The organism is Streptomyces chlorus (assembly GCF_042655885.1).
Taxonomy (GTDB): Bacteria; Actinomycetota; Actinomycetes; order Streptomycetales; family Streptomycetaceae; genus Streptomyces; species Streptomyces chlorus.
Genome location: NZ_JBHSOA010000037.1, coordinates 22,007 through 65,579 on the forward strand (window position 1 = coordinate 22,007; position 43,573 = coordinate 65,579).

Genomic DNA, 43,573 nt, shown 5'->3' on the forward strand with positions numbered 1-43,573 from the left:
CGGGCGCGCCCGGTGACCTCCGCCCCCACGAATCAGAGGGTGTCCTCGCCGCCCAGCACCACGGCGCTGACCAGGGGGGCCGCGGGGCCGCCGGTGAGCAGCGAGACGCGGGCCCCGGGGACCTGGTTGGAGGAGGTGCCGCGCAGTTGCCGGACGGCCTCGGCGGCCAGACCGATGCCGTGCACGAACCCGCCCGCGATGTTGCCGCCGGCGGTGTTGACCGGGAGGCGGCCGCCGGGGGCGGTGAGGTTCTCGACGGTGAGCAGCTCCCCGATGTTCTCCCTGGTCACCAGTCCCAGGTCGAGCATGACGGCGACGGCGGGGCCGGTGAAGTTCTCGTAGATCTGGGCGACGTCGACCTGTTCGGGGCGGATGCCCGCGTCCGCCCAGAGCTCGTCGGCCAGCGGGGCGAGGCCAGCCGAGGAGTAGTCACGGTCGTTCTCGTGCAGCTCGCCCCAGTCCTCCCCCGCGCCCTGGGCCCCGGACAGGACGTAGGCGGGGGTCTGCCGCAGGTCCCGGGCGCGTTCGGCGGTGGTGAGCAGCACGGCCCCGGCGCCGTCGTTCTCCCGGGAGGAGTCGAACAGCCGCAGCGGCTCGGAGATCATGCGCGAGGACAGGTAGGTCTCGTCGGTCAGCCGTACGTCCCGTCCGGCGGCCAGCGGGTTGCGCCCGGCGTGGACGTAGCAGGCCTGGGCGAACGCCCGCAGCGCCTCGGCCGGGACGCCGTCGTGCTCGATCATGCGCTGGGTGCGCAGGGCGCAGACCTGGGCGGGCGAGACCAGTCCGTGCGCGCGGTAGTGCTCGTCGAAGAAGTAGCTGGAGACGGCGGCGGACAGTCGTCCGCTCTGCTGCTGGGCCAGGGCGCGGTAGACGATCACGTACCGGGCCTGTCCCATGGCCAGGGCGGTGGCGCCCTGGAGGAGCGCGGCGCCCAGGCCGCCGCCTCCGCCGCCGGCCACCTGGGAGGCCCAGCGCAGGCGGCGGGTGCCGAGTGCGGGGGCGAGCGCGGTGGCGTCGGCGTCGTGGCCGTAGGTGGAGAAGCCGTCGACGTCGGCCGGGTCCACGCCCGCGTCCTCGCAGGCCTCGACGATGGCCTGCAACCGCAGGCCGTCCTCGTCCAGCGGCGCCTTGCCGCGCTTGTGGTACGGGGTCTCCCCGATGCCGACCACGGCCGTCGCGCCGCGCAGTGGGAACGTCATGCCGAGAGCCTCCAGCGCAGGACGGGGGTGTCATGGGTGAGCGGGCCCGCGGGCTGGATCACGCCGTGCAGGGCGGCTCCGATCCGCAGGGGGCTCTCGTCGTCGACGAGCATGCCCAGCAGGCGTACCGAGGGGACCTCGTCGAGTCGGGCCAGGACCACGGTGTAGGGGACGTGGTCGGCGAGTTCGGGCAGGAAGGGGTGCCAGGTGCGGGTCCAGGAGAAGACGGTGGCGGTCGGGGCGACGACCGGCCAGTCGAACGCGGCGCCTCGGCAGCCGGGGCAGATGCGTTGCGGGGCCCAGACGTGGCGGCCGCAGTCCCGGCAGCGGGGGATGCGCAGTTCGCCCCGGCGCAGTCCGTCCCAGTAGGGGCGGTCGGGGCCGTCGGGGTCCGGGGTGATCGGTCCGGCGGTGGGTGCCTCGGAGAGTTTCACGGGTGTCGGCCTTCCTCCGTCGTGCGGTGGGGCGGGTCCTCGATGTCGGGCGGTCGCGCGGGGGCCGTCGGGCCCCCGCGGCCGGGCCGGGCGCGGTGCGGGTCCGAACCGGCGGGCCCGCGCCCACGGGGCGGCGCCGGTCCGGTCCGGGGTGGTCGTCGGCGGGTCCGGGGCCCGGGTGCGTGCGGCACGGAGTCCGCGCGGGTCCGGCGGGCCCGGTGGTCCTCGGCGGCCCACTCCCCCACACCAACCTAAAGCCTTCTGGTTACCCACGACAAGCGCATGCACTGAACCGCGACACCAGCGCAACCCTTGCCTGTTGAACCTTATGCTATTAGATTAATTCGACGGCCCTTCCTGCCGCCGTGCTGACGACCGCGGCAGCCTCGGCGGGCCGGGCCGATCTCATCGTGATGGGACAAGGAGCACCGATGACCAGCACAGTGATCGAGACGGAGGAGCCCCGTCCGGGCATCCTGCTCGTGCGGCTGAACCGGCCGGACAAACTCAACGCCATGACCTCCGAGCTCATCCAGGGGCTGCACGAGGTGCTCGACCGTGTCCGGGACGACTCGCGGGTGCGGGCCGTGGTGCTCACCGGGGCGGGCCGGGCATTCTGCGCCGGCTTCGACTTCCGCGGCTACGGCGACGCGCCCGGCGCGGTGCCGGACGAGGGACGCCCGCAGGCCGGTCTGCGGGTGCAGGAGCACATCGTCGACCTGGGCGAGGCCTTCCGCCGGGTGCGCGCGCCGATCATCGCCGCCGTCAACGGGGCCGCGGCCGGAGGCGGCATGGCCCTGTCCCTGTTCTGCGACATCCGGGTGATGGCCTCCTCGGCCGCCTTCCACGCCTCGTTCATCAAGCGCGGCCTGGGCGGCGGCGACATCGGGGTCAGCTGGCTGCTGCCGCGTCTGATCGGCTTCTCGCGCGCCTCCGAACTGCTGCTCACCGGCGGCACCCTGGACGCCGCCGAGGCCGAGCGCATCGGCCTGGTGTCGACCGTGGTCCCGGACGAGGAACTGCTGGAGGCGGCGCTGGACCGGGCGTCGGCGATCGCCGAGAACAGCCCGTTCGGGGTGTGGATGACCAAGAGCGTGCTGTGGGCCAACCTGGAGAACCCGAGCTTCCGTTCGGCCGTCCAGCTGGAGAACCGCACCCAGATCCTGAGCACGATGACCGAGGACCACCAGGAGGCGGTCGAGGCGTTCCTGGAGAAGCGCCCGCCCGTCTACCGCAACCGCTGAGGCCCGCGTGGACGCACCCGACACAGAGCGCGCCGGCCGCCCCCGGTCGCTCCCGCACACCGCGGAGGCACGCGCATGAAGGTCGGATTCCAGGCCGGCTACTGGGGCTCCGGCCCACCGGCGAAGGTCGAGCAGCGCCTGCACGAGGCCGAGGCGCTGGGCGTGGACAGCTTCTGGACCGCCGAGGCCTACGGCTCCGACGCCTTCACCCCCCTGGCCTGGTGGGGGGCGCGGACCTCGCGGATCCGGCTGGGCACCTCGGTGGCCCAGATCTCGGCCCGCACCCCGACCGCGACGGCGATGGCGGCACTGACCCTGGACCACCTCAGCGGGGGCCGGGTGATGCTCGGCCTGGGCGCCTCCGGACCCCAGGTCGTCGAGGGCTGGTACGGGCAGCCCTACCCGCGGCCGTTGGAGCGCACCCGGGAGTACGTGGAGATCCTGCGCAGCGTCTGGGAGCGCCGTGAGCCCGTGACGTACGAGGGCCGCCACTACCGGCTGCCGCATCCGGGCGGCACCGGGCTGGGCAAGCCGCTGCGGTCCACGGTCCACCCGCTGCGGCCCGACATCCCGGTGCTGCTGGGAGCGGAGGGTCCCAAGAACGTGGCGCTGGCGGCGGAGATCGCCGACGGCTGGATCCCGCTGTGGTTCTCGCCCAGGAGCGACGACTTCTACCGGGCCGCGCTGCGGGAGGGGTTCGCCCGCCCCGGTGCCCGGCGCGGTGCGGACGACTTCGAGGTCGCCGCGGTCTGTCCGATCGTCGAGCACGACGACATCGAGGTCGCGGCGAGGAGGATCAAACCGATGATCGCGCTGTACGCGGGCGGGATGGGCGCGAAGGGCGCCAACTTCCACACCGAGGTCTTCGCCCGGATGGGCTGGGGCGAGGTGTGCGCGGAGATTCAGGACCTGTATCTGGCGGGACGCAAGGAGGCAGCGGTGGAGGCCGTACCGACGGCGATGGTGGAGGACGTGGCGCTGGTGGGACCGGTCGACAAGATCTGCGAGGAGATCACGCGCGCGTGGCGTCCCACCTGTGTCACCACGATGATCCTGGCCGGCTGGACCCGGTCCGAGGTCCGCGGTCGCATCCTCGAGGCGGTGCGCGGATGAACCTCGACCCCCGCACCCCCGTCCTGGTCGGCACCGGACAGGTCGACCTGCGTGACGACCCGCTAGAACCGGTCGACCTGCTGGCCGCGGCGGCCCGCGAGGCCGAACGGGACTCGGGCGGCACGTCCCTGCTGAAGTCGCTGGACTCGGTCCGCCTGGTGCGCATGCTGTCCTGGCGCTACCGCGATCCCGGTGCCCTGCTCGCCGAGCGGGTCGGCGCGTCCCCCCGGGACACCGGGTACACCGCCGATGGCGGCAACAACCCGCAGGCGCTGCTGAACGGTGCCGCGCTGGACATCGCCGCGGGACGTGCCGACGTCGTCCTGCTCGGCGGAGCGGAGGCGTGGCGGACCCGGATGCGGCTGCGGGCGAACGGCGAGCGGCCCGCGTGGACGGTCCAGGAGGAGACGCTCCCGGCCGCTCCACTGCTGGGCAGCGCCGGTCCGCTGCTGGGCCAGGGCGAGAAGCGCATCGGGCTGGAGCCGCCGTCCTGGGTGTACCCGCTGTTCGAGCAGGCGCACCGGATCGACGCGGGCCGTACCGTCGCGGAGCAGCTGCGGGTCAGCGCGGAGCTGTGGGCGGGCTTCAGCCGGGTGGCCGCGGACAACCCGCACGCCTGGATCCGGCGGGCGCACACGGCGGAGGAGATCCTGACCCCCTCGGAGAGCAATCGCTGGATCGCCTGGCCGTATCCGAAGCTGATGAACTCCAACAACATGGTGGAGCAGGGGGCGGCGCTGCTGCTGTGCTCCGTCGAGGCCGCCCGCCGCCACGGGGTGCCGTCCGAGCGCTGGATCTTCCCCCAGGCCGGCGCGGAGGCGAACGACACCCTCGAACTGGGCGAACGCGGCGCGCTGCACCGCTCTCCGGCGATCCGGATCTCCGGTCGCCGGGCGCTGGAACTGGCGGGCACCGACGCCGACTCCGTCGATCTCGTCGACGTCTACTCGTGTTTCCCCTCCGCGGTCCAGATCGCGGCCCGGGAGCTGGGACTGGCGCTCGACGACGCCTCGCGTCCCCTGACGGTGACCGGGGGGCTGACCTTCGCGGGCGGCCCCTGGAACAACTACGTCAGCCACTCCATCGCCACCATGGCGTCCCGGCTGCGGGCCGCCCCGGGGACGGTGGGGCTGGTGACGGCGAACGGGGGCTACCTCACCAAGCACGCGATGGGCGTGTACGGGACGGAGCCGCCGCGTGCCGGTTTCCGGGCACAGAACGTGCAGGCCGAGGTGGAACGCGAGCCCCGCACCCGGGCGCTCACCCAGTGGGAGGGGACCGGGTCCCTGGAGGCCTGGACGGTGCTCCACGACCGGGCGGGCAGCCCCGAGCGGGCGTTCCTCAGCGTGCGCACCCCGGAGGGCGGACGGACCCTGGCGGTCTGCCAGGAGGCGGACGATCTGGCCGGGATGACCCGGCGCGAGCTGGCCGGCGCCCCGGTGCGCGTGGCCCTGGACGGCACCGCCCGTCTCGAGGACGGCGAGGGTCCGGGCACGGGCTGAGTCGGCCCGCGTCGAAGACGCCCCGGTCGGTTCCGGAACCCCGGTAGGGGGTTCCGGAACCGACCGGGGCGTCGTGCGTCTCGGGGGCGGATGCCGCCGGGCCGGCGCGCGTCGCCACCACGCGCCGGTGCCCGCGCCGCCCGACAGGGCGTGACGCGGGCACCGGAGAGCGCGGCGTGGGTCACTTGCGGCCGATGATGTCCCGACCGATGATCTGCTTCATGATCTCGTTGGTCCCGCCGAAGATCTTCTGGATCCGGGAGTCCTGGAAGGCGCGGGCCACCGGGTACTCCAACATGTAGCCGTAGCCGCCGTGCAGTTGCAGGCAGCGGTCGACGACCCGGTTCTGCACCTCGGTGGCCCACCACTTGGCCTTGGCCGCGTCGACCACGGTGAGGTCGTCCTCACCGTAGGCCAGGACGGCCCGGTCGACGAAGGCCCGGGTGACGTCGAGTTCGGTACTCAACTCGGCCAGCTCGAAACGGGTGTTCTGGAAGTCGGCGATGGGCTGCCCGAAGGCGACGCGCTGCTGGGTGTAGCCGATGGTGTCGGCGAGCACCGCGTCGGCGAGCGCGATGGCGTGCGCGGCGATCGACAGGCGCTCCAGGGGCAGGTGGGAGACCAGCTGTCCGAAGCCGCCGCCGACGGTGCCCAGCACGTGGGTGTCCGGGACGAACACGTCGTCGAAGAAGAGCTCGGCGGTGTCCTGCGCGTGCAGGCCGACCTTGGCGAGTTTGCGGCCGCGGGTGAATCCCGGCATGTCGCGTTCGACCACCAGCAGGCTGAAGCCCTGCGAGCCGCCCTCCGGGTCCGTGCGCACCACGACGATCACCACGTCCGACTGGATGCCGTTGGTGATGAAGGTCTTGCTGCCGTTGACCAGCCAGCCGCCGTCGACCCGGGTGCCGGAGGTCTTGATGCCCCGCAGGTCGCTCCCGGTGCCCGGTTCGGTCATCGCGATGGCGCCGATGAGCTTGCCGGCGGCCATCCCGGGCAGCCAGCGCTTCTTCTGCTCCTCGGTGCCGAGCGAGGTGAGGTACGGGATGGCGATGTCGTCCTGGAGGGAGAACCCGGACGCCAGGGAGGAGGCGAAGACCTTGGCCAGTTCCTCCTGGACGACGTTGCGGTACCGGTAGTCGCTCAGCGCGGCCCCGCCGTGCTCCTCGGGTGCGGCGAGGCCGAGCAGGCCCTGCTCGCCCGCGGCGAGCCAGACGTCCCGGTCGATGAGCCGCTGCTCCTCCCACCTCTCCAGGTGGGGTGCGACCTCCCGTCTGACGAACTCGGCGACGACCTCGCGGAACTCCTCGTGGTCGGCGGTGTACAGGCCTCGTCTCATCGTGACTCCTCGGGGCGTGGTGCTCCCGCGTCCGGCGTCATGGGGTGATGCCCCAGTCGGCAAGCACCGCTGCGGTGTCGGCGCCGGGGGCGGGTGGGGCGGTGGGCGTGTCGGGGACAGTGCGGGAGAAGCGGGGTGCGGGGGCGGCTTGGGGGATGCCGTCGGGGGTGGTGTGGGTGGCGCGGGCGGTGAGGTGGGGGTGGGTGGTGGCTTCGGCGAAGGTCAGGACGGGGGTGACGCAGGCGTCGGTGTCGGCGAACGCGTCGGCCCACTGGTCGCGGGTACGGGTGGCGAAGACACGGGTGAACGTCTCGCGCAGACGGGGCCAGCCGTCGCGGTCGTGCTGGGCGGGCAGGTCGGCGGGGTCGAGACCGAGACCGGCCAGGAGGTGGGCGTAGAACTGCGATTCCAGTGCGCCGACGGCGACATGGCGGCCGTCGGCGCAGGCGTAGGTGTCGTAGAAGGGGGCGCCGGTGTCCAGGAGGTTGTGGGCGGGGGTGTCGTCCCAGACTCCGGCACCGCGGAAGGCCCAGATCATCTGGGCGAGGGAGGTGGTGCCGTCGACGATCGCGGCGTCGATGACCTGCCCGGTGTGGGAGCGGTGGCGTTCGTGGAGGGCGGCCAGGATGCCCATCACGAGGTAGAGGGAGCCGCCGCCGAAGTCGCCGAGGAGGTTCAGGGGGGCGGTGGGGCGGGAGCCGGAGGTGCCGATGGCGTGCAGGACACCGGTCAGGGAGAGGTAGTTGATGTCGTGCCCGGCACGGTCGGCGAGGGGCCCGTGCTGGCCCCAGCCGGTCATACGGGCGTAGACGAGACGGGGATTGCGGGCCAGACACACCTCGGGGCCGATCCCGAGGCGCTCGGCGACCTGCGGGCGGAAGCACTCGATGAGGACGTCGGCCCGCTCGACCAACTCCAGGACGGTGGTGAGGCCGGCCGGGTCCTTCAGGTCCGCGGCCACCGAACGCCTGCCGCGCAGCAGCCAGTCCGCCCTGTCCTCGGGCACGGTCCGCAGCCCCCCGCTGGGCCGTTCCACCCGCACCACGTCCGCCCCGAGATCGGCCAACAACATCGCTGCATGCGGCCCCGGCCCGATACCCCCCAACTCCACCACCCGCAGGCCATCCAACGGTCCGGGCATCATGTCCTCCTCGAGCCCCGCGGCGCGCGGGGCGGGCTTGTGTTCGGTACGGGCGGGTGGGGGTCGGTCAGCCGGCGGCGAGTGCGGCGACCTGCTCGACGAGCGCGATGCGCGCGGCCCGGTCGCCCGCGTCCGGGCCCACCGGCTGCAGGGACAGGGTGGTGACGCCGGCCCCGGCGTAGGCGGCGAGGCGTTCGGCGACCTCGTCTTCCGTGCCCACCAGGCACAGTGCGCGCACCAGTTCCTCGGGCAGGACTGCGGCGGCCTCCTCCTTGCGCCCGGCCAGGTAGAGGTCCTGGGTGCGCTCGGCCTCCTCCTCGTAGCCGTAGCGGCGGGCCAGGTCGTTGTAGAAGTTCTTGCCCCGGGCTCCCATACCGCCGATGTAGAGGGCGAGTTGGGCGCGGACCGCGCGCAGCGCCTCCTCGGTGTCGGGACCGATGGCAGCGGGGACGCCGATGCTGATCCCCAACTCGCCCAGTTCCGCGTCGCGTCGGGCCCTGCCCTCGTCGAGCGCGGGGCCGAAGACCTCGGCCGCCTTGCCGGGGTGGAAGAAGATCGGCTCCCACTCCTCGGCGATCTCCGCGGCCAGCGACACGTTCTTGGGGCCGATGGCGGCGAGCATCACCGGGATGCGGGCGCGCAGCGGGTGGTTGATGAGCTTGAGCGGCTTGCCGAGACCGGTGCCCTGCTCCGCGGGCAGCGGGATGCAGTAGTGCTTGCCCTCGTGGATGACGGCCTCGCGGCGCCAGACCTTGCGGCAGATCTCGACCAATTCACGGGTGCGCCCGAGCGGTGCTTGGTAGGGCAGGCCGTGGAAGCCCTCGATGACCTGCGGGCCGGAGGCGCCCAGGCCGAGGGTGAAGCGCCCGCCGGAGACGTAGTCGAGTCCGGCGGCCGTCATGGCCATCAGCGTGGGGGTGCGGGAGTAGATCGGCAGGATGCCGGAGGCGATCCGCAGCCGTTCGGTCTTGGCGGCGATGTAGCCGAGCTGGCTGACGGCGTCGAAGCTGTACGCCTCCGCGACGTAGACGACGTCCAGCCCCACGCGCTCCAGGTCGCGCAGTTCCTCGACGGCCTCGACGAAGCCGCCGCTGTAGTCCAGTTTCATGCCGATGCGCATGACGGGGTTCCCTTCCGTGGGGAGCCGGGTGGGTGCACCGGCGGTGCCGGGCTGGGACGGCGCCCACGGGTCCGCGACGCAGGTGCGGACCCGTGGACGCCAGGGGGACGGGAGGTCAGCGCGGACCCATCCGGATGGCGCCGTCCAGGCGGATGGTCTCGCCGTTGAGCATCGGGTTCTCCACGATGTGCGCGGCCAGCGCCGCGTACTCGACGGGGTTGCCGAGGCGGGCGGGGTGCGGGATCTGCGCGCCAAGCGAGGCCTTGGCGTCGTCGCTCAGTCCGGACAGGATCGGCGTCTCGAACAGGCCGGGCGCGATGGTGACCACGCGGATCTTCAGCGAGGCGAGGTCGCGGGCGACGGGCAGGGTGAGCCCGACGACGCCGCCCTTGGAGGCGGAGTAGGCGGCCTGGCCGATCTGGCCGTCGAAGGCGGCGACGGAGGCGGTGTTGACGATGACGCCGCGCTCGCCGTCGATCTCCTCGGCGCGGCTGATGCGCTCGGCGGCCAGGCGGATCACGTTGAACGTGCCGATCAGGTTGACCTGGAGGACCTTGGTGAAGTCGGCCAGCGGGAAGGCCCCCTGCTTGCCGACGGTCCTGATCGCGTTGCCGATGCCGGCGCAGTTGACGGCCACCCGCAGGGTGCCCAGTTCCTGGGCGACGTCCAGCGCGGCGGTGATGTCCTGCTCGCTGGTGACGTCGGCGGGGGCGAAGGCGACGCCGTCGCCGAGCCTTTCCGCGACTTCCTTGCCGGGCGAGGAGGGCAGGTCGACGATGACGACCTTGGCTCCGGAGGCGACCAGCTTCTCGACGGTGGCCAGGCCCAGGCCCGAGGCTCCGCCGGTGACCAGGGCGACGCTGCCGTTGATGTCCACGGCTGTTCCCTTCTTCTTACGAGATGGGTGAAAGGGGGAGAGTCAGAGGCGCTCGATGACGGTGGCGTTGGCCATGCCGCCGCCCTCGCACATGGTCTGCAGGCCGTAGCGGCCGCCGGTGGCCTCGAGGTGGTTGAGCAGGGTGGTCAGCAGGCGGGTGCCGGAGCCGCCCAGCGGGTGGCCCAGGGCGATGGCGCCGCCGCGCGGGTTCAGGCGCTCGGGGTCGGCGCCCAGTTCCTGCTGCCAGACCATGGGGACCGGGGCGAACGCCTCGTTGACCTCGTAGGCGTCGATGTCGTCGATGCCGAGGCCGGCGCGGGCCAGGACCTTCTCGGTGGCGGGGATGACGCCGGTGAGCATGAGCAGCGGGTCGGAGCCGGTCACCGAGAAGGAGTGGAAGCGGGCCCGGGGACGCAGCCCCAGCGCCTCGGCCTTGGCCGCGCTCATGATCAGGGCGGCGGAGGCGCCGTCGGTCAGCGGGGAGGAGTTGCCCGGGGTGATGGACCAGTCGATCTCCGGGAAGCGCGCGCCCATGGCCTCGTCGCGGAACGAGGGCTTGAGGCCGCCCAGTCCCTCGACAGTGGTCGTGGCGCGCACGGTCTCGTCGGTGGTCAGGGTGCGCTCGGTGCCGTCGGCGTCGGTGACGGTGATCGGCAGGATCTCGCTGTCGAAGGCGCCGGAGGCGGCAGCGGCGGCGGCCCGGGCGTGCGAGCGGGCGGAGAAGGAGTCCAGGGCGTCACGGTCCAGCTTCCAGCGGGCGGCGATGAGCTCCGCCGAGATGCCCTGGTTGACCAGGCCCTCGGGGTAGCGGGCGGCGACCGCGGGGCCGGCCGGGTCCTGGCCCTGCGAGCTGCTGAACATCGGCACGCGGCTCATCGACTCCACGCCGCAGGCGATGGCGATGTCGTAGGCGCCCGCCATGACGCCCTGCGCGGCGAAGTGCGCGGCCTGCTGGCTGGAGCCGCACTGGCGGTCGATGGTGGTGCCGGGGACCGACTCGGGCAGACCCGCGCCGAGGATCGCGTTGCGGGCGATGTTCATCGTCTGCTGGCCGGACTGGGAGACGCAGCCGGCGATGACGTCGTCGATCAGGGCGGGGTCGAGGTCGTTGCGCTCCACCAGGGCGCGCAGCACCCGGGAGAGGAGGTCGGCCGGGTGGATGCCTGACAGCTGCCCGCCGGGCTTGCCCTTGCCCGAGGGGGTACGGATCACATCCACGATCACGGCGTCGTTCATGGGACTTCCTTTTCCTGGGAGACGTGCGGACGGGGGGTGGGGTGCGGACGCCCGCGGGTTCGCGGTGCGGGCGTCCGGGGTGGCCGGGGGCCTCGGGTCAGCGGCCGGTCCAGCGGGCGGCGCGCTTCTCGGCGAAGGCGCGCGGGCCTTCCTTGGCGTCCTCGCTCGCGAACAGGGTGCCCATCTCCTTGTTGTTGAGCGCCCACAGCTGCGGGTCCAGGTCCGAGCCGTAGGCGTGGCTCTCGCGCAGGAGCCGCTTGGTGCTCTGCACGGACAGGGGGGCGTTGGCGGCGATGGACTCGGCCAGTTCCAGCGCGCTCGCCAGGACGTGCTCGCCGGGGACGACGCGGTTGACCAGTCCCCATTCCAGGGCGGTCTGCGCGGTCATCGGCTCGCCGGTGTAGAGGAGTTCGGCGGCCACCTTGGCGGGGACCTGGCGGGCCATGCGGAACACGCCGCCGGCGGCCGCCATGAGACCGCGCTTGACCTCCGGCAGGCCCAGTCGGGCCTCCTCGGCGGCGACCACGAGGTCGCAGGCGAGGACGATCTCGGTGCCGCCGCCGAGCGCGAACCCGTTGACGGCCGCGATCAGGGGCTTGTCGATGGGGTGCTGGACCAGCCCGGCGAAGCCCCACTCCTCGTTGCCCTCGGCCGACACCGGTCGTCCGGCGGCCAGTTCCTTCAGGTCGGCGCCCGCGCAGAACGCCCGGCCCGCGCCCGTGATGACGCCGACGCGCAGTTCGGGGTCGGCGGCGATCTCCTCGAGCGCCGCGCCGACGGCGGCGGAGAGGGCGGCGTTCACCGCGTTCATGGCCTGCGGCCGGTTCAGGGTGATGATGCCCACGTGCCCGCGCCGCTCCAGCGTCGCGGCCGCTGCGGTCGTCTCCTGCGAGGTGGTCATTGGTGTCCTGTCTCCTGTGGTGTACGGGTGGGGCCGGTCGGCTGCCGCCGGTCCGGTCCGTGCGCTCGGGTCAGCTCGCCGCGGTCTGCTTCGGCCGGTAGACCGACTTGAGGGAGAAGTAGGGGGCCAGTCCCTCCGGGCCCATCTCGCGTCCCAGTCCGCTGGCCTTCACGCCGCCGAAGGGGGCCTGGAGGTCGACGCCGTACTGGTTGACGCCGACGGTTCCGGTGTGGATGCGGGCTGCGAGGTCCATGCCGTGGTCCAGGTCGGCCGTCCAGACCGTGCCGCCGAGTCCGTAGTCGGAGTCGTTGGCGAGGGCGACGGCCTGGTCCTCGTCCTCGTAGCGGATCACGCAGAGCACGGGGCCGAAGATCTCCTCGCGCGCCACCCGCCAGTCGTTGTCCACGTCGGCCAGGACGGTGGGGCGGACGAACCAGCCGTCCGTCAGGCCGTCGACGGGGGCCGAGCCGCCGGTGGTGAGTCGGGCGCCCTCGCGCACGCCGAGGTCGACGTAGCCGCGTACGCGTTCCTGCTGGGCGGCGCTGACGAGCGGGCCGACCTCGGTGGAACGGTCGAGCGGGTCGCCGACGCGCAGGGCGCGGACGGCCTCGGTGACGGCGTCGACGACCTCCTCGTAGCGGGCGGCGGGGGCCAGGATGCGGGTGCTGGCGTGGCAGGTCTGGCCGTTGTTGGTGAGGCTGACGTCCAGCAGCGCGCCGGTGAAGGCGGCCAGGTCGGCGTCCTGGGCGAGGAGCGCGGCGGACTTGCCGCCCAGTTCCAGGGTGACCGGGCGCAGCAGTCGGCCGCACTGTTCGCCGATGGCGCGGCCCGCCGCCGTGGAGCCGGTGAATGCGATCTTGTCGACGCCCGGGTGGGAGACGAGCTGTTCCCCGGCCTCGCGGCCGCCCGGCAGCACGTTCAGGACGCCGGGCGGGAGTCCGGCCTCCTGCGCGGCGTCGGCGAAGTAGAAGGCGTCCAGCGCGGTCTCGGGGGCCGGCTTGAGGACCACCGTGCAGCCGGCCGCCAGCGCGGGTCCGATCTTCATGGCGGCCAGTGACTGCGGGTAGTTCCAGGGCGTGATGGCGCCGACGACGCCCACCGGCTCGCGGCGCACGACGGTCTCCCCGATGAGGCTCGGCCGCACGTCCGTCTCGGGCAGTTCGCGCAGCAGTCGCGCGTAGTAGGCGACGGTCATCGAGGCGCTGAACCCGTTGACCGGGATCGAGAGCGACAGGGGCATCCCGTTCTCGCGGCTGACCAGCGGGGCGATCTCGCGTCCGCGGGCCTTCAGCGCGGCGGCGAAGCGGTCCAGCAGTTCCGCCCGCTCCTGGGCGGGCATGCTCCCCCACGGGCCGGCGAGTGCGGTGCGGGCGGCCGCCACGGCGGCGTCCACGTCCGCGGCGGAGGCCATCGCGGTCCGGCCGAGCACCTTGCCGGTGGCGGCCTCGATGACGTCCTGGCCGCTCCCGTCGGCCGGCTCGGTCCACCGTCCGCCGATGAAGAGTTGCCGTCGGTCCAGTTCCATGGAGTTCCCTCGTTTCTTCCGCCTCGTTGGGTGGGCCGTTCCGCCGGGACGTGCCGGCTCCCTGACGGGCAGGGGTGACAGGCTCCAGGGGCGCGCGGCGGCGCGGGTGCGCGGCAGGCTCGCGAGAACGGCGACGGGCGCCGAAGCGCGAGGGCAGCCTGCCTTCATTAAACTAATGACTATAGATAATCATAGGGGCGCGGGGGTTCCGGTGCCAGCCCCTGCGCGGGTCCGTCGCCCGCGAGGCCCGGCCCGGCACCCGCACCCGCTCAGCCGTCGGGGGCCAGGTCACGCACGGCGCGCACGGGGTCCTGCGGGTCCCCCACGAGGTGGATCACGGGCGTGGTGACCCCGTTGTCGACGTACTCACCGATCCGCTCCCGGCAGTGCTCGGCGGGGCCGTGGATCACCAGTTCGTCCACCACCTCGTCGGGCACCGCGCGCAGCGCCGCCCGGCGGTCCCCCTCACCCCAGGCCCGCCACATCGGTCCCAGGACATCATCGCGGCCCAGCCACTCGTGGAAGGCCCGGTAGACCGGGACGTTGAGGTAGGCGGTGATCATCCTTCGGCCCAGAGCGCGGGCCGTCTCGGGGTCCGCGCCGGGCATCACGAAGATCCGCGCGACGATCTCCTTGGCCGGGTCGCGCTCGCGCACGTAAGGCGCGATCGTGCGCACGTCGCGCGCGGAGAGCCAGTTGACGATCGCCCCGTCCCCCTCCCGGCCGGCCAGCCGCAGCATGCCGGGGCGCAGCGCGGCGATCAGCACCGGCGGCGGCTCCTCGGGGACGAGCCGGGCGGTGAAGCCCCGCACCGCGAAGGTCTCGTAGGTCTCGTCCACCCGCTCTCCGCGCAGGGCGGCGCGCAGGAAGCGCACGGTGTCCCGGACCCGCTTGTAGGGCTCCTCGAAGGGGATGTCGTTCCAGTGTTCGACGATGACGTCGGAGGAGGTGCCCACGCCCAGGGCGAACCGTCCCGGCGCGGCCGCGGCCAGGGTCGCGGCGCTCATCGCCAGCGTGGCGGGCCCCCGGGTGAAGACCGGCACGATCGCGGTGCCCAGCCGGAGCCGGGGCGCCCAGGCGGAGGCCAGCGCCAACGGGGTGAAGGCGTCGGTCTCGTCCGCCTCCGCCGACCAGACGTCGGTGTAGCCCAGGTCGGGCAGGGAGGCGACCAACTCCTTCTGGTCCGCGATCGAGAGTCCCGCCACCGGGAGTGTGATGCCCCAACGCTTCGTCATGCCCGCTCCGTCGTGTGTCGTCGCCCCGGCCGTCGGTGCGGGCCTTCGCCCGTCACCGCGCCCGGCCGTCGCCTTGCCGCCGCGTGTCGTCCGTCCGGCGGACGGCGCCCCTTGCGCCGTCCCGCCCGGTCCGGCTCCGGCGGGCACCCGCACGTGCCCGCCGGAGTTTCCTCGACGCCGTACCGCGGGCCCCCGTCCGCACGCGATCGGGTCGATCGCGCGCGGACGGCGAGGGGTTGTGGCCCGCGGTTGCGCCGATGGTCAGGAGTTGCGCACCAGATCGCGGCTGATGATCTCCTTCATGATCTCGTTCGTGCCGCCGTAGATCCGCTGGATGCGGGCGTCCATGAACGCCTGGGCGATCGGGTACTCCTTCATGTAGCCGTAGCCGCCGTGCAGTTGGACACCGGCGTCGATGACCTTCCACTGCATGTCGGTGGCCCACCACTTGGCCTTGGCGGCGTCCACCGCGCTCAGCGTTCCGGCGTTGACGGCCCTGACGCAGCGGTCCAGGTAGGCGCGGCTCACCTCGATGCTGGTGCGCAGCTCGGCCAGGGTGAAGCCGACGCTCTGAAACTCCGCGATCGCCTTGCCGAACGCCTGCCGCTCACGGACGTAGTCGAGGGTCCAGCGGAACGCCGCCTCCGCCGAGCTCTGCGCGGCCACCGCGATGCCCAGGCGCTCGCGGGGCAGGTTCTGCATCAGGGAGGCCAGGCCGCTGCCGACCGGGCCGAGCAGGTTGGCGGCCGGGACGCGGGCGTTCTCGAAGAACAGCTCCGCGGTGTCCTGCGCCTGCAGGCCGACCTTGTCCAGCTTGCGCCCGCGGGTGAAGCCGGGGGTGTCGCGCTCCACCACGAAGAGGCTGTAGCCCTTGCTGCCGGCGTCCGGGTCGGTCCGCGCCACGAGCACGATCAGGTCGGCCAGGATGCCGTTGGTGATGAAGGTCTTGGAGCCGTTGAGCACCCAGTGGTCGCCGTCGCGGACGGCGGTGGTGGTGATGCCCCGCAGGTCGCTTCCGGCCGCGGGTTCGCTCATTGCGATCGCCCCGACGGTCCCCCCGGTGACGAAGCCGGGCAGCCACCGCTCCTGCTGCTCCTCCGTCGCGAGGTTCAGCAGGTATCCGAGGACGATGTCGTCGTTGGTGCTGAAGGAGGACTGCAGCGAGGAAGCGCCGACGCGGGCAATCTCCTCGCACAGCACCACGCGGTAGCGGAAGTCGGGCTCTCCCGCGCCGCCGAAGCGCTCCGGCACCGAGAGGCCCACCAGTCCGGCGCGGCCCGCCTTCTTCCAGGTCTCCCGGTCCACGCAGCGCTCCTCGTCCCAGCGCTGCATGTTCGGCACGACCTCCCGATGGACGAAGGACCGCGCGGTCTCGCGGTACGCCTCGTGGTCGGGCTCGAAAAGGTCAGTGTCCATCGGTTCTCCTCGTTCGGGGCAAGGTGGGCACCGCGCGGATCGACCGAGCGACCTCGGTCCGCGTGGGCGGGGAAGGACGACCGCGGTGTCGCGGCGGAAGGGGGCGGGCCGTCCGGGCGGAAGGTCCCGGACGTGGGGACGGCGTCGGGCGGCCGGTGGGTCCCTCGGCGCCCGCGGGGGTCGCCGGGCGTCGGGCCGCCCCGCCGCCGCTCACAGGTCGAGCACCAGGGTCGCGGAGAGGCAGCGGGAGACGCACGGCATCATCGTCCTGCCCTCCTGCCGCTCCTTCTCGGAGAGCAGGGAGTCGCGGTGGTCGGGGCGTCCTTCCAGCACCGGGGTCTCGCAGGTGCCGCAGGTCCCCTCGCGGCAGGAGGTGGTCAGCCCGGCCCCCGCGTCATCCAGCACGTCGGCGAGGGAGCGGTCGGCGGGCACGGTCAGCGTGGTGCCGGAGCGGGCCAACTTCACCACGAAGCTCCCCGGTTCGGGGGCGTCCTCGAACTCCTTGGGGGCGAAGCGCTCCAGGTGCAGGCTCCCCTCCGGCCAGGACGCGGTGAGCTTCTCCACCGCCGCCAGCAGCGGTTCCGGTCCGCAGCAGTACACCGCGACCCCGTCCCGGGGTTCGCCCAGGACCGACTCCAGGTCCAGCAGTCCGCACTCGTCCTGCGGCTGGACGCGGACCCGGTCGGCGGGCTGCTCGGCGAGCACGTCGAGGAAGGCCATGCTGGAGCGCGTCCGCCCGCCGTACAGCAGGGTCCAGCGGGCTCCGGCCGCCTCCGCGCGGCGGATCATGGGCAGCAGCGGGGTGATCCCGATGCCGCCGGCGACGAAGAGGTACTCCGGGCTGTCCACGAGGGCGAAGTTGTTGCGGGGGCCGCGCACCCGCACCACGTCCCCTTCGGCCAGCCGGTCGTGCACGTGCGCCGAGCCGCCGCGACCGGCCGGCTCACGCAGGACCGCCACCTGAAGTTGCGACCGGTCCGACTCGTCGCCGCACAGGGAGTACTGACGGACCAGGTCGTCGTCGAGCAGCAGGTCGAGGTGCGCGCCCGGCTCCCACGTCGGCACGTCGCCGCCGTCGGGTCGCGCCAGGGTCAGACGCACCACGTCCTGGGCCATCTGGTCACGCCGTCGGACGACCAGTTCGTGCACACTCTCGTTCGCCGGCACCGCTCTCACCTCTCAAGCAGTCGCGGACCTTCCGTCCGCCGCAACCAAATAACCTTATGGCTGTAGATTAACTCCATCCTTGATCCACCGCCACCCCTCTTTTTCGAAGAAGGTCCACGCACGCTTCCGGAGCAGCCGAGGACGAGGGAGTCACAGCTCAACAGGGGTGCGAGAGAAAGGGATGGCAGCACGACGGAGACGTGCGGCACCTGCCCGCCAGCGGGCGCAGCCTCACGGCAGCAGGATTTCCTGAAGGGCGTAGGGGCGAATCCGGGGTTCGGCTGCGAGAAGCCTCAGCCGCCCCGGCCCGGCGACGGCGGTCGGGAAGCCGGTCGGGGGCAGGGCCGCCGGATGATCGGCGGGCTTCACCCGCGTCGGAAGAACCCCGTCACGGCGGTGCGCGTGTCGCGCGGTCGACCGCCGGAGGAGCGTACGACCCACATGTGTCCGAGCAGGCCGATCGCGAGGCGTGCGACGGCGTCGCCCCAGGCGGGCAGGACGCCGCCGGGAGAGTCCCCGAAGAGGACGAGGTAGAGCAGCAGGCTCGCGGGCACGACCACCAGGAGCGCGTACCCGTACCGCACCCGCGAGGAACGGTTCCGTCCCGGTCGGGCCCCCGCGAGGCCCGCCGGGATCTGCGCCAGCAGATGGAGCGCCACGCAGAACAGGGGCACCGCGAACAGGAGGGTGAAGGGTGCGTCGGCCGTCGCGTCCCCGGGCGCGGTCGCGTACGCGGCGTCCAGCAGCCAGGTCGGGGAAACGAGGAACGTGCACAGCAGCAGGAGTCCGCTCAGATGCACTGCGGCGAGATGCCGGGGCCACGGCGCCGACACGCGCGTGCGCGGCACCTCGGCCCGTTCCGTGGCGCCGGCCCCCCGGTCCATGCGTCCGCTCCCGCCGACGGCCTCGGGAGCGGGGGCGTGCCAGGACGGGGGGAGCGCTCCTCCCCCGGCCACCCACGGCGGCATGCTCCGCACGTCGCTCGCGCCGCTCCTGTCGGGCATCATGCGCCGTGCCCCCGACCTCGGGCAAGGGGCTGTCGTACGACGGGACCCTGCCCGGCGGCACGCGGGGATCCGCCCCGCTCCTCGGGAACGCGCCCGGCGCGGGCACGGGCCGTGTCATGCGTGTGGGCGCCGCCGGCCGGTGACCGGAGACGCCCGCACACGCACTCCCGAGGTCAGCCCTTGCGGGTGTTGATCTCCTCGGTGAGCTGCGGGACCACGTCGAAGAGGTCGCCGACGACGCCGTAGTCGACCAGGTCGAAGATCGGGGCCTCGGCGTCCTTGTTGATCGCCACGATCGTCTTGGAGGTCTGCATGCCCGCCCGGTGCTGGATCGCGCCCGAAACGCCCGAGGCGATGTACAGCTGCGGCGAGACGCTCTTACCGGTCTGACCGACCTGAGCGGTGTGCGGGTACCAACCGGCGTCGACCGCGGCACGCGAGGCGCCCACCGCAGCACCCAGCGAGTCCGCCAGCGCCTCGATCACCGCGAAGCTCTCCGCCCCGCCCACACCACGACCGCCCGAGACCACCACGGCCGCCTCGGTCAGCTCCGGACGACCCGTCGACTCACGCGGCGTACGCGCGGTCACCTTGGTACCGGTGGCCTGCTCCGAGAACGTCACCGCCAGCTCCTCCACGGTGCCAGCGGCCGCGGCCGCCTCCACCGCGGCACTGTTGGGCTTGACGGTGATCACCGCGACGCCCTTGGACACGCGGGACTTGGTGGTGAACCCGGCCGCGAACACCGACTGCGTGGCCACCGGACCCTGCTCACCGGCCTCCACGTCGACCGCGTCGGTGATGACACCCGAACCGATCCGCAGCGCCAGCCGCGCCGCGACCTCCTTGCCCTCCGCCGACGAGGACACCAGGACCGCCACCGGCGACACCGCCGCCACCGCGGCCTGCAGCGCGTCGACCTTCGGCACCACCAGGTAGTCGGCGTACTCGGCCGCCTCGTGCGTGAGGACCTTCACCGCACCGTGCTCGGCCAGCACACCCGCGGTGGCCGCCGCACCGGCACCCACCGCGACCGCCACCGGGTCACCGAGACGACGCGCCAGCGTCAACAGCTCCAACGTGGGCTTACGGACCGCACCGTCCGCGTGGTCGACGAAGACGAGAACTTCAGCCATGGGACTTCATCACTCCTGACAACAACGAAAGAGACGAGGGGGAACGAACTCGACGGCACCGCCCGCACGACCTCACGCGCTCCTTGACGAGCGGACGCGCGGACCCACGAACCACCGAGCCCTCACACGAACTTCTGGCCCGCGAGGAACTCGGCGAGCTGCTTGCCGCCCTCGCCCTCGTCCTTGACGACGGTGCCCGCGGTACGCGCCGGACGCTCGGTCGCGGAGTCCACCACCGTGTACGCGCCCTCCAGACCGACCTCCTCGGCCTCCAGGCCCAGGTCGGACAAGTCCCAGGACTCAACCGGCTTCTTCTTCGCCGCCATGATCCCCTTGAACGAGGGGTACCGCGCCTCACCGGACTGGTCGGTCACCGACACCACCGCCGGCAGCGACGCCTCCAACTGCTCCGAAGCGGCGTCGCCGTCGCGGCGACCGGTCACGGTGCCACCCGACACCGCGATCTCCGACAGCAGCGTCACCTGCGGCACACCCAGACGTTCCGCCAGCAGCGCCGGCACCACGCCCATCACACCGTCCGTCGAGGCCATACCGGAGACGACCAGGTCGTAACCCGCCTTCTCCACCGCCTTCGCCAGCACCAGCGACGTACCGATCGCGTCCGTGCCGTGCAGGTCGTCGTCCTCGACGTGGATCGCCTTGTCCGCACCCATCGACAGCGCCTTGCGCAGCGTGTCCTTCGCGTCCTCCGGACCCACCGTCAGAACGGTCACCTCGACGTCGTCATCGGAATTCTCCGAGACCTGCAACGCCTGCTCGACCGCGTACTCGTCCAGCTCGGAGAGCAGACCGTCCACGTCCTCACGCGCGACGGTCAGGTCGTCGGCGAACCGACGGTCGCCCGTGGCGTCGGGCACGTACTTCACTGTGACAACGATCCTCAAGCTCACGTTCCCTCTCCCACGTTCGACGCGCGCCGCCCGTCCGAGCGGATCCACGCGTGCGACAACCGGCCGTCCTTCTGGTTCCCCGGAACATCCCGCACCGTGCGCGTCCGGGGGTGTGCGAACCCGTGCCGCCTCTCGCGCGCCGCCCTCCGGCGACCGCTCCGGCACCACGACGGGTCCGCGGGTCCTGCGTTTCGTACCCACCGACCTCAGCGCTTGAAGAACTTCTCCTGCGCCTCGCTGAAGAAGTCCGTGGCCAGCATCCGCACCTGCGCCTCCGCCTCGCTCTCCAGCACGGACGCCAGGTCCTGCTCAGGCTGGGCGCAGAGCGCCTTGGTCTCGGCGTACATCGCCGGCGACCCCTGCGCCAGACGTTCGGCCAGCTCCAGCGCACGGTCCAACGCGCTTCCCGCGTCGACGAGTTCGGTGACCAGGCCCATCGCGTCGGCTTCCTGGGCGGTGAAGTCGTTGGTCAGCAGCATCAGTTCCTTGGCGCGCGCCGCACCGATGCGGCGCGGCAGCGTCCAGAAGAGACCGGTGTCGGGGACGAGGCCGAGCCTGCCGAACGAGGCGGCGAACCGCGCCTCGCGGCTCGCCACGACGAAGTCGGTGGCCGCGACCAGCGAGAGGCCCAGGCCGAACGCCCCGCCCTCGACCGCGCTGATGATCGGCTTGGGCCCCTTGACCATCCGGTTGACCAGTTCGGTCAGCACCCGCAGGCGCACCCGGGCGATCTCCGGGTCGGTCGGCATGCTCTTGATGTCGCCGCCCGCGGAGAACATCGGACCGGCGCCGGTGAGCACGATCGAGACGACCTCGAGGTCCTCTGCGGCGGCGTCCAGCGCGGCGATGAGGTCGCGGCGGTCCTGGAGGTCCAGGGCGTTGCGCCGACGCGGGCGGTTGAGTTCGAGAACCGCCGTGCGCCCTCGCTTCGTGGTCAGGACTGCCGGCTCGTCGCTCACGATTTCCTCCTGGGCTGCCGCGCTGTCGGTAGGTATGTTCAGCACCCGCCTCGGTGCGCGACCTCATACGCTGCGGGCGATCGTCCCGACCCACTATAGACACACCTCGTCTCATAAGACACCATGGCCGCAGGACAGCCATGGCCGCCCGAGTGCAGGAGTATCAGTGGAGATCAACCTCAGTTCACGCGTCGCCCTCGTCACCGGCGCCGGCAGCGGCATCGGGCGCGACTTCGCCCGCATCCTCGCCGAGAGCGGTGCCGCGGTCGCGGTCATGGGCCGCCGTGCCGAGCAGCTCGCCGAGACCGTGAAGGCCATCGAGGACAAGGGCGGACGCGCCCTCGCGGTTCCCGGGGACGTGACGTCCGAGGAGGACGTGCAGCGCGTCATGGCGCAGGTCAAGGAGTGGGGCGGCCGCCTGGACATCCTCGTCAACAACGCGGGCATCTACCCGTCCGGTTCGATCGTGAAGATGCCCGAGGACGCCTGGGAGCGCACGATCGACACCAACCTCACCGGCGTCTTCCGGTGCACCCGGCACGCCGTCCGCCTGATGAGCGAGAACGGGTACGGGCGCATCATCAACATCACCTCCCCCTCCTCCCTGCTCGGTGCCATGGGGCAGAGCGCGTACGCCGCCTCCAAGGCCGCGCTCAACTCCTTCACCAAGTCGAGCGCCGCCGAGCTCGGCCGCCGCGGGATCACGGTGAACGCGCTGCTCATGGGGGTCGTCGCGACGGACTCGTTCGTCGGCGAGTACTCCCCGGCCGCCGTCGACGCGCTCGCCGCCGGACTGCCGGTCAAGCGCGCCGGGACCGCCGAGGACGCGGCGGGCGCGCTGGTGCTGCTCGCCTCGGAGGCCAGCTCCTACATCACCGGCGCCATGCTTCCGGTCGACGGCGGGATGAGCAACGTCATGCCGACGCTCCCCGCCTGACCACCCCGACGGCCGGGCCCCTCCACGGGCCCGGCCACGGTCACGGGCCCGACCACAGGTGCGGGCCCGCTCACCGTCGCGGGCCCGCTCACGATCACGGCAGCGCGGGGTTGAGCACGACGCGGGTGTTCCCGCCCCGCGCGCCGGCCCGGGTCAGCGCCTCGGCCACGTCTCCGAGCCCGAACTCCTCGTACCCGGTGGGCACATTCACCGCGCCCCGTTCGACGAGGGCGAGAAGCTCCTCGACCATGGCACGGGCCCGGTCGGGGTGCTCCTCGTTGAAGCACAGGAGGTTGACGCCGACCAGCGACGCCGCCTTCATGATCAGCAGGTTGGCCGGGACCCGGGGCACGCTCCCCGCCGCGAACCCCACGATCAGGCAGCGTCCGCCGAACCGCAGGCTGCGCACCGCCGATTCGGTGATCTCTCCCCCGACGGGGTCCAGCACGACGTCCACCCCGCCGCCCGCGACCGCTTCGACCTCCTCGCGCCAACGCGGGGACCCGCTGTCGACGACGTGGTCGGCTCCCGCGGCGAGCGCCGCCTCCCGCTTGGCCGCGGTCGAGGCCGAGGCGACGACCTTCGCGCCGAGCGCTCTGCCCAGCCGCACGGCCGCGCTCCCGATCGCGCCGCCCGCCCCGAGCACCAGCAGCGTCTCACCGGGCGTGACACGTCCCAGGGTCAGGGCGTGGAAGGCGGTCTCGAAGCTGGTGCGGAACAGGGCCGCGGCCGCGTCGGACATGCCCGCCGGCTGACGCACGAGGTGGGTGCAGGGCACGATCGCCCGTTCGGCGAAGGTGCCGAAGGTGGAACGCCTGCGGAGCGGGCCGGGTCCGAACCCGTAGAACATCACCTTGTCGCCCGGGCGCACCGAGGTGACCCCAGGACCGACCGCGGTGACGACGCCGATCCCTTCCGAGCCAGGCACGAACGGCGGCTCCGGGACGATCTGGTAGCGGCCGGTGGCGATGAGGACGTCCCCGAAGCTGACGCCGGCCAGCGTGACCGAGACCGCCACCTCCTTGGGGCCCGGCTCGCGCTCCTCCACCTCCTCGACGGCGAAGGTGCGCGGATCGTGGTTCCGGGCGACTACGGCTCGCATGGGGCATGTCCCTTCCGACGTGCTCGGCACGCGCCCGAACGGCGCGTGCCGTGTGCGACTCACCTCGGGCGGGCCGTGCGCCCGGCACCCTTGCGTACCCGCCGTCACGGCCGCCCGTCGGTCCTGCGGCTCCGGAGAACCCGGGACCCCTGCTGCTCCTGTTGCTCTTCCTGCGGTCCTCGTCTTCCCCGCCGACCTGCGCGGTTCCTCGCCGCCCCGTCCGGCACCTCCCGCGCCGGAAGCGCGAGGGCCGGGAGCGCGTCTCCGCGCCCCCGGCCCTCCACGTCTCAGCCTTCGGGGGAGTTCGTCTCGGTCAACGTCTCGAAGACGATCCCGTCCCGCAGCAGTTCGTCCACCTCGGCGATCCCGAACGTCTCCAGGATCTCCCGCGTGTGGGCGCCCCTCTCCCGGGGTGCGCGGGGCGTGCCGGACGGGGTCCGGGAGAAGCGCGGTGCGGGAGCCGGCTGCGAGACGCCGCCCACCTCGATGAACACCTCGCGCTCCCGCAGGTGCGGGTGCTCGCGGGCCTCCGTGAGCGAGAGCACCGGGGCCACGCACGCGTCGCTGTCCATGAACAGCTCGGTCCAGTGGCTCTGGGTCTGTCCGGCGAACACCCCGGTGAGGGCCGCGCGGATCTCGGGCCAGGCGGAGACGTCGGCGCGGTCGGGCACCTTGCCCTCCAGACCGAGCACCTGGAGCAGTTCCGCGTAGAACTTCGGCTCCAGCGCACCCACGGCGACGAACTTCCCGTCGCTGGTGGCGTACGTGTCGTACCAGGGGGCCGCGCCGTCCAGCCGGTTGGCACCCCGCACGTCGGTCCACAGGTCGGAGGCCATCAGCCCGTGCAGGATGGAGGTGAGCGAGGCGGCTCCGTCGACGATCGACGCGTCGACCACCTGTCCCCGGCCCGAGCGTCCCGCCTCCCACAGGGCGGCCAGGACACCCATGACGAGGTAGGTGGCTCCCCCGCCGAAGTCGCCGAGCAGGTTGGCCGGCGGGAAGGGGCGGGTCCCCTCGGGGCCCGGGGTGAGCGCCCCCGTCACGGCGACGTACCCGATGTCGTGACCGGCGCGCGCGGCCAGTGGACCGGTCTGGCCCCAGCCGGTCATCCGGCCGTAGACCAGCGCCGGGTTCAGCTCGTGGCACCGCTCGGGGCCGATGCCCAGGCGTTCGGCGACCCCGGGCCGGTGGCCCTCCAGGAGGACGTCGGCCCGGGCGACCAGCTTCTCGACCACGCCGACGCCCTCGGGGGTGCGCAGGTCGACCACGATGGAACGCCGGTTGCGGCGCAGGACGTCCTTGGTGGGGGTCACCCAGCTGATCGGCGGCCCCGCCCGCTCCACGCAGATGACGTCCGCGCCCATGTCCGCGAGCAGCATGCCCGCGTGCGGGATCGGCCCGATCCCGGCGAGCTCGACCACGGTGACCCCGGTGAGCGGACCGGTGGGCCGGGCGTCGCCTTCCTCGTCGAATCCCTCTGCCATCACGTCGACCTTCCTCTCTTGCCTGTCCGGTGGTGGGCGGACGGCGCACGCGGCACGGCAGGGGGCTCCTGGTCGGCCGGCGCCGTCGACGGGGCACGCCCGGCGCACCCGGCCCCCGTGGACCGGTGCGGGCGGCGGGACGTGCCCCGCGCGGTCAGCGGTTACGCAGTCCGAGCGTGCCCGCGATGATGTCCCGCTGGATCTCGTTCGTCCCGGCGTAGATGGTCGGGGCGATGCTCAGCCGCAGGTGGCGCTGCATCTCGAACTCCATGCTGTAGCCGTAGCCGCCCATGAGCTGCACGCCTTCGAGCGCCACCCGCTTGGCGGTCTCGGTCGACTTGACCTTGGCCATGGAGGTGGCGCGCACCCGCTCCTCCTCCGTGCCGATGCCCTCGGCGACCCGCCGCGTCACGTCGTGCGCCAGGGTCCGAGTGGCCTCCACCTCGATCGCCAGGTCGGCGATGCGGTGGCCGACCGCCTGGAAGCTGCCCACCGGGGCCCCGAACTGACGGCGCTCCTTGACGTAGGCGACGAGGTCGTCCAGCGTGCGTCGGGCCAGGCCCAACTGCTGGGCGGCGCAGACGATGCGCTCACCGTTCAGGCAGGCCATCAGCTGTCGCCATGCCTTGCCCACGGTGCCGACGACCGCCTCGTCGGGCACGAACACGTCGTCGAAGAAGACGTCGTTGACCTCGCTGCCGCCCAGGGTCGGGATGGGGCGGACGACCACTCCCGGCGCGTCGGCCGGGACCTCGAACATGGTCAGTCCGTCGTGCCGCCGCTCCTCGCGGGAGGTGCGGGCGACCAGCAGCAGGGCGGTGGCGTGCTGGGCGTCGGAGCACCAGGTCTTCTGCCCGGTGATGCGGTAGCCGCCCTCCACCCGCTCGGCCTGGCAGGTGATGGCCGCCGCGTCCGAGCCGGCCTCGGGCTCGGAGATGCTGATGGCGTAGACCTTGCCCTCGCAGATCGCGCCGAGCGCGGCCGCCTTCTGGGCCTCGGTGCCGAAACGCTTGTAGACGCCGGCGACGGTGTGCGAGGGGCCCATTCCGTGCACGGGTGCCAGGCCCCGCCACAACTCCTCGAAGGCCAGCACCTGGTCGATCAGGCCGCCGCCGCTGCCTCCGTACTCCTCGGGCACCGAGACGCCGACGTAGCCGACCGCGGCGAGTTTGGCGTACAGCTCCGCGTTGTGCTGCTCCTCGCCGCCGTCGGTGAGCGCGTCGCGCTGTTCACGGGTGCCGCACTCGCGTCGGCAGAAGTCCCTCACGGCTTCCACGAAGTCCTGCTGCTCGCCGGTGAACGCATGGGTAGTCAAGACGCCTCCTGATTGCCGCGGCATGACCGATCGCGACACGAATCTGGGGATGAGAACGACCATTCACGCGAGGGTGGGTCGGTTCGATCTCTCGAAGCTACCAGCCAAGGCGGTTCCGGCCTACAGTTCTGAGGAATTTTCGGAACGATCGTTTACGTCTTGCGAAACGCGGTGTTAGCCTCGCCGCACCACAGTCCACATGGACGCCGGTGCCCGACCAGCGGCGCCGCCGTCACAGCCTGGAGGTACACCATGGGGTACCCGCTTCCGGACGAGGTCGCGTTCAAAGGGCCCTTCGCGCCCATGCGCTTCGAAGCCACGGTCGAGGAATGCATCGTCAGCCAGGGTGAGATCCCCAAGGAGCTTTCCGGGGGGTTCTACCGCACCGGTCCCACCTGGAAGCGCCCGACCAAGCAGGGCACCAACCCGCTGTTGAGCATGGACGGCATGGTCCAGGGCCTGGTCCTGGACAACGGTCGGGCCGACTTCCGCAACCGTTGGATCCGCACCCCCAAGTACGTGCTCGAGGAGGGCCGTCAGCACGGCGTCTTCGAGTGGCTCGACAGCGGTTTCGGCGACTGGCGCGACTTCGCCTACGGGGACGTGACCCGGGACGCGCTCACCTGCGGGGTCCCGCAGGGCACCAACAACATCAACATCTTCCCCTTCGCGGGCGAGGTCGTCGCGCTGAGCGAGCAGGGCGGCCCGCCGATCGCCCTGGACCCGATCACGCTGGACACCAAGGGCATCGTGCCCTGGTCCTCCAAGCTCAGCGCGGGTGTGCACCTGCCCACCGCGTTCGGTGACGCCGACCTGGCCGCCCACCCCAAGTGGGACCACGAGACGGGCACCCTGTACGGCTGGAACTACCGGGACGTCGCCCCCTACGTGACGATCCACGTCATCAACCCGGACGGCCGGGTGGAGTCCCGCGACCTGGACGACGCCCCGTACAACACCGTGGCGCACGACATCTGGCTCACCCCGGAATGGATCGTGATGCCGTTCCAGCCCTTCACCATCTCGCAGCAGCAGGTCCGCGAGCGGCAGGTGGGCATCTGGGGCTGGGACGAGACGCTGCCGATCACGCTCGCGCTCATCCCGCGCGACGACATCCAGGGCAAGGTCCGGTGGATCAAGACCGATCTGCCCCCGCAGTACGTCATGCACACGATGTCGGCCAACGTGGAGAACGGCAAGCTCACGCTGGACGCCCCCGTCTTCAACCGGCCGCCCTTCCCCTTCGAGCAGGACCTCAAGGTGGGCGAGGAGGTCGCACTCTTCTTCTCGGTCGCCAAGAGCTTCCTGGGACGCTGGACCGTCGACCTCGCCACCGGCGCGACCTCCAGCGAGCAGCTCTCGGACCGTCCGAGCGAACTGCCCAAGGTGGACGAGCGGTTCTACGGCAAGGGCTACCGCTTCGGCTTCCAGGTCGGCGGTGTCGTCAAGCGCAAGGGCATGTCGATGAACAGCCTCGTGGTGACGGACATGCACACCATGAGCGAGCAGGTCTACCAGATCCGCTCGGGCGAGCCGGCCGCGGTGCTGGAGGCCACGTTCGCGCCGAGGCGCCCGGACTCCCCGGAGGGCGACGGCTACATCATCGTCCCCGTCTCCTGGTGGGCCGACAAGCGCGGCCAGTACCTCATCTTCGACACCGACGACATCACCAAGGGCCCGGTCTGCACCATCGACCTGCCCTTCGCGCTCGGCTGGACCCCGCACGGCCACTGGTCCGACTTCCGCTGACGCGCCCCGCGCGCGCCCGACCGACCGGCCGACCGACCGGCCACCGACCACCAACCTCGGCGACCGTCGGCCACCGACCGTCGACGTCCGGCGCCACACGCCCGGACGCGACCGGACCCGCCCCCGGGGCCTCCCGCCCCCACGGGTGCGCCCCTTCGCGGCGCACCCCGCCCGCAACCCCGGCCGGCCCGCCCGACGGGCCGCCCCGTGCTCCCCCGGCGCTCGTCACCGAGCGGCACCCGAGTCCACACGGACCGTTGACCCCGGGGCAACCAGCACATACTATTGAGATTCAGTGACTCACAAAGATGGGACAGATCATGTCGGCGTTGATTCCTGAAGGCCTGACCCCCGCGGACGAAGGCACCCACCTCTGCCCTCCCGGATTCGACGGGCTCTGGGGTGACACGTTCTGGGTCAGCGTGGTCGACCCCGAGGCGAACGTCCACGGCATCAACCACTTCCACCTCACCAACAAGGGCTACGCCCGTCTGACCGCCTTCTACGTCATCGACGGCGAGCACCAGTGGTACGGCAACAAGATCCCCTTCGACGCCGGCCAGGGCGGCATCACCTCCTTCGGTGACGAGCGCATCTCCTACGAGGTCGTGCGGCCCTTCGAGGAGATCCGCATCCGCCTCGACGGCACCCGGTTCGCCTTCGACCTGACCTTCACCGGTCGCTTCCAGGCGTTCAACTACGACAACTTCGAGCGCGACCCGATGAAGAACGTCGGCAAGACCGCCGTCGTCCACGGTGGTCACTGGGAGCAGGCGCTGGCCGTCACCGGCACCGTCGAGCTCCGCCACGGCCCCAACCGCGGCGACGTGCGCCAGATCGACTCCTTCGGCTTCCGCGACCGCAGCTGGTCGACCCGGTTCTCCGAGGAGTCCCCGTGGGCCGACTCGCAGCGCCCCGACCGCCAGGCCCACTTCTGGCCCTCGATCTCGCTGCCCGAGCGCCACATCAGCCTCATGGGCATCACCGCCACCAAGACCACCGGTGACCAGGAAGCGGTCGTGGCCGGCTTCGTCTCCGACAAGGACGGCTCCCGCGAGGTCAAGTCCGCCGAGATGGTCCCCGTCGTGGGCGACCTGCGGACCCAGTCCTCCTTCGGGTACCGCATCGAGCTCGCCGACGGCGAGGTCCTCAACGTCCGTACCACCGAGCACTACGGCACCATCAAGCTGTGGGACCGCGGCGAGAACGACCTCGAGAACCGCTTCGACTGCTACGAGCCCTTCGTCGCCTTCGAGGTCGAGGAGACCGGCGAGCGCGGGGTCGGCGTGTGCGAGTACAGCGTCATCCCGCCCCGCCCGCGCTGGCAGGCCTGATCCCATGAGCGAGTCCCGCTTCACCGAACGCGTGCGGGAGATCGTCCTGTCCCGTCTGCCCGAACTCGGGGTGCACGAGGTCGTCTCGGTGGACCGCCTCTCCGGCGGTCTCTCCTTCGAGACGTACACCGTCACCACGAGGACGGCGGACGGGCCGGGCCGGCTCATCCTGCGCCGGGAGCCGACGGGCGGTCCGCTGGCTCCCTACGACATCGGCTTCGAGGCCGACGTCTACCGGTCCCTGGCCGACTCGAACGTCCCCGTTCCGCGGGTGCACCTGCACGAATCCGATCCGGACGTCCTCGACCGTCCTTTCGTCGTCGCGGAGTTCGTCGGCGGGGAGGCCTTCGTGCACTCCTCGGCGCGGTTCGAGGAGGCGGGAACCCGCGAGGCGGTCCTGGACCGTTTCACGGAGATGCTGGCCCGGGTCCACACCCTGCCCGTCGAGGGCCTGCCCTGCGGGCCGGGCGGGGTGGGCACCGGGGCCGGGGACGAGGTCCGGCACTGGCGGAAACGGTTCGCCGAGGTCGAGCTGTCCCCCCGGCCCCTGCTGCGCCGGGTGCTCGACGTCCTGGAGGAGCACGCGCCGACCGAGTACCCCCGGGCCCTCGTGCACGGTGACTACCGACTGTCGAACCTGCTCTGGCGGGACGGCGAGATCACCGGCGTCCTGGACTGGGAACGCTCGTTCATCGGCGACCCGCTCGCCGACGTCGCCTTCACCCGCAACAAGGCCCTCGCCGGTTGGTGCCGCATCAACGGCCCGTCGGCCGAGCGGTACACCGAGCTGACCGGCTACGAGATCGACCCCCGACGCATCCTGTTCTGGCAGCTCGTCGAGCTGGTCAAGGTGGTGTACGTGGGCATGGCCTCGGCCGCCGCGCTGGCCCGGGGAACCACCTCGGACCTGCGTCTGCTCTCCGTCGCCAACGCCTCCACCGCCGTGGAGCCGGCGATGGTCCGAATCACCGACGCACTGGCTTCCGGAGCCGAGGGAGGCACCCGATGATCTGGATGAGGTCCGAGGAACTCCTCGACGCGGTGCACAGGTCCCTCCTGGAGAACATCGCCCCCGCCGTCACCGACCCGTACGCGAAGGTGCAGGTCGTCGCCGCCGCGCACGCCCTGGTCGAGCTGCGGCAGCGGATCCTGGACGGCGACCCCGTGGCCCGCGACACCGCGGCCCTGGAGACACTGCTCGACTCCTGGGGCGAGAGCCGCCCCGCCGCCGACGACGAGGACGACCCCCGGGCCGTCAACCGGCTGGCCCGCGACGCCGTGGTGCGCGCGGTGACCGGGCAGGACGAGGAGCGCGCCAGCGAGCGCGCCGCCGAGGTCGCCCAGGTCGAGTCCGCCCTCGCCAAGGAGGACCTGCGGTGGGTGTGCCGGGAAGCCATGGCCACACTCGAGTGATCCACGGAAGCGAGGGCCCCGGGCCATGCGCATCGGACTGAGCATCAGCGGACTGGCCGACACAGCCGACGAGGCCAGGCACGCCGAGGAGGCGGGCTTCGACTTCGTCGGCTGCGGCGAGCACGTCTTCTTCCACGGCCCCACACCCAACGCGTTCGTCGCCCTGGCCGCCGCGGCGGGGGCAACGAACCGGGTCCGGCTGGTCACCTCGATCGCCCTCGCCCCCGTCTACCCCGGCGCGCTCTTCGCGAAGCTGACCACGGCGCTCGACGTGGTCAGCGGCGGACGGCTCGACCTCGGGGTGGGCGCAGGCGGGGAATACCCGGCCGAGTTCGCCGCGGTCGGGGTGGATGTGAACGAGCGTTTTCGTCGGCTGGACGAGACGCTCGCGCTCCTGCGGCAGCTCGCCCCCGGCGAGCCCGTCACCTTCGACGGCGAGTTCACCGCGCTGGACGGCGTGGCCCTGCGGCCGACGCCCGCACAGCACGGCGGACCCCCCGTCTGGATGGGCGGCCGGGGCGAGGGAGCACTGCGCCGCGCCGGACGGTGGGCCGACATCTGGATGCCGTACCTGCTCGATCCGCCCCGGGTCCGCGAGGGGTTGGCGAAGGTGCGCGCGCACGCGGAGGCGCAGGGCCGCACCACCCGCCCGCCGGGCGGGGCACTGCTGGCCTGGACTGCCGTCGACGAGGACGACGCCTGGGCGCGCGCCACCGGCATCGCCGCGGTGAGCGCCACCTACGCCCAGGACTTCTCGGGCCTGGCCGACCGCTACCTGCTGCTCGGCTCGCCCGAGCGGGTGCTGGAGCGACTGGCGCAGTACGCGCGGGCCGGCGTCGAGCACGTCCTTTTCCAGATCGCCGCCTCGAACCCCGCGGACCGCAGGCGGATCATCGACACACTCACCGAGCGGGTGCTGCCCGAGGCCGGAAGGCTCTGACCTTCCCGCGCCCGGCGCCGGACGCCGAGACGCTCGAGAAACGCGGTGCGCGCCGTCGGTCCAACGGCGTCGCGCACCGCTCTCCACAACACATGTGACGGGAGGTCGACATGCGAAATCAACTCGTTCCCCCGGTCGTGGGCGAGGGCCCGCTGCTGCGGTCCCTGCGCGCCGAGGTGCGCGCGTTCACGGCCGAGCAGGCTGCCGCCGGAACGTTCGTTCCCCGCGTGGACACCTGGCTCACGAGCTGGGACAGCGAGTTCACCCGCGAGCTGGGCCGGCGGGGTTGGCTCGGGATGGTCGTCCCGAAGGAGTACGGCGGGCAGGGCAGGACGTTCCTGGAACGCTTCGTCGTGACGGAGGAACTGCTGGCCTCGGGCGCGCCCGTGGCCGCGCACTGGATCGCCGAACGCCAGGTCGGGCCCTCGCTCCTGCGGTTCGGGAGCGAGCAGGTCAAGCAGACGTTCCTGCCCCGGATCAGTCGGGGCGAGGTGCTCTTCGGCATCGGCATGTCCGAGCCGGAGTCCGGTTCGGACCTGGCCAGTGTCCAGACGCGGGCGACCCGGTGCGAGGGCGGCTGGCGCCTGACCGGCACCAAGGTGTGGACCTCGGGTGCGCACCAGGCCGACTGGTTCATCGTGCTCGCCCGCAGTGCCCCGCTCGACGAGCGGGCCCGGCACGCGGGGCTCAGCCAGTTCCTCGTCGACCTCGGCTCGGACGGCGTCACCGTCGCGCCGATCGTCTCGATGAGCGGCGAGCACCACTTCAACGAGGTGCACCTCGACGAGGTCTTCGTCCCCGACCACCTGGTGCTGGGGCAGGCCGGCGACGGCTGGCTCCAGGTGACCTCCGAGCTCGGCTACGAGCGCAGCGGACCGGAGCGGATCCTGTCCACCTGGGCGCTGCTGGCGGCCGCGACCGGCTGCGTGGCGGACGGCATCCTGCCGCAGGACCCGCAGCTCGGACGGCTGGTCGGTCGGGTGGCCGCGCTGCGGCAGATGTCGCTGGCGGTCTCGAACGCGCTGGAGGCGCGGCAGGACGCGGACACCGCCGCGGCGGTGGTGAAGCTGCTGGGCACGACCACCGAGGGCGACATCGCCGAGTACGTGGCCACGCTCGCCGCCAACGGAGTGTTGGCGGAGGAGGTGCGCGTGCTGCTGGACGCGGCGCTCCTGCAACGTCCCGGGTACACGCTGCGGGGCGGCACGAACGAGATTCTCACGGGCGTCGTCGCCCGCGGACTGGGGCTGCGCTGATGACTGGACCCGAAGGCAGGCTGACGACGGAGCTCGGCGCCGATCCCGACCTGGTCGAGATCTTCACCGAACTCATGGACAAGCACCGGTCCGTGACCGTGCCCGCCGCGCGCAGCGATCTGGACCGCGCGCTGTGGGAGCGGTTGGACAAGCTCGGGTTCACCCTGCTGTCGACGAGCGAGGAGCACGGTGGCAGCGGCGGGACCCTGCTGGACTCGACGGCGCTGCTCGGGCTCGCCGCCGGGGCCGGTGCCGCGGTGCCGCTGGCCGAGCACGACCTGCTCGCCGCCTGGCTGCTGGCCGAGGCGGGCTCGTCCGCCCCCGCGGGCATCCGTACCGCGGCCCTCCCGGACGCCGACGGACTGGCCCGCTCCGTCCCGTGGGCGGGGCGGACGGACGGTGTCGTCGCCCTGTGGCACGACCCGGCCGACCGGGTGTGGCGGGTCGCGGACCTGACGGGCGAGGACCTGACGGTGCGTGCGCGGGACGACCTCTCGGGGCTGCCGCGCGCGGACGTCGCGTGCGCGCCGCGAGCGCTGCGGGCGGGCGTCGAGGTGGCTCCGGAGGTGGCGGAGCGGTACACGCTGCGCGGGAGCCTGGCGCGCTGCGCGCAGATGACCGGGGCGATGGAGGCCGCGCTCGATCTCGTGGTCGCGTACGCGAACGAGCGGGTGCAGTTCGGGCGGCCCGTCGGCCGTTTCCAGTCCGTCCAGCAGTTGGTCGTCGGGATCGCCGCCGAGGTCTCCTTGGCGCGGGCCGCGACGGACGCGGCCGCGCAGGCGGTGTCGGTGCACGGTTGGGACGACGAGCACACCCGGTTCCTGATCGCCGTCGCCCGTTCGGGGGTCGGGCACGCCTCGTCCCTGGTGGTGCGTTCGGCCCATCAGGTGCTGGGGGCGATCGGGACGACCGCGGAGCATCCGCTGCACCTGTTGACCAAGCCGGTCCTGGCCTGGCGTGCCGACTTCGGCTCGATGCACGACTGGGACGTCCGGCTGACCGGTGCCGCGGTACGGGCCGGCGGCGCCGGTCTGTGGGAGCGCGTCGCGCCCCTGTCCTGACGGGTGCGCGCGTCGCCGCCCGTCCCTGGAACCCCTATGCGATGCCGGGCGACCGGCGAGAACACGAGGAGCACATCCGTGAGACGCACACTCTTCGACGAGGACCACGACGCCTTCCGCGCCTCGGTGCGCACCTTCGTGGAGCGTGAGATCCAGCCGTACTACCAGGAGTGGGCCGAGCTCGGCCTGGTGGACCGGGAGCTGTACACCAAGGCGGCCCGTCAGGGCCTGGTGGGGCTCCAGGTGCCGGAGGAGTACGGCGGGGCGGGCGCGACGAGCTACAAGTTCAACGCGGTGTTCATCGAGGAGACGATCCTCGGCGACGCCAACCTGGGCTCCCTGCGGGTGCACTCGGAGGTGTGCCTGCCGTACCTGCTGCGCTACTGCACGCCGGAGCAGCGCGAGCGGTGGTTGTCGGCCGTGGCCCGCGGCGAGCTGGTGCTGGCCCTGGCGATCACCGAGCCCGGGACGGGTTCGGACGTGGCCGGGGTCCGGACCACGGCGCGGCGGGAGGGCGACCACTACGTCCTGAACGGGGCGAAGACCTTCATCACCGGGGGCGCCAACGCGGACCGGGTGCTGGTGGTGTGTCGGACCTCCCCGGCCACCGAGGACGACCGGCGCGCGGGGCTCTCGATCCTGGTCGTGGACACCCGCAGTGCCGGTTTCGAGGTGGGGCGCAAGCTGGACAAGATCGGTCTGCGCGCGCAGGACACCATGGAGCTGTCCTTCACCGACATCCGGGTCCCGGTCGAGGACCTGCTGGGCGAGGAGGGGAAGGCCTTCGGCTATCTGGCGCACAACCTGGCCCAGGAACGGCTGACAATCGCCGTCGCGGGAATGGCTTCGGCCGTGCGGGCGCTGGAACTGGCCACCGCGTACGCCCAGGAGCGGAGCGTCTTCGGCAAGCGCCTGCAGGATTTCCAGAACACCAAGTTCGTCCTGGCCGAGTGCGCCACCGAGATCGCGGCGGGTCAGGCGCTGGTGGACCAGTCCATCGAGGCGCTCGACCGCGGCATGCTCACCCCGGCGGACGCGGCGCGGGCGAAGCTGTTCGTCTCGGAGATGCAGCAGCGTGTCGTGGACAAGTGTCTCCAGGTGCACGGCGGCTACGGCTACATCAACGAGTACCCGATCGCCGGCCTGTACGCGGACGCGCGCGTCACCCGTATCTTCGGTGGTACCTCGGAGGTCATGAAGTCCATCATCGCCAAGTCGCTCGGCCTGTGAGCGCGGCGGGCGGCCCGTCCCGGGGGTCTCGTAGAATCTCCGCCATGCCCCGTCATCAAGAGATCCTGCTGGCAGCCGAACGCCTGTTCTTCGAACGCAGCTTCGACGGCGTCGGGGTCGACGACATCGGCAGGGCTGCCGGGACCAGCGGTTCGGCGATCTACCGCTACTTCTCCGGCAAGGACGAGATCCTGGCCGCGCTCTTCAGCCGGGTGCTGGACGAGCTCCTGGTCCGCTCCGGCAGGCCCGGGGACGATCCGCAGGAGGAGCTGGAGTCCCTGCTGCGCGGCTTCATCGAGCTGGCGACGAGTCACGAGATGCTGGCGGCGATCTGGGTCCGGGAGCAGCGTTCGCTGGCCGACCCCTACCGGGGCGAGCACGTGCGCCGGCTGCGCCGCTTCTCGGACCGGTGGGTGGACTGCCTCGACCGCAGCTACCCCGGCCGCTCGCGCGAGGAACTGCTGATCGCCTCCAGGGCCGTCCAGACCATGCTGCTGGCGGAGGCCCTGCGTCCGCCGGAGACCCGGCGGCCGGCCGGGTCGCACGAGTTGATGCTGCGGATGGCGCGGGCCGGCCTGAAGGCGCTCGAGACGGGTCGGCCTCAGGACTCCTGAGGTCCGACCCCCTCGGGCCCCCGGGGCGGGGCCTGCGGCAGCAGGGCGAGCGCGGCTTCCGTGATCACCTTGCGCGTGTACTTGCTGCCGGGGCGGTACCAACGGGAGACCCACAGGCACTGGCCGAGCAGCAGTCGGGCGGTGACCACCGGGTCGGCCTCGACCAGCAGGCCGTCCTTAATGGCGTCCTTGAGGACCTTGACCCACAGGCTCTCGTAGTGCCGGCTGAAGGAGCGCCAGCGCTCGTAGGAGTCCTGGGGCAGCCCACCGCCGCCGAAGAAGACCGGCAGGTAGCCCCGCATGCGCACGGCGGCGTCGACCTGGAGCGTGATCAGGGCTTCGAGCTTCTCCCGCGGCGTGTCCTCACCGGCGACGATCTTCTCGGCCGCCTCGGTGAGCTCCTTGGTGCTCCGCTCGAAGAGCACCGCGATGATGTGTTCCTTGGTGGGGTAGGTGCGGTACAGCGTGGCGCGTGAGACGTTCAGTCGGTCCGCCGCCGCGGTGACACTGACTCCGTCGTGCCCCTCCTCCGCATAGAGCTTGGCGACAGTGGTCGCCAGCGCATCCGGGTCGATCACCCGACGCGGCCGCCCGAGCGGCCGCTTTCCCTCGCCGTTGGCGTCCTGATGTCGTGACCCTGTCACTTTGGAGACTCTCCGTTTCTGGAAGGGGTGGTGCGGCCATGATACGGCGAGTCTCGCCAATGACTCCCGCCGTGCACCCGGTCACATCGTCGTCGGCGGCACGTGCGCGGTGCGCGCGCCTCGCGGCCGGCCGGCCCGCTCCAGCGCGTCCACCCCGGTCCGCTCGCCACACTCGCACATCGCGCCGTCCCGCCGGTCACCGGTTCGGCCCCCGTGAGTATTCCAGCGCGCGGCGGGCCTCCCGGCTGCGGCGCACCGACATCACGCCACTGGCTTCCGCCCGCAGTTCGCCGTCGGTGTCGGTCACCCGCACCTGCGCGAAGACCACGCTGCGCCCGGAGCGCCGGACCGAGACGGACAGCCTCATGGGCAGTTCGCAGGGCTGGTAGTAGTCGATGGTGAGCGAGGCGGTCGCGATGCCGTCGCCCGCCTTCACCGCCCGCACGCACGTGACGCCGAGCGCGTGGTCGACGGCCGCGGCCACCACCCCGCCGTGCACGGCGCCGTTGGGATTGACCGGGATGGGGCTGCTCCCGGCGACGAACTCCCCCGCCCCGTCGACGAGTCGCAGGCAACGCACGTCGAAGCCGATCGCGAAGGGCAGCGTGTTGGCCCACGCGCACCACTCCTCGTCCGACACCTCGACGGGCACCAGGGGGTACTCCTCGGACGCTGCAACGGACATGTTTCCCCTCCCGGTTCGCGGTTCGATGCGGCACTCGCGGTCCCCCCGAAAGGGCCGGTTCCGCGCGCGTCGCCCGGCCCCGCCGGTCGGCGTCGGCCGGATGCGCCGCGGTGGACCGGGACTTCCCGTCCACCGCCACGCCCCCACCTCTCCGACACATACTACTGTTTCGAGACGGGCAATGTCTAAAGGCTGGACGTCACATCCGTTGACCCGCCACCCGCGGTCTTTATAATGAGACGCACAAAATCAAAACTGTGGGGCGTCGGGGAACGACGCCGCCCACGCCGCTCCGGCCGCCCCGACGGGCGCCGCGGCGGTCGGGGCGGCGGCGCGACTGCCGCGCGAGCGGCCGGCGACCGAGGCACACGGAAGTGGGGAGTGGGAATGGGCCACGATGCACAGCTCGACGGTGACTGGAAGCCGTCCTCGTGGGACTACGTGCCCGAGTACGGCGACCGGCCCCCGCCCTGGCGTCGGCTCCTGGTCGAGCGCATCCTGCGGCTGAGCGCACGCCGCCGGCCGCACGAGACGGCCGTGATCTGCGGGGATCGCACGCTCACCTGGCTCGAGTTCGACCGCCTCGCCGACCGGGCGGCCGACGGACTCCTGCGCAGCGGTCTCCGACCGGGCGCGGTCGTGGCGCTCAGCGCCACGAACCTGCCGGAGACCTTCGCCATGATGTTCGGCATCGCGCGGGCGGGCATGGTCGTGCTCCCCCTCAACCCGATGAACTCGCCCAAGGAGATCGCCTTCCAGATATCCGAGGCCGGGGCCGACCTGACGATCTCCGCGGCCGGTCCCACCGTCCTGGACGTCATCGACCGGGGCCGACCGGACGTCGTGCACGAGGCCGACGTCGAGGAGACCTCGCCCTACTGGGTCCGCTTCACCTCCGGCACCACCGGCCTGCCGCGCATGTTCCCCAACAGCCAGCGCAACATCAGCCTCCAGGCCCTCCACATGGCGCTGGACCTGCGCTACCGCTCGGACGACACCTTCCTCGTCAACGCGCCCCTCGCGCACGCCGCCTTCAACTTCGCGCTCGCCTCCGTGCAGGCCGGGGCCAAGGTGGTCCTGCACGAGAAGTTCGACCCGGAGAACATCTGGCGGGACTGCGCGCGCCAGGGCGTCACCCAGATGTTCATGGTCCCCACCATGCTGGCCGCGGCGCTCCAGCACCCCGGCGAGGCACCCGACCTGCGCACCGCCTTCGTCACCGGGGCCGCTCTGGCGCCCACACTCAAGAAGGCGGCCACCGAGCGGTTCCCGCACGTCGACTTCACCGAGCTGTACGGCGCCTCCGAGCTGGGCATGCTCGCGCTGCTGCGCGGCGACGAGAGCGACGGCCGCGAGGGTTCGGCCGGACTGCCGCACTTCGCCTCCTCGATTCGCATCCTGGACGAGGAGGGCCGGCAGCTCCCCGCGGGCGAGGTGGGCACCGTCTACCTCCAGGGCATCATCATGACCAGCGGCTTCAACGGCTCGGTGCCCGCGCCGGAGAACTCCGTCAGGGACGGATGGGTCACCTCCGGCGACATGGGCCACCTCGACGAGGACGGCTACCTCTACCTCGCGGACCGCCGCTCCGACCTCATCCTCACCGGCGGCATGAACGTCTACCCCGCCGAGGTCGAGAACGTCCTGCTCCAGGCACCCGGGGTGCGCGAGGTCGCCGTCGTCGGAACGCCCGACGACTACTGGGGCCAGAAGGTCACCGCGGTCGTCGTCGGCGACGCCGACCAGGAGGCCCTCGACGCCCACTGCCGCGAACTGCTCGCCGCCTACAAGATCCCCCGCCACTACCGCTTCGTGGAAGTGCTCCCCACCTCCCCCACCGGAAAAGTTCTCCGCCGCCTGCTCCGAGAGGAAACACAGAAGTGACCACCAGCGCCCGGGACACCCTCAGCGAGTTCATGACCCGGATCGGCGATCCGGCCACCGCCCGCCAGGCCTTCGAGCTCGTCGCCGAGGACTTCGTCGCCAACGAGCCCGCCAGCCTCCCCTACCGCGGACAGCACCACGGCCCGCGCGGCCTGCGCGGCCTGCTGCGCCAGGTCAACGAACTCTTCGCGCTCTCCATCGAGAGCGTCCGGGTCACCGACGCCGGGCCGGACCGCGCCCTGGCCGACGTGGGCATCCGACTCGCCTCCCGCACCACCGGCAAGGAGCTCAGCACCCGGGTGCTGGAGCTCTACCGGGTGCGCGACGGCAAGCTCGTGGAGCTGGACGTCTTCTACCAGGACACCCACGCCCTGGTCGCGCTCCTGGACGAGGGCGGGCGGTGATTCTCGGCCGCCGGGCGCGCCCGGCGGCCGAGACGAGGCGCCCTACGCCTCGAGGACGGACGTCGTGGCGGACGGGGGCCGCTCCCGAGGGTCCGCCGACACATGTCGGCGGACCCTCGTCGTCGTCGGGCGGACCCGCGGGGCGCCGATGCGGGACACCCCGCGAGCTCGCCCGATCCGCGCCGCCCCTTGGGTGCCCCGGGCCCTTGGGGCCGGCCCTCGTATGCCGGTGTCGGCATCGCACCCCCGGGCTCCGCGTCCGCATCCCCGACGTGCGAAAGGGTCCACTGATCCGCTCGGTGGACCCTTTCGCGGCGGCCCGGCCCGCGGACCGCGCCCGTCGCCTACTTGCCGAGTCGGCGGCGGAGACCTTCCACGGCCTCCGCCATCCGCGGGTCGGTCATCAGCAGCCGCTGCGCCAACCACTCGCGCTCCAACTGCTCCATGAGCGTGCTCTCCGCCCCCTGCTGGAGCAGCCGCTTGGTGGTGCGCACCGACCGGTCGTAGACGTCCGCGAACGGACGCGCGAACTCGAGCGCGGCGTCGAGGAGTTCGTCGGGCTCGACCACGGCGTCCACCAGCCCGAGGTCGAGCGCCTCCTCGGCACCGATGGGGGTGCCCCTGGTCAGGACCCGGAAGGCCTTCGACTGGCCGACGATGCGAGGCAGAACCCAGCTCAGCCCCATCTCGGCGGTGAGGCCGAGGGAGGGGAACGCGGTCACCAGCTTGGCGGTGCGCGACATGACCCTGATGTCGTGCAGCATGGCCAGCGCGAACCCGCCTCCCGCGGCGGCACCGTTGATCGCCGCGACCGTCGGGGTGCCCAACTGGGTGAAGCGGGCGACCCAGCGCCCCACGCCCAGGTGGTCCACCCGGCGCGCCTCGTAGGACAGGATCGGGTTCCCGGTCCTGCCCGCGGCACCGTCGGTGCCCAGTTCGCCGACGTCCAGCCCGGACGGGCCGTTGTCCATGAGTGTCTTCGCGTCGAGGCCGACGCAGAACGAGGAACCCGCGCCCGTCACGACGATCGCCCGGACGTCCGGGTCGGCGTCCGCGGCCTCCGCGGCTTCGATCAGCTCGCCGAAGAGCGCGCCGCCGACCGAGTTGTGGTGTTCGGGCCGGTTGAGGGTCAACACCGAAGTCTTTCCTTCGGTGTCGACGAGGATGTCGCTCATGGAATTCCGGATCACTCTCCCACCATTTATGACTCCCTGAGTCTCAAAAGATACCGTCGCGGCACAGCCGACTGTCAAGACGCGCGCCCGCCACGATCGGCCGTGACGCCCGGCCCGCGACCACTCCACCCCCCTTCCGGCCATCGCGCCCGACACCTCGCGCCGATCGATCCCGCACCCTCACCGAATGAACCCGAACGCCGGACCGCCCCCGTCACCCACGAGGGCCACCCGCCCAGTTCCGCACCGGCGGACAGGGGCGTCGAGCTACGGGCCCGGGCGTGACCGCCGACCGGACCGCACGCCGCAAGGTCGCCTTCGGCGCACCTTGCCGAGGCCCGACGAAACCTGAACGTCGACCTTCCAGGCATGGGATTCGGGGCGAGCACCCCACCCGTCAGCCTCTCGCCCCCCGCCCCACGGCCGGAGGGCCTCATCCTCACCCCGGGCTCCACCCACTGCCGGTGCCTCGACACCAACAAGCGGAGCCCGTCGCATGTCACGGGCGCGACAGGCTCCGCGCACCATTGCCTTAATGAGATTGCGTGTCTATTATCTCGTATCCGACGCACCGTCGCACGAACCGGCGAGGAGTGCGGGAGCCACCGCGGTCGACGCCCTCGAAACGCCCGGGGCCGTCACGGCCCGCCCGTCCGGCCACACCCCGCGTCCGGCGCCCGCCCCGCGGACCTGTCGGCACACGTCCCGGCACGTCCCCGGAAGCGACAGACCAAGGCCACCCCTCGGGGTGCTTCACGAGAGGCAGACACCATGAAGGTGCTCGTCGTCGGAGGAACCGGGCCCACCGGTCCGCACGTCGTACAGGGCCTGCTGGACCGAGGTCACGACGTCACGCTCTTCCACCGCGGGGTCCACGAGCCCCCGGAGCTTCCCGAGGTCCGCCACATCCACGGCGACCCGCACTTCCGCGAGACGATCGAGGAAGCGCTCTCCGGCGAGCAGTTCGACGTCGTGGCGTGCATGTACGGGCGGGTCAAGACCCTGGCCGAGTGGTTCGCCAAGCGTTGCAAGCAGTTCGTGGCCGTCGGCGGCGTCCCCTCCTACAAGAACGTCCTGGGCTGGACCGAGCAGCGTCCCCCCGGCGCGGTGCTGCCCACCCGCGAGGACGGCCCGCTGGCGGACACGGGGGGCGAGGCCTCGTCCTTCGCCGGCAAGGTGCTCGCCGCCGAGCGCGAGGTGCTCGGCCGCGCCCGCGACGGCGACTTCCGGGGCACCGTGATCCGCTACCCCGCCATTCACGGTCCGCGCAACCAGAACCCGCACGAGTGGATGGTCCTCAAGCGGATGCAGGACCGCAGGCCGTTCATGATCCTGCCCGACGGCGGGCTGGGCATCCTGGGCCGCTGCGGGGCGCGCAACGCGGCCGAGGTGCTGCTGCGCTGCATCGACCGGCCGGAGGCCGCCGACGGCGAGGCGTTCAACGCCGCCGACGACACCCAGTACTCGTGGCGTCAGTGGGTGGACGTCGTGGCCCAGGCGGCCGGCGGCCACATCGAGATTGCCTCGCTGCCCGCGGAGCTGTCCGGCCCCGTCCAGGCGAGCCTGATCCCGCTGCGCGACTACTCGCCGCAGACCATCTTCGACAACACGAAGGCCAAGACCCTGCTGGGTTACCAGGAGGTGCTGTCGGCCGAGGACCAGATCCGCGAGACGGTCGCCTGGCTCCAGGAGACGCCGCCGGACGTCGACTCCCAGATCGCCTTCGTCGACACCTTCAGCTACGACCGCGAGGACACCCTGGTCGCCGCCTACCGCAAGGCCGTCGAGGAGGTCCGCGAGACCGCCGGATGGGACGCCCCGGCGCTGCACCATCCGCTCCCGCACCCCAAGAAGGCGGGCCTGGGGCCCGACGAGATAGGCCGGTAGCGGTGACCGGCGACGCCCGCCGCACCGCACCCGCGACGTGGTGGGCGAACGGCGACCCGCGCGCCCCCCGCGTCGAGACGGGGGCACGACACACCACGAGGCAGGAGCGGTACTGATGTACATCGGCCACATCGAGGTGGAGCCCGGAGTCCGGCTCCACGTCCAGGACCTGGGCGAGGGCGAGCCCGTCGTGCTGCTGCCCGGGTTCGGCATGGCGCACGAGACGTGGGACGGCACCGTCCAGCGGCTGACCGCGGCCGGCTACCGCGCGATCTGCGTGGACCCGCGCGGTCACGGACTCTCGGACCGACCGCTGAGCGGGTACGACGTCCCGCGGCTCGCGCAGGACGTGGCGGCCGTGCTGGACGCGCTCGGGATCGCGTCGGCCACGATCGTCGGCTGGTCCTTCAGCGGCCAGGTCGGCTTCCAGCTCGCCGCGACCGCCCCCGAGCGGGTGCGTCAACTGGTCCTCGTGTGCTCCAACGCGGTGCGCACCACGCGCAGCGAGGAGTTCCCCTTCGGGCTGCCCGCGTCGAGCCTGCTGCCCACCCTGCTCGAGGGCGAGCTCAACGGCCGCATGACCTCGCGACGGGAGGGCATCGCCAACGCGTTCGCCTCCCCGCCCGACCCGCACCTGCTCGAATGGCTCACCACGCTCTCCATGCGCATGCCCTCGTGGGCGGGTGCCGCGGTGTGCGTGGCGCTGATGGAGACCGATCTGGTGGCGCACGTCCCGCGCGTGCGGCAGCCGGTGCTGCAACTCATCGGCGCCGACGACAAGATCTTCTCCCTCAAGGGCGCGCGGTGGCTCAACGAGCGGCTCCACGACGCGACGCTGGTGCCGCTGGAGGGATGCGGTCACTACCCGATGCTCGAACGTCCCGACGTCTTCTTCGACGCCCTGCACAAGTTCCTGTCGCGCACGGTCCACCGGCCCGCCGAGCAGGTCACGTCGGGCTGATCCGGAGGCGCGGACAGGCGTCGAGGGGCGCCCACGTCC

The 43,573-nt window shown here is 72.1% G+C and carries 39 protein-coding genes; 17 read left to right on the forward strand and 22 right to left on the reverse strand.

Features of this window, described 5'->3' with window-relative positions; all coding sequences use genetic code 11:
• Positions 1–32: 32 nt before the first annotated feature.
• Positions 33–1,199, reverse strand: a complete 1,167-nt coding sequence (locus tag ACFPZI_RS17980; protein ID WP_363045468.1) for a thiolase C-terminal domain-containing protein — start codon at positions 1,197–1,199, stop codon at positions 33–35.
• Complete coding sequence (locus ACFPZI_RS17985; protein WP_381364176.1) at positions 1,196–1,633, reverse strand: Zn-ribbon domain-containing OB-fold protein; 438 nt, start codon at positions 1,631–1,633, stop codon at positions 1,196–1,198. The genes ACFPZI_RS17980 and ACFPZI_RS17985 overlap by 4 nt, the downstream gene beginning before the upstream one ends.
• A 431-nt stretch (positions 1,634–2,064) precedes the next feature.
• Here ACFPZI_RS17985 and ACFPZI_RS17990 point away from each other — a divergent pair, with 431 nt between their 5' ends.
• The 3 genes from ACFPZI_RS17990 to ACFPZI_RS18000 all read left to right on the forward strand — a co-directional run bounded on the left by ACFPZI_RS17990 (position 2,065) and on the right by ACFPZI_RS18000 (position 5,492).
• Positions 2,065–2,877: an enoyl-CoA hydratase/isomerase family protein gene (locus ACFPZI_RS17990; RefSeq protein ID WP_109383192.1), complete on the forward strand. Its 813-nt coding sequence runs from the start codon at positions 2,065–2,067 to the stop codon at positions 2,875–2,877.
• A 75-nt stretch (positions 2,878–2,952) separates the two neighbouring features.
• Positions 2,953–3,990 carry an LLM class F420-dependent oxidoreductase gene (locus ACFPZI_RS17995; RefSeq protein ID WP_381364178.1) on the forward strand — a complete coding sequence of 346 codons (1,038 nt, stop codon included), beginning with the start codon at positions 2,953–2,955 and terminating at the stop codon, positions 3,988–3,990.
• Positions 3,987–5,492: an acetyl-CoA acetyltransferase gene (locus tag ACFPZI_RS18000; RefSeq protein ID WP_381364180.1), complete on the forward strand. Its 1,506-nt coding sequence runs from the start codon at positions 3,987–3,989 to the stop codon at positions 5,490–5,492. Before ACFPZI_RS17995 ends, ACFPZI_RS18000 begins: the two co-directional genes overlap by 4 nt.
• Before the next feature lie 181 nt (positions 5,493–5,673).
• On the opposite strand, the gene ACFPZI_RS18005 is transcribed toward ACFPZI_RS18000, so the two are convergent.
• From ACFPZI_RS18005 to ACFPZI_RS18070, 14 genes are all read right to left on the reverse strand, one after another.
• Positions 5,674–6,828 (reverse strand): acyl-CoA dehydrogenase family protein, encoded by a 1,155-nt coding sequence (locus ACFPZI_RS18005; RefSeq protein WP_381364182.1) that lies wholly within the window; start codon positions 6,826–6,828, stop codon positions 5,674–5,676.
• Between the two features lie 37 nt (positions 6,829–6,865).
• Positions 6,866–7,972, reverse strand: coding sequence for a CaiB/BaiF CoA transferase family protein (locus ACFPZI_RS18010; protein ID WP_461112162.1), 1,107 nt, complete (start codon positions 7,970–7,972; stop codon positions 6,866–6,868).
• 64 nt (positions 7,973–8,036) lie between these two features.
• Positions 8,037–9,089 (reverse strand): LLM class F420-dependent oxidoreductase, encoded by a 1,053-nt coding sequence (locus tag ACFPZI_RS18015; RefSeq protein WP_381364184.1) that lies wholly within the window; start codon positions 9,087–9,089, stop codon positions 8,037–8,039.
• 115 nt (positions 9,090–9,204) lie between these two features.
• The gene (locus tag ACFPZI_RS18020; RefSeq protein ID WP_016828289.1) at positions 9,205–9,966 is read right to left on the reverse strand and encodes a 3-hydroxyacyl-CoA dehydrogenase; all 762 of its coding nucleotides are present in this window, start codon (positions 9,964–9,966) and stop codon (positions 9,205–9,207) included.
• 42 nt (positions 9,967–10,008) lie between these two features.
• Positions 10,009–11,202, reverse strand: a complete 1,194-nt coding sequence (locus tag ACFPZI_RS18025) for a thiolase family protein (RefSeq protein ID WP_381364187.1) — start codon at positions 11,200–11,202, stop codon at positions 10,009–10,011.
• A 97-nt stretch (positions 11,203–11,299) separates the two neighbouring features.
• A complete protein-coding gene (locus ACFPZI_RS18030; protein ID WP_381364189.1) occupies positions 11,300–12,103 on the reverse strand; it encodes a crotonase/enoyl-CoA hydratase family protein in 804 nt (267 codons plus the stop codon).
• 70 nt (positions 12,104–12,173) lie between these two features.
• A complete protein-coding gene (locus ACFPZI_RS18035) occupies positions 12,174–13,628 on the reverse strand; it encodes an aldehyde dehydrogenase (protein WP_381364191.1) in 1,455 nt (484 codons plus the stop codon).
• 269 nt (positions 13,629–13,897) lie between these two features.
• Positions 13,898–14,863 (reverse strand): LLM class F420-dependent oxidoreductase, encoded by a 966-nt coding sequence (locus ACFPZI_RS18040; RefSeq protein WP_202279018.1) that lies wholly within the window; start codon positions 14,861–14,863, stop codon positions 13,898–13,900.
• A gap of 261 nt (positions 14,864–15,124) precedes the next feature.
• Complete coding sequence (locus ACFPZI_RS18045; RefSeq protein ID WP_381364193.1) at positions 15,125–16,279, reverse strand: acyl-CoA dehydrogenase family protein; 1,155 nt, start codon at positions 16,277–16,279, stop codon at positions 15,125–15,127.
• A gap of 210 nt (positions 16,280–16,489) precedes the next feature.
• Entirely contained in the window at positions 16,490–17,446 is a 957-nt protein-coding gene (locus ACFPZI_RS18050; protein WP_381364195.1) for a PDR/VanB family oxidoreductase, read from the reverse strand.
• A 365-nt stretch (positions 17,447–17,811) separates the two neighbouring features.
• Positions 17,812–18,330: a hypothetical protein gene (locus ACFPZI_RS18055; RefSeq protein ID WP_355897526.1), complete on the reverse strand. Its 519-nt coding sequence runs from the start codon at positions 18,328–18,330 to the stop codon at positions 17,812–17,814.
• A 296-nt stretch (positions 18,331–18,626) separates the two neighbouring features.
• On the reverse strand, positions 18,627–19,589 hold the full coding sequence (locus ACFPZI_RS18060) for an electron transfer flavoprotein subunit alpha/FixB family protein (protein ID WP_381364197.1): 963 nt from the start codon (positions 19,587–19,589) through the stop codon (positions 18,627–18,629).
• 122 nt (positions 19,590–19,711) lie between these two features.
• Positions 19,712–20,500, reverse strand: coding sequence for an electron transfer flavoprotein subunit beta/FixA family protein (locus tag ACFPZI_RS18065; protein ID WP_381364199.1), 789 nt, complete (start codon positions 20,498–20,500; stop codon positions 19,712–19,714).
• A 206-nt stretch (positions 20,501–20,706) separates the two neighbouring features.
• The gene (locus ACFPZI_RS18070; RefSeq protein WP_381364201.1) at positions 20,707–21,459 is read right to left on the reverse strand and encodes an enoyl-CoA hydratase/isomerase family protein; all 753 of its coding nucleotides are present in this window, start codon (positions 21,457–21,459) and stop codon (positions 20,707–20,709) included.
• A 166-nt stretch (positions 21,460–21,625) separates the two neighbouring features.
• Between ACFPZI_RS18070 and ACFPZI_RS18075 the strand changes: the two genes are divergently transcribed.
• On the forward strand, positions 21,626–22,396 hold the full coding sequence (locus ACFPZI_RS18075; RefSeq protein WP_355897537.1) for an SDR family NAD(P)-dependent oxidoreductase: 771 nt from the start codon (positions 21,626–21,628) through the stop codon (positions 22,394–22,396).
• A gap of 94 nt (positions 22,397–22,490) precedes the next feature.
• Here the strand turns inward: ACFPZI_RS18075 and ACFPZI_RS18080 are convergent, their stop codons facing one another.
• The 3 genes from ACFPZI_RS18080 to ACFPZI_RS18090 all read right to left on the reverse strand — a co-directional run bounded on the left by ACFPZI_RS18080 (position 22,491) and on the right by ACFPZI_RS18090 (position 26,297).
• Positions 22,491–23,498: an NADPH:quinone oxidoreductase family protein gene (locus tag ACFPZI_RS18080; protein WP_355897540.1), complete on the reverse strand. Its 1,008-nt coding sequence runs from the start codon at positions 23,496–23,498 to the stop codon at positions 22,491–22,493.
• Between the two features lie 287 nt (positions 23,499–23,785).
• Positions 23,786–24,982 carry a CaiB/BaiF CoA transferase family protein gene (locus ACFPZI_RS18085; protein ID WP_381364203.1) on the reverse strand — a complete coding sequence of 399 codons (1,197 nt, stop codon included), beginning with the start codon at positions 24,980–24,982 and terminating at the stop codon, positions 23,786–23,788.
• A gap of 154 nt (positions 24,983–25,136) precedes the next feature.
• The gene (locus tag ACFPZI_RS18090) at positions 25,137–26,297 is read right to left on the reverse strand and encodes an acyl-CoA dehydrogenase family protein (protein WP_381364205.1); all 1,161 of its coding nucleotides are present in this window, start codon (positions 26,295–26,297) and stop codon (positions 25,137–25,139) included.
• Positions 26,298–26,549: 252 nt separating this feature from the next.
• Here ACFPZI_RS18090 and ACFPZI_RS18095 point away from each other — a divergent pair, with 252 nt between their 5' ends.
• The 9 genes from ACFPZI_RS18095 (at position 26,550) to ACFPZI_RS18135 (ending at position 35,894) form a co-directional block, all read left to right on the forward strand.
• Positions 26,550–28,046: a carotenoid oxygenase family protein gene (locus ACFPZI_RS18095; protein WP_355897549.1), complete on the forward strand. Its 1,497-nt coding sequence runs from the start codon at positions 26,550–26,552 to the stop codon at positions 28,044–28,046.
• Between the two features lie 320 nt (positions 28,047–28,366).
• Positions 28,367–29,380, forward strand: coding sequence for a hypothetical protein (locus tag ACFPZI_RS18100; RefSeq protein WP_381364206.1), 1,014 nt, complete (start codon positions 28,367–28,369; stop codon positions 29,378–29,380).
• 4 nt (positions 29,381–29,384) lie between these two features.
• The gene (locus ACFPZI_RS18105; protein WP_355897555.1) at positions 29,385–30,389 is read left to right on the forward strand and encodes a phosphotransferase family protein; all 1,005 of its coding nucleotides are present in this window, start codon (positions 29,385–29,387) and stop codon (positions 30,387–30,389) included.
• Entirely contained in the window at positions 30,386–30,793 is a 408-nt protein-coding gene (locus tag ACFPZI_RS18110; RefSeq protein WP_381364208.1) for a hypothetical protein, read from the forward strand. Before ACFPZI_RS18105 ends, ACFPZI_RS18110 begins: the two co-directional genes overlap by 4 nt.
• 25 nt (positions 30,794–30,818) lie before the next feature.
• Complete coding sequence (locus ACFPZI_RS18115; protein WP_355897561.1) at positions 30,819–31,733, forward strand: LLM class flavin-dependent oxidoreductase; 915 nt, start codon at positions 30,819–30,821, stop codon at positions 31,731–31,733.
• A gap of 110 nt (positions 31,734–31,843) precedes the next feature.
• Positions 31,844–32,989 (forward strand): acyl-CoA dehydrogenase family protein, encoded by a 1,146-nt coding sequence (locus tag ACFPZI_RS18120; protein WP_355897564.1) that lies wholly within the window; start codon positions 31,844–31,846, stop codon positions 32,987–32,989.
• Positions 32,989–34,050, forward strand: a complete 1,062-nt coding sequence (locus tag ACFPZI_RS18125; RefSeq protein ID WP_355897567.1) for an acyl-CoA dehydrogenase family protein — start codon at positions 32,989–32,991, stop codon at positions 34,048–34,050. The genes ACFPZI_RS18120 and ACFPZI_RS18125 overlap by 1 nt, the downstream gene beginning before the upstream one ends.
• A 78-nt stretch (positions 34,051–34,128) precedes the next feature.
• Positions 34,129–35,280: an acyl-CoA dehydrogenase family protein gene (locus tag ACFPZI_RS18130; RefSeq protein WP_381364210.1), complete on the forward strand. Its 1,152-nt coding sequence runs from the start codon at positions 34,129–34,131 to the stop codon at positions 35,278–35,280.
• 44 nt (positions 35,281–35,324) lie between these two features.
• A complete protein-coding gene (locus ACFPZI_RS18135) occupies positions 35,325–35,894 on the forward strand; it encodes a TetR/AcrR family transcriptional regulator (RefSeq protein ID WP_355897573.1) in 570 nt (189 codons plus the stop codon).
• Here ACFPZI_RS18135 and ACFPZI_RS18140 read toward each other — a convergent pair.
• Entirely contained in the window at positions 35,882–36,538 is a 657-nt protein-coding gene (locus tag ACFPZI_RS18140) for a TetR/AcrR family transcriptional regulator (RefSeq protein WP_355897576.1), read from the reverse strand. The genes ACFPZI_RS18135 and ACFPZI_RS18140 overlap by 13 nt on opposite strands.
• Positions 36,539–36,734: 196 nt before the next feature.
• Positions 36,735–37,223 (reverse strand): PaaI family thioesterase, encoded by a 489-nt coding sequence (locus ACFPZI_RS18145; protein WP_381364212.1) that lies wholly within the window; start codon positions 37,221–37,223, stop codon positions 36,735–36,737.
• A 387-nt stretch (positions 37,224–37,610) separates the two neighbouring features.
• Between ACFPZI_RS18145 and ACFPZI_RS18150 the strand changes: the two genes are divergently transcribed.
• Entirely contained in the window at positions 37,611–39,107 is a 1,497-nt protein-coding gene (locus ACFPZI_RS18150; RefSeq protein ID WP_381364214.1) for a class I adenylate-forming enzyme family protein, read from the forward strand.
• Positions 39,104–39,511: a nuclear transport factor 2 family protein gene (locus ACFPZI_RS18155; RefSeq protein ID WP_355897585.1), complete on the forward strand. Its 408-nt coding sequence runs from the start codon at positions 39,104–39,106 to the stop codon at positions 39,509–39,511. Before ACFPZI_RS18150 ends, ACFPZI_RS18155 begins: the two co-directional genes overlap by 4 nt.
• A gap of 344 nt (positions 39,512–39,855) precedes the next feature.
• Here ACFPZI_RS18155 and ACFPZI_RS18160 read toward each other — a convergent pair whose 3' ends face one another.
• Complete coding sequence (locus ACFPZI_RS18160) at positions 39,856–40,701, reverse strand: enoyl-CoA hydratase/isomerase family protein (protein ID WP_381364216.1); 846 nt, start codon at positions 40,699–40,701, stop codon at positions 39,856–39,858.
• A 756-nt stretch (positions 40,702–41,457) separates the two neighbouring features.
• On the opposite strand from ACFPZI_RS18160, the gene ACFPZI_RS18165 reads away from it, so the two are divergent.
• Both ACFPZI_RS18165 and ACFPZI_RS18170 read left to right on the forward strand, forming a co-directional pair.
• The gene (locus ACFPZI_RS18165) at positions 41,458–42,573 is read left to right on the forward strand and encodes an NAD-dependent epimerase/dehydratase family protein (protein WP_381364218.1); all 1,116 of its coding nucleotides are present in this window, start codon (positions 41,458–41,460) and stop codon (positions 42,571–42,573) included.
• A 115-nt stretch (positions 42,574–42,688) separates the two neighbouring features.
• Positions 42,689–43,534 carry an alpha/beta fold hydrolase gene (locus ACFPZI_RS18170; RefSeq protein ID WP_381364220.1) on the forward strand — a complete coding sequence of 282 codons (846 nt, stop codon included), beginning with the start codon at positions 42,689–42,691 and terminating at the stop codon, positions 43,532–43,534.
• The last annotated feature ends 39 nt before the right edge of the window (positions 43,535–43,573 follow it).

Coding starts and splice junctions, on each gene's coding strand:
- ACFPZI_RS18145 (WP_381364212.1), bottom strand. CDS start 37,223: ATGTCCGTTGCAGCGTCCGAGGAGTACCCCCTGGTGCCCGTCGAGGTG.
- ACFPZI_RS18005 (WP_381364182.1), bottom strand. CDS start 6,828: ATGAGACGAGGCCTGTACACCGCCGACCACGAGGAGTTCCGCGAGGTC.
- ACFPZI_RS18030 (WP_381364189.1), bottom strand. CDS start 12,103: ATGACCACCTCGCAGGAGACGACCGCAGCGGCCGCGACGCTGGAGCGG.
- ACFPZI_RS18125 (WP_355897567.1), top strand. CDS start 32,989: ATGACTGGACCCGAAGGCAGGCTGACGACGGAGCTCGGCGCCGATCCC.
- ACFPZI_RS18115 (WP_355897561.1), top strand. CDS start 30,819: ATGCGCATCGGACTGAGCATCAGCGGACTGGCCGACACAGCCGACGAG.
- ACFPZI_RS18085 (WP_381364203.1), bottom strand. CDS start 24,982: ATGGCAGAGGGATTCGACGAGGAAGGCGACGCCCGGCCCACCGGTCCG.
- ACFPZI_RS18000 (WP_381364180.1), top strand. CDS start 3,987: ATGAACCTCGACCCCCGCACCCCCGTCCTGGTCGGCACCGGACAGGTC.
- ACFPZI_RS18105 (WP_355897555.1), top strand. CDS start 29,385: ATGAGCGAGTCCCGCTTCACCGAACGCGTGCGGGAGATCGTCCTGTCC.
- ACFPZI_RS18135 (WP_355897573.1), top strand. CDS start 35,325: ATGCCCCGTCATCAAGAGATCCTGCTGGCAGCCGAACGCCTGTTCTTC.
- ACFPZI_RS18120 (WP_355897564.1), top strand. CDS start 31,844: ATGCGAAATCAACTCGTTCCCCCGGTCGTGGGCGAGGGCCCGCTGCTG.
- ACFPZI_RS17990 (WP_109383192.1), top strand. CDS start 2,065: ATGACCAGCACAGTGATCGAGACGGAGGAGCCCCGTCCGGGCATCCTG.
- ACFPZI_RS18035 (WP_381364191.1), bottom strand. CDS start 13,628: ATGGAACTGGACCGACGGCAACTCTTCATCGGCGGACGGTGGACCGAG.
- ACFPZI_RS18055 (WP_355897526.1), bottom strand. CDS start 18,330: ATGGACCGGGGGGCCGGCGCCACGGAACGGGCCGAGGTGCCGCGCACG.
- ACFPZI_RS17980 (WP_363045468.1), bottom strand. CDS start 1,199: ATGACGTTCCCACTGCGCGGCGCGACGGCCGTGGTCGGCATCGGGGAG.
- ACFPZI_RS18045 (WP_381364193.1), bottom strand. CDS start 16,279: ATGGACACTGACCTTTTCGAGCCCGACCACGAGGCGTACCGCGAGACC.
- ACFPZI_RS18080 (WP_355897540.1), bottom strand. CDS start 23,498: ATGCGAGCCGTAGTCGCCCGGAACCACGATCCGCGCACCTTCGCCGTC.
- ACFPZI_RS18110 (WP_381364208.1), top strand. CDS start 30,386: ATGATCTGGATGAGGTCCGAGGAACTCCTCGACGCGGTGCACAGGTCC.
- ACFPZI_RS18165 (WP_381364218.1), top strand. CDS start 41,458: ATGAAGGTGCTCGTCGTCGGAGGAACCGGGCCCACCGGTCCGCACGTC.
- ACFPZI_RS18095 (WP_355897549.1), top strand. CDS start 26,550: ATGGGGTACCCGCTTCCGGACGAGGTCGCGTTCAAAGGGCCCTTCGCG.
- ACFPZI_RS17995 (WP_381364178.1), top strand. CDS start 2,953: ATGAAGGTCGGATTCCAGGCCGGCTACTGGGGCTCCGGCCCACCGGCG.
- ACFPZI_RS18015 (WP_381364184.1), bottom strand. CDS start 9,089: ATGCGCATCGGCATGAAACTGGACTACAGCGGCGGCTTCGTCGAGGCC.
- ACFPZI_RS18040 (WP_202279018.1), bottom strand. CDS start 14,863: ATGACGAAGCGTTGGGGCATCACACTCCCGGTGGCGGGACTCTCGATC.
- ACFPZI_RS18060 (WP_381364197.1), bottom strand. CDS start 19,589: ATGGCTGAAGTTCTCGTCTTCGTCGACCACGCGGACGGTGCGGTCCGT.
- ACFPZI_RS18010 (WP_461112162.1), bottom strand. CDS start 7,972: ATGATGCCCGGACCGTTGGATGGCCTGCGGGTGGTGGAGTTGGGGGGT.
- ACFPZI_RS18170 (WP_381364220.1), top strand. CDS start 42,689: ATGTACATCGGCCACATCGAGGTGGAGCCCGGAGTCCGGCTCCACGTC.
- ACFPZI_RS18100 (WP_381364206.1), top strand. CDS start 28,367: ATGTCGGCGTTGATTCCTGAAGGCCTGACCCCCGCGGACGAAGGCACC.
- ACFPZI_RS18025 (WP_381364187.1), bottom strand. CDS start 11,202: ATGAACGACGCCGTGATCGTGGATGTGATCCGTACCCCCTCGGGCAAG.
- ACFPZI_RS18150 (WP_381364214.1), top strand. CDS start 37,611: ATGGGCCACGATGCACAGCTCGACGGTGACTGGAAGCCGTCCTCGTGG.